Origin of the sequence: Microtetraspora sp. AC03309 (genome assembly GCF_020826795.1) — a bacterium.
GTDB lineage: Bacteria > Actinomycetota > Actinomycetes > Streptosporangiales > Streptosporangiaceae > Microtetraspora > Microtetraspora glauca.
On record NZ_JADDIL010000068.1, the window covers coordinates 1 to 52,932 of the forward strand.

A 52,932-nucleotide genomic window follows, 5' to 3' on the forward strand; every position below is an offset into this window, starting at 1 on the left:
CACGGTCTTACGCCGGCCTCCACAAACCCCCGCCTCCGCGCCCCGCTCTCCCGCCGTACGACACACCCCTTGTCCGAAGGTCCCGGCGACCGCGGGCTCACCGCACATCACCCCGCCTAGCCCCGCCCAGCCCAGCCCAGCCGGGTTGACGCTCCGCCGACCCCTCTCCATGAGGCGGTCGGGCGCCGCACGCCGAAGGCTTTACCGGCCCGCACACAACCTGAGCCTCCACGGACCGGTCCTCGGCGGCGCACTGAAACGTCTTTACATTCGTTTTCATCGCAAATCTGATGAAAACAGACGAATCACTCAAGCGTGATGATCTTGCATCGGGATTTTTTCGGTCAAACTGTGATTCATCTCACATCGAGCTGCTGGACCGATCCAGCATGTGGACATACCGGCCGGTCGGCCACTCGGGTCTTGATCAGCAGAAACAGGCCGAAAACTCAGGCGGGATAACTAGGACGTCGCGACCATCGCTATCGGTTCCACCGATCTGCGGCTTTTCGATCGACTTCCCTCACAGCAACCCCTTAGGTAGCTTATTTACCAACCCTTTACTGACGCATGGGACGCAGATGACGCCCCACGACAGACCAAGGAGAAACCCTTGAAGCGCTCTCTCGCCTTCGGTGGCCTCGTCGCCACCGCTGGTCTGCTGGCCGCAGGTCTGGCCGCTCCCGCCCAGGCCGCCGGCGACACTGTCCCGTCGGTCGTCCTGGCCAACACCAACCTGGCCGCCCAGGAAATCGCCGCGTTCTGGTACGGCGAGAACAAGGCCAACCTGATCGGCGCCACGCCGTACGACGTCGAGACCAAGGTCGTCGCCAAGCACGTGTCGACCGGCGGACCCGCCGCCGACACGAAGCCCGGTGTCGTGCCCGCCATCGGCGACGAGAAGAAGGCGGCGTCCAAGTCCAAGAACGTCAACCTGCCCAAGACCACCGGCAAGGTGTTCTTCATCGGCGGGGACGGCAGGCCGCACTGGTGCACCGCCACCTCCGTGCAGGCGAACTACCGCAACCTGGTCGCCACGGCCGGGCACTGCGTCTACGACACCGAGTCGAACAGCGCGACGCTCGACAAGTGGGTCTTCATCCCGGGCTACTACCAGGCCAAGACCCCGTGGGGCATCTACGTCGGCAAGCAGGCCTTCACCCACTACGACTACGACGTCTACGAGGACGGCGACCGCAACTACGCGTTCGTCACCGTCTACAACGGCGTCCTGCCCGAGAGTGTGAGCGCCGACCGTCACTACGTCTCGAAGGTGTTCCGGACCCGCGCTGAGGCGGAGAAGGAGCTTCGCCGGCTCGAGAACGACAAGACCACCGGCTGGTCGGACCTCCGGGTCGTCCCCGTGACGAAGCCCGGCAAGCCCGGCCACGGTGGCGGTCACGATGGCGGCCACGGTGGCGGTCACGGTCGCGACCACGATGACAAGAACGACAAGCGCGGTGGCGACCACGGCCACAACGACGGCTACCAGATCGCCGTCACCGTGTCGGAGTTCCAGAGCCTGAACCGGAACAAGGACCTCACCGGCAACGGCCCCTGGGCCGACGGCACGGGCGCCAGCGACCCCGTCGAGATCAGCCGGGAAGAGTACCGCTCCGACAGGGACGCGTACGTCAGCCGTGACGGGAAGACCCTGTACTTCCGCAAGGCGGTCGACGGCAAGCCCGGCGAGGGCCCCGGCAAGCCCGGCGGTGGCAAGCCCGGTGACGGCAAGCCCGGTGACGGCAAGCCTCGCGGTGGCCAGGACGAGGCTCCGAGCACCGCGCCGAGCACCGACCCGAGCACCGCTCCCAGCACCGCTCCCAGCACCGCGCCGAGCACCGCGCCGGACCAGGCTGACGAGCGCAAGGGCGACCACGGCCGCGAGTACAAGTACTTCAAGCGGACCTTCTGGGCGAAGTACTACGGCTGGCAGGTCGTGGGCAAGAAGCTGTCCATCGGCCTCAAGGACGTCGGCCGCCTCGGCGACAACGTCGGCGGTCAGGGCCTGGCCTACAACCAGAAGATCGGCAAGCCGGTCTTCGTGTTCGGTTACCCGAGCGGGTCGCACCCCGACGGCAACTACGCCTACACCGGCAAGACCCTCAAGTGGAGCTACGGCAAGACCTTCGCCGCCTCCGCTGCCGCGATCAAGGGCGAGGAGCTCGTCGGCGTCAAGTCCTCCTTCACCGGCGAGGGCTCGATCGGTTCGTCCTGGCTGCTCAACTACAAGAGCGACCGTCGTCTCGGCTACCTGAACGGTGTCACCATCGGTCTGGCCGACACCGACAAGAACAACCGCATCGACACCAGCGTCTCCCCGTACTTCGACGGCGAGCTGTACGGCGTCTACAAGGCCGCGGCCAACCTCTGGTCCGGCAAGATCGTCTGATCACCGATCAGCGATCTGAGCTGAGGTAAAACTCAGCCCTTCCGCGACGACGAAGGGGCCCGGCATCCAGCCGGGTCCCTTTTTCGTGTCCGGAGGCTTCGCGTCCTGAGGCGGTGTGGCCGGCCGTCACCGCCGGGGGTGAGTTGTAGCCGACGTCGAACAGCCGGCGCGGGTGGGCCCGTGCGTCAGCGCGAGAAGCGGCTGATCAGGAGGGTCAGCCGCCGGTCGTGGTCCTCGCGCGGGAGTCTGCCACCACGCATGAGCGTCATCAGTCCGTGCAGGCCGCTCCAGAAGGTCTCGGTGAGCAGGCCCAGGTCGTCGTCACCGGCCTGTGGTCGTATGGCCTCGCTCAGCTCGCCGAAGGCCGCGTGCAGTGCGGCCGGTGCTTCGGGGGTGGCGAACGGCAGGTCGACGGCCCGGCTGAACATGGCGTCGTACAGCGCGGGTCGCCGGTCGGCGAACGCGGCGTAGGCGGCGCTGACGTCGGCGAGGGCCTTTCGGGGATCCGCCGCCGCCGCACGGGCCGCGCGCAGCTCGGCGGCCAGGTCGGCGAAGCCCTCCACCGCGACCGCGGCCATGATGGCGTCCATGCTCTTGAAATGGCTGTAGAGCACGGGCTGGCTGTACTCGACCCGTTCGGCCAGGCGCCGGGTCGTCACCGCCTCCCAGCCCTCGGCCTCGGCCAGCTCCCGGGCCGTTGTGATGATCAACCGTTCCCGCTCGGCCCGCTCGCGCTGCCGGCGCGCCTGAATCGACATGACCCTAGTCTAGCATCGCTAGTATTCCTGTCGGAGCTATGCTAGGTTCGTTCCCGCTCAGCGCCGCCTGCTGTTCGCCGTCTGACCGTAAGAACCCATCCCCCAAAGGAGTCATGCGGATGTCCCTGGTCATGCCGGACTTCAACGAGTCCGTTATCGTCCGCTCCGCGGAGGCCGAAGTGATCGGCCGGGCCCCGACCACCATCCGGCTGCTGGCCGACAGCAGCTCGACCGGCGGCGCGCTTTCGACCCAGCGGGTCAGCCTGACCGACGGCGCGGACGGCGCCAGACCGCACCACCACGCCAACTCTGCCGAGTTGTTCTACATGCTGGACGGCACCGCCCAACTGCTGTCCGGCGAGCAGGTCGTGACCGCCGAACGCGGCGACCTGGTCATCGTGCCCCCCGGTCTCGCACACGCCTTCGCCGCCGCACCGGGAGAGGACGCCGACATCCTCATCGTCATCACCCCCGGCGTCGAACGGTTCGAGTACTTCCGGCACCTGGAGCGCATCGCGTACGGGAAGGTGCCACCCGAGAGCCTCCTGGAGGTGCAGGAGCTCTACGACACCTACTTCCTCACCAGCACGGCCTGGACCGACGCCAGGGCCTGAAGCCGCCGCCGAACGAATTCAGCACTGCCGTGCCCAGGCACCGTTCGCCGACGACATGCGCACCGATCCGGTGGCCGACGCCCAGCCGCCTGACCAGCCGGAACGGCTGTCAACCCGGGTGCACCGCAGCCTGCCCGATCACTGACCGATCAACGAATGAGAATCTTCTGTCATGACCGTTCCCAACCTGTCAGAGCTGCGCGACGGGATACGTCTGCGGGCCGGCGCGCGCCCCAAAGGGCCCGCGCTGGCCCATGTGACAGATCTCGAAGGGCCGAACGGGCTGGCGTTGCGCCATTACCGGCCAACGGATGACGAGCGGCCGCTGTTGGTGTTCGTGCACGGTGGCGCATGGGTGATCGGGAATCTGGACACTCACGACAGGACGTGTCGGCGCATCGCCGACGCCTGCGACGTGGAGGTCCTGGCCGTGGACTATCGGCTGGCGCCCGAACATCCGTATCCCGCGGCCATCGAGGACGTGGTGGAGGTGGTGCGCCGGGCCAAGCCGGTGGCGGTGGCCGGCGACAGCGCGGGCGGCTATCTGGCGACCATGGCCTGCATGCGGCTGAGAGACGCCGGAGAGCCGCTGCCTGCCGTACAGATCCTGATCTGTCCTAACACGGACCTGACGTTGTCGCAGGCCAGCGTCGAGGAGAAGGGGTCCGGCCACGGGCTGGACGCCGACTTCCTCGCCTGGGCCGTCACGCGATGGACACCCGACCCCGCCGTGCGTGCCCAGGCGAGCCCGCTGCTGGTGCCGGATCTGTACGGCATGCCGGACGCGCTCATCGTGACCGCCGAGCACGACGCACTGCGCGATGAAGGCGACGCCTATGCCCGGCGGCTCGCCCAGGAAGGCGCGCGGGTCGTGCACCGGCAGGAGGCCGGCCTGGTGCACGGGTTCATCCAGAACATGGACCTGACCTCCCCTGAGGCGGCCGCCGCCCATGACCGGCTGTTCGCCGACATCGCATCACTGATCCACGGGAGCGCCCCTTAGGAGACGGCTGAAGTCCCGCGACCCCGCCTCCGCGACGTACCCCGAGGCCGTCAGACCTCAAGGCCGTCCGGACGTCAGGCGTCAAGGCGGGCGGCGAGATCGAGCCATTCGAGCTCGACCGACTCCTTCTGCGCGGTGATCTCGCGCAGCTCGGCGTCCAGCGTTCCGAGACGCTCGAAGTCGCTCGCGGCGTCGGCCATCTGGGTGTGGAGCTTCGCCTCGCGCTCGCCCAGCCGGTCGAGCTGACGCTCCAGACGGCCGAGCTCCTTCTGCAGCTCGCGCTGTTCCTTGGCCGACAGGCCGCTCGGCGCGCCCTGCCCCGCGTCCGCGGCCGCCCCGGCCCCCGCCTGCGCGGGTTGCGCGGCCTGCCCGCTCAGGCCCGCCTGCCCGGCCGGTACGGCACGGGCCCCGGCGGCCGAGGCCGCACCGGCGGACGCCGCTCGGGCGGACAGGGCCCCACCGGCCGCGCGGCGCGAGAGGTACTCGTCGACGCCACCGGGCAGCATGGAGAGCCTGCCGTCGCCGAGCAGCGCGACGCACCGGTCGGACACCCTCTCCAGGAAGTAGCGGTCGTGGCTGACCACGACCAGCGTGCCCGGCCAGCCGTCGAGGAGGTCTTCCAGCTCGGTGAGCGTCTCGATGTCGAGGTCGTTGGTCGGCTCGTCGAGGAGCAGCACGTTCGGCTCGTCCATGATCAGCCTCAGCAGCTGGAGGCGGCGGCGCTCGCCGCCGGACAGGTCGCCGACGACCTTCCATTGGGCCTCGCCCTTGAAGCCGAGGCGCTCCAGGAGCTGGGAGGCCGACCACTCCTTCTTGCCGACCTGGATGTACTTGCGGATCTCCTCGACGGTCTCCAGCACCCGCCGGGACGGGTCGAGTTCGGCCAGCTCCTGGGACAGGTGCGCGAGCCGTACCGTCTTGCCGCGCACCACGCGGCCGGAGTCGGGCGCGACCGTGCTCGACAGCAGCCGCAGCACCGACGACTTGCCGGAGCCGTTGACGCCGATCAGGCCGATCCGGTCGCCGGGGCCGAACTGGAAGGTGGCGTGGTCGAGCACGACCGGGCCCGCGCCGGGGCCTCCGGCGTGCAGGGTCACGTCCTCCAGGTCGTAGACCGTCCTCCCGAGCCGGGCGGAGGCGAACTTGAGCAGCTCGACGGTCTCCCGCGCGGGCGGCTCGTCGGCGATCAGCGCCTCGGCGGCGTTGATGCGGAACTTGGGCTTGGACGTCCGGGCGGGCGGGCCGCGCCGCAGCCAGGCGATCTCCTTGCGCATGAGGTTCTGGCGGCGGTCCTCCGCGGCCTGGGCGATGCGCGCCCGCTCGGCCTTGGCCAGGACGTACGCGGCGTATCCGCCCTCGTAGCGCTCGACGGAGGCGTCCACGACCTCCCACGTCCTGGTGGAGACGGCGTCGAGGAACCACCGGTCGTGGGTGACCACGAGCAGGGCGCTCTTGCGCTGCGCGAGGTGCCCGGCGAGCCAGGCGATGGCCTCGATGTCCAGGTGGTTGGTCGGCTCGTCGAGGATGATCAGGTCATGGTCGTCGATGAGCAGCTTGGCGAGGGCGGTCCGCCGTCGCTCGCCACCGGACAGGGCGCCCGCCTGGGCCGACAGCTCGATGTCGCCGAGCAGGTTGGCGAGGATCTCTCTGATCATCGCGTCGCCGGCCCACTCGTGCTCGGCCCGGCCCGAGAGCACCAGGTCGTGCACGGGCGTCGCGGGATCGAAGTCGTCACGCTGGGACAGGAGCCCGACCCGCAGGCCGCGATTGTGGGTGACCCGCCCACTGTCGGGTTTCAGCTCTCCGGCGATGATGGAGATCAGCGTGGACTTGCCGCCGCCGTTGCGGCCGACGACGCCGATGCGGTCGCCCTGCTCGATCCCGAGGGTGACGCCGGTGAGCAACGGCTTGGGCCCGAAGGCATGGGACACGGATTCAAGGTTGACCAGATTCATCGCCTGCCCAGCCTACCGATTCCCGCAAAGCCGTCGTACAGCCGAGCCGGACGGCTGACGCTCAGGCCGAACGGAACGGGTGGGCGCAGGCAGCCGCCGACGCTCGCCATCCCCTCGGCATCCCCTCGCGATGCCCCTCCCGGCGCGATCCGCCTACGAGACGATCTCGGCGCCGGGGACGGGGCCCTCGGCTGTCACGGCGGCACGGCAGGCGCCCGTCCCGGCCAGCGCGGCCGACAACTCCCGGGCGTGCTCGGCGGATCCGGCCAGGAAGGCGCACGTGGGGCCCGATCCGGAGACGATCGCGCCGAGCGCCCCGGCGTCCCGCCCCGCGTCGAGGGTTCGCGCCAGCGACGGGCGGAGGGCGAGCGCGGCCGGTTGCAGGTCGTTGACCAGGGCGGCGCCGAGCTCCCGGGCGTCGCCGTCGCGCAGGGCTGCCATGAGCGGCTCGCTCGCGGACGGCCAGGCGACCTCGTCGCCCGCCGTCGCGCGGAGGCGGTCGCACTCGCCGTACACCTGCGGAGTGGACAGGCCGCCGTCGGCGAGGGCGAACACCCAGTGGAAGGAGCCGGTGACCGGGACGGGGGTCAGCCGCTCGCCTCGGCCGGTGCCGACGGCCGTGCCGCCGAGGAGCGCGAACGGCACGTCGCTGCCGATGCCGGCGCCGATCTCCATGAGCTCCCCGAGGGACAGCCCGAGCCCCCAGAGCGCGTCACAGGCGACGAGGGCGGCCGCCGCGTCCGCGCTGCCGCCCGCCATGCCGCCCGCGACCGGGATGGCCTTGCGGATCAGCAGGGCGGCGCCGTACGGGTGCCCGTCGGGCGCGGCCTGCCCGGCGTGCTTGGCGAGGGCCTCGGCGGCGCGTACGGCGAGGTTGGTGCCGTCGGCGGGCACGTGGGCGGCGGACTCACCCTCGACACCCACGGTGAACGTTCCGGCCGCTCCGGGTTCCGTGGCCGTCAGCTCGTCGAACAGCGAGACGGCGTGGAACACGTTCACCAGGTCGTGGTAACCGTCGTCGCGCAGCGGTCCGACGGCCAGTTGCAGGTTGACCTTTGCCGGGACCCGCACGGTCACGCGCGCCGTCGCCCTCTGGGAAGCAGTCACGGCGCCGAGCCTAGTGCCCGTCCCGCCGATCCTCGCCGGGCACTAGTGACGGGGACGGTTCTCCGCGATCCGGGCGAAGTCGGCGACGCCGAGCTGCTCGCCCCGCGCGGACGGCTGGACGCCGGCCTGGACCAGGGCCTGCTCCGCCGCGGCGGGCGTACCGGCCCAGGAGGCCAGGGCGGCGCGCAGGGTCTTGCGGCGCTGGGCGAAGGCGGCGTCCACGACCGCGAAGACCTCCTCGCGGGTGGCCGACGTCTCCGGAGGATCGCGGCGGACGAGGGAGACCAGGCCGGAGTCGACGTTGGGCGCGGGCCAGAAGACGTTGCGGCCGACGGGTCCGGCGCGGCGCACGTCGGCGTACCAGGCGGCCTTGACCGACGGGACGCCGTAGATCCGCGATCCGGGGGGCGCGGCGAGCCGGTCGGCGACCTCGGACTGGACCATGACGAGGCCCCGGCGCAGCGACGGCAGGATCTCCAGCAGGTGCAGCAGCACGGGCACGGAGACGTTGTACGGCAGGTTGGCGACCAACGCCGTGGGCAGGTCGGGCAGGTCGTCCGGGGTCACCTTGAGCGCGTCGGCGTGGACGACGGAGAGCCGGTCGGCGTGCTCGGGGTCCATCTCCGCGACGGTGACGGGAAGCTGGGCCGCGAGCACGGGGTCGATCTCGACCGCCACGACCCTGGCGACCTCCGGGAGGAGGGCGAGCGTGAGCGATCCGAGCCCGGGCCCGATCTCGATGACCACGTCATCCAGGGTCACCTCGGCGACCCTGACGATGCGGCGGACGGTGCCGCCGTCGATGACGAAGTTCTGCCCGAGCTTCTTGGTCGGCCGGATGCCCAGCTTCTCCGCGAGCGCGCGCACTTCGACAGGCCCGAGCAAACTCATGGCATCCAGTGTCCGGCATCGGAGCATGTCCTCTTGCCGTCCGGCTCGCCCGCGCGCGGGCTCATGGGGTGGCGGAGCGGGCTCACCAGGCTCCGAAGACGGTCTCGCCGTTGGCCATGATGGTCGCGGCGAGTTCGGCGACGTCCGTGCCCTTGACCTCGGCCAGGCAGCGCAGGGTCAGCGGGATCAGGTAGGGCGCGTTCGGCTTGCCCCGGTGCGGGGTCGGCGGGAGGTAGGGCGCGTCGGTCTCCACGAGCATGAGCTCGGCGGGGGCCACCCGTGCCGCCTCGCGGAGATATCCCGCGTTCTTGTACGTCACCGGCCCGGAGAATGACATGAAATATCCGGCATCGGCGCATTTCTTGGCCATCTCGGCGTCGCCGGAGTAACTGTGGAAGACCACGACGTCCGGTGCGCCCTGGTCCGCGAGGACGGCGAGCACGTCGTCGTGGGCGTCGCGGTCATGGATGACCAGCGCCTTGCCGGTCCGCTTGGCGATCTCGATGTGCGCCCGGAAACTCGCGTGCTGGTCGTCGCGGGAGGCCCAGTCCCGGAAGTAGTCGAGCCCGGTCTCCCCCACGGCCCGCACGTACGGCTGCCGCGCCAGTTCCTCGATCTCGGCCAGCACCTCGGGCGTGGCCGCGTGGGCCTCGTTGGGGTGAATGGCCACACCCGCGTAGACGTCGTCGTGGTCCCTGGCGACCTCGGCGTTCCACCGGGACGAGCGCAGGTCGTATCCGATGGTCACCAGCCGGGCCACGCCGACCAGGCGGGCGTCGGCCAGGATGGCCTCGACCGACGCGCCCGCCGCCTGCGCGGCGAGCGCGACCGGATCACCCGATGACGCCTTGCGGTCGCCCACCATGATGTCGAGGTGACAGTGGCTGTCGAACACCTCGGCGGGCAGCGGCTCGGGCATCACGGGAAGTTCCCGGGACATTTCCGCCAGACCTCCTGCCTGATCAGTCGCCGAGGCGGGCCAGCTCTTCGTCGACGACCTTGGGGTCGAGCTTGGTGAAGAGCGGGGTCGGGGGAGCGAGCGGGACACCGGCCCGGATGGGGCGGTGCTCCCAACGCGCGGCGCCGTCGTACGAGCCGGTGATCACGGGATAGTCCGCGCCGCCGTTCTCGTTCACCTCGCGGATCTCCGGCATGCCGGTCCAGACGCCCTCACCGCCGAGCATCTCGAAGATCTTGTTGGACGAGGTGGGCAGGAACGGTGTGAGCAGCGTCTTGGCGTCGTCCACGACCTGCAGCGCGACGTGCAGGATGGACTTCTGCCGGTCGGGATCGTCCTTGATCTTCCAGGGCTCCTGGTCGGCGAGGTACCTGTTGGCCTCGCGGACGACGTCGAACGCCTCGGTCACGGCGTTCTTGAACCGGGAGCGGCCCAGCTCGGCGCCGACCTTGGGGAAGGCGTTCCTGGACAGCGCCAGCATGGCGCGGTCGGCGTCGGTGAGGTCGCCCGCCTCGGGGATGGCGCCGAAGTTCTTGGCGGCCATCGAGATCGACCGGTTGACCAGGTTGCCCCAGGCGGCCACCAGCTCGCCGTTGTTGCGGTTGACGAACTCCGACCAGGTGAAGTCGGTGTCCTGGTTCTCCGGTCCGGCGACGGCGATGTAGTAGCGCAGCGCGTCGGCCGAGTAGCGCTCCAGGAAGTCGCGTACGTAGATCACGATCTGGCGGGAGGAGGAGAACTTGCGGCCCTCCATCGTCAGGAACTCGCTCGACACCACCTCGGACGGCAGGGCCAGCTTCCCGAGCGACCCGGGCGTGCCGTTCCGCGCGCCCTCGCCGTTGTAGCCGAGCAGCATGGCCGGCCAGATCTCGGAGTGGAAGACGATGTTGTCCTTGCCCATGAAGTAGTAGGCACGGGCGTCGGGGTTCTGCCACCACTGCCGCCAGGCGTCCGGGTCGCCGCTGCGCCTGGCCCACTCGATGGACGCCGACAGATAGCCGATGACCGCGTCGAACCAGACGTAGAGGCGCTTGTCGTTCCGGTCACGCCAGCCGTCGAGCGGGATCGGCACGCCCCAGTCGAGGTCGCGGCTGATCGCCCGCGGCTGCAGGTCGCCGAGCAGGTTGAGCGAGAACTTCAGCACGTTGGGTCGCCACTCGCCCTGCTTGGACTGCAGCCAGGTGCCGAGCGTGTCGGCGAACGCCGGGAGGTCGAGCATGAAGTGCTCGGTCTCGATGAACGCGGGCGTCTCGCCGTTGATGCGGGACTTCGGGTTGATCAGGTCGATCGGGTCGAGCTGGTTGCCGCAGTTGTCGCACTGGTCGCCGCGCGCCCCGTCGTAGCCGCAGATGGGGCAGGTGCCCTCGATGTAGCGGTCGGGCAGGGTACGACCGGTGGAAGGCGAGATCGCCCCCATCGTCGTGCGGGGGAAGATGTAGCCGTTCTTGTGCAGGCCGAGGAAGATCTCCTGGGCCACGGCGTAGTGGTTGTCCGTGGTGGTCCGGGTGAACAGGTCATAGGAGAGGCCCAGGCCGGTCAGGTCCTCGGCGATCACGCGGTTGTAGCGGTCGGCGAGCTGGCGGGCGGTCAACCCCTCCTTGTCGGCCTGGACCTGGATGGGCGTGCCGTGCTCGTCCGTGCCTGAGACCATCAGCACCTTGTTGCCCGCCATCCGCTGGTAGCGGCTGAAGACGTCGGACGGCACGCCGAAACCTGAGACGTGCCCGATGTGGCGGGGGCCGTTGGCGTAGGGCCACGCGACGGCGGTCAAGATGTGCTGGGACATGGTTCCAAGACTAGAGCCCCGCGCACAGCGTCTCGAACCGATTACAGCTCCGATTACAGCTTCGGTCACAGCTCCGGCGACAGGCTCCGCGCGGTACCGGACTCCACGGCCTCCGGGGCTTCGACGGTCTTCTCCGAGATCTTCTCCGCGATCTTCTCGGCGGTCTTCTCGGCGCTGGACTCGCGGGTGACGGCCTCGGCGGCCTCCTCCGCGGCGGACGCGGCGATGTCGGCCGGGGTCTCCTTCGAGCGGCGGATGCCGAGGATGCTGATGAACAGCGACGCGAAGATGGTCTGGAAGCTCATGACGAACGCGGTCGCCGACGGCACGACGAGGCGCAGTGACTCGGCCGGGATCAGCTCGCCGAAGCCCCTGCCGCCCCAGTGGGCCAGCGAGGCCACCAGGCCGACGAGACCGCCGAGGGCGAGCAGGCCACCCGCGACGAGGCCCTTCTCCAGGGAGACGATGTCCACGAGCTTGCGTACGCGCCTGTCCTCGGGGAGGAAGCCCTCCTCCGCGGCGTACACCTTGGTGAACAGGGCGAACAGCACCGCCTGGAAGCCGATCACCACCATGGCGGACGCCCCGACCAGGGTGTCGACGTCGAAGGCGAGCTTGCCGATGTAGACGGGGCCGAAGGTCAGTGCGGCGCCCATGATCAGGCCGATGGCGGTGAGCACCAGGCCGGGGATGAAGAACAACCACCGCGGGCTGTACAGAAGCAGGAAGCGCAGGTGGCGCCAGCCGTCCCGCCAGGAGCGCAGGTGGGGCGGGCGGGAGCGGCCGTCGGGCGACAGCGTCGTGGGCACCTCGCGGACGTCGAGGCCCTGGAGCGTGGCCTTGACCACCATCTCGGAGGCGAACTCCATGCCGCCGGTCTGCAGGCCGAGCCGGAGGATCGAGTCCCGGCGGAACCCGCGCAGCCCGCAGTGGAAGTCGCCGATGGCGCTCGGGAAGAACAGCCGCCCGACGAAGGACAGGACCGGGTTGCCGAGGTAGCGGTGCAGCGGGGGCATGGCGCCGGGGGCGATCCCGCCCCGGAACCGGTTGCCCATCACCAGCTCACCGCCGGCCCGCAACTCCTCCACGAAGGGCATCAGGTTGGTGAAATCGTACGAGTCGTCGGCATCGCCCATGATCACGTACTTGCCACGGGCGGCCCGGATGCCTCCGATGAGGGCGTTGCCGTACCCCTTGGCGTCAATGTGGACCACACGCGCCCCGGCGTCGCGGGCGAGTTGCTGCGACCCGTCGGTACTCCCGTTGTCGGCGATCACCACTTCGCCGTCGATGCCGTTCTCTCGCATGCAAGCAAGTGCTTTGCGGACACACGTCTCGACGGTCTCGGCCTCATTGAGGCAGGGCATGACTACGGTCAGTTCCACGTCGCAACCCTTCGTCTACATTTGTGATCGCCCTAAGTAGTCAACCATGATGCCCTCTGCCCGGAGGTGCCCGGGGCAAGTCACCGAAACGGCTGGCATTCTGTAACCATGGTCGCGGTTGCGGAGCCTTCGGCATTAGACGCCCCCCCTGATAACAGGTGGAAGCGCCTTCTCGCGGTGCTCGGCCGCCACCGGGTCTTCACCGTGGCCCTCGGCCTGGCGGCGATCGTGCGGGTCGTCACCATGCTGGGGTTCGGCCCCGCCATGTGGTTCAACGACTCCTACGACTACGTCTCCGTGGCGTTGCACCCGCGGCCGCACCCGATCCGCCCGGACGGCTACGGCTTCTGGCTGCTCCTGCTCAAGCCGGTGCACAGTTTCGCGTTCGTCGTCTTCACCCAGCATGTGATGGGTCTGGCGGCGGCCGTACTTATCTACCTACTTCTGACGAAGAAATTCGGCCTCCCCGGCTGGGGGGCCACGCTCGCGGCCGTGCCCGTGTTGTTCGACGCCTACCAGATCCAGCTCGAACAGCTGATCATGTCGGACTCGATGTTCACCCTGCTGGTGGTGGCGGTCGTCACGCTCGTCCTGTGGCACAGGAAGATGTCGTGGCGGATGGGAGCCGCGGTCGGCTCCCTGCTCGCGCTGACCGCGCTGACGCGCAGCATCGGCCTTCCGATCCTCGCCCTGGTCGTGGTCTACCTGCTGGTCAAGCGGGCCGGATGGAAGCCGATCTCCGCGATGGTCGCGGCCTGCGCGCTTCCGGTCATCGCCTACATGGGGTGGTTCAAGGCGGTCAACGGGCAGTTCGCGATGACCAACAGCGACGGGGTCATCCTGTACATGCGGACCGCCCTGTTCGCCGACTGCCACAAGATGGGCCTCGACAAGCGCAACGAGCTGGAGCTCGCCCTCCTGTGCATCAACACACCCCCCGCCGAGCGTGGGCGGACGGCCCAGGCGTACCTGTGGTGGGACGACCAGAACCAGCTCCACGTGTTCGGCTCGGGCATGAAGTTCACCCCGGAGATCAACGCCAACGCGAGCACGTTCGCGAAGAAGGCGGTCCTCGCCCAGCCCGGCGACTATCTGGCCGCCGTGGGCAAGGACTTCTTCCGCGCCTTCGGGTGGGGGCGCCCGCTGTTCCCTGACGCCAAGACGTACCTGCAGTATCAGTTCGGCAACTACTACACCCAGAAGCTGCCCGCCTGGACGTCCTATCTCGGCCAGACAGACAGGGACGCCGAGCGGTACGAGAACGGTCCGGCCGCCACCCGCGAGGTGAAGCCGTGGTCGGACATCATGATCGGCTACCAGAAGGTCGTCCGGCTGCCCGGCACCGTGCTCGGGCTGCTCCTGCTGGCCGGCCTGTACGGCGTGGCGGTCCGCTGGCGCAGGCTGGGCGGCCCGGTGCTGCTTCCCTGGCTCTGCGCGGTGGGGCTCGTCCTGGCCCCGGCCGCGACGGCGGAGTTCGACTACCGCTATCTGCTGCCCGCCGTCCCCGTCGCCTGCGTCGCCGCCGCCATCACCCTCGGGCGCCTACGGCTGCCGCGCGGGAAGGCCCGGCCCGCCCCGTAACAGCCGCCCGGTCGCCGCCGTGCCGTCAGGCGCTGTGGATGTGGTTGTAGAGGTCCCGCTTGGAGATGCCGGCGGATTTCGCGACGTCGACGATCGCCTGCTTGCGGGGGACGCCGGTGGCCTCGCGGCGGGCGACCTCGTCGGCGAGGTCCTCGATGTCCGGCGCGGCGGCCTCGGGGGCGTGTCCGGCCACGACGAGCGTGATCTCTCCCCTGACCTCGCCCTCGGCCCACCCGGTCAGCTCGGCCAGGGTGCCCCGCCGTACCTCCTCGTAGGTCTTGGTGAGCTCGCGGCAGACGGCGGCCTGGCGGTCGGCGCCGAACGCCTCGGCCATGGCGGACAGGCAGGAGTGCAGCCGGTGCGGCGCCTCGAAGAACACCATCGTGCGCTCCTCGCGGGCCAGGCCGGCGAGGCGGCGGGACCGCTCACCCGGCTTGCGCGGCGGGAAGCCCTCGAAGCAGAAGCGGTCACTGGCCAGGCCGGAGATCGCGAGAGCGGTGGTGACGGCGGACGGGCCGGGCAGCGCGGTGACGCGCACGCCCGCGTCCACGGCGAGCCGGGTGAGCCGGTATCCCGGATCGGACACTCCGGGCATCCCCGCGTCGGTGATCACGAGCACGGTCGCGCCCTGGAGCAGTTCCTCCAGCAGTTCCTTGGAGCGCGCGACCTCGTTGGCGTCGTAGTAGGAGACCACCCGCCCGGTCAGGGTCACGCCGAGATCGGAGGCGAGGCGTCTGAGCCTGCGCGTGTCCTCCGCGGCGATGACGTCGGCCGTCTCCAGTGCCTCCCGCAGTCGCGGGGAGGCGTCCCCCACCTGGCCGATCGGAGCTCCCGCCAGAATAAGCACGTATCCCACCATATGAAACGTTCATCATTGAAGAGTTGGATGCCGGTAATCGACCCGAACTTCATGGTCGCCGCAGGCACTCGACAGTAGTCTGTCCAGGTGGCCGTGACCGACTTCTCACACCAGGCGTTCGAGCAGCCCGAATCCGACCGGGGCGCCGAAGCGCGGGTGTCCCTGCGGGACCGGCTGGTGCCGCCCATGCCCGGCAGTGCCCTGTGGGGCTGGCTGGGCCCGCTGATCGTGGCGGCGTTCGGCGCGTTCCTGCGGTTCTACCGGCTCGGGACGCCCCATGCGGTCGTCTTCGATGAGACGTACTACGCCAAGGACGCGTACGCTCTGATCAAGAACGGCGTCGACATGCAGTTCGTCGAGAACGCCGACAAGCTGATGTTGGCCGGTAACACCGACATCTTCAAGAAGTGCGGGCAGGCGAGCGAGTGCGCCTCGTACGTGGTTCACCCGCCGCTGGGCAAGTGGCTGATCGGCGCCGGTGAGGCGATCTTCGGTCTCAACCCCTTCGGCTGGCGATTCGCCGCCGCGCTGATCGGAGCACTGTCGATCTTCATCCTGGCCCGACTGGCCCGCAGGATGACCCGGTCCACCCTGCTCGGCTGTCTGGCCGGGTTCCTGCTCTCCCTGGACGCGCTGCACTTCGTGCTGTCCCGTACGGCGCTGCTGGACATCTTCCTGATGTTCTGGGTCCTCACCGGGTTCGCCTGCCTGGTGGTGGACCGGGACCGGACGCGGCAGAAGCTGGCCGAGTGGCGCGAGTCCGCCTCCTCGCTCGACGTGGGCCCCCGGCTCGGGTGGCGGCCCTGGCGGCTGGCCGCCGGGCTGTGCCTGGGCGCCGGGCTGGCGACCAAGTGGACCACGCTCTTCTTCATCGTCGCCTTCGCGATCATGACGCTGATGTGGGACGCGGGCGCGCGGCGCGCCGTCGGGCTGAACCGGCCGTACAGCGAGACCTTCCGGCTGGAGTTGCCGCTGGCCACCGCCTGGATGGCCCTGGTCCCGATCATCGTGTATGTGTCGTCCTTCGCCGGGTGGTTCGCCACCGACAAGGGGCACGGCAGGAACTGGGCCCAGGCCACGTCGAGCGGCCCGTTCTACTTCGTCTTCGACTCGTTGCGCTCCTGGGTCGGCTACCAGCACGACGTGCTGAGCTTCCACACCGGGCTGGAGACGCCGCACAACTACCAGTCCGAGCCGTGGAGTTGGCCGCTGCTGCTGCGGCCGGTGGCGTTCTTCTACGAGTCGCCGAAGGGCTGCGGCGCCGACAGCTGCTCCTGGGCCGTGCTCGGCACCGGCACCCCGGTGATCTGGTTCGCCGGCCTCGCCGCCATGATCGGCATGATCGCGTGGTATGTCGCGACCCGTGACTGGCGGGCCGGCGCGATCCTGCTCACCTACGCCGCGGGCTGGTTGCCGTGGTTCTACTACGCGATCTCCGACCACCGGACGATGTTCCTGTTCTACGCGCTGCCGATGCTGCCCTTCATGATCATCGCGATCGTGCTGGCCTGCGGCCTGATCATCGGGCCCGCGGACGCGCCACAACGCCGCCGGACGGCCGGAGCCGTGGGGGTCGGCCTCTTCGCGCTGCTGGTCCTGGCGAACTTCGCCTGGCTCTACCCCGTCATCGCCGCCGAGATCATCCCGTACCAGGACTGGTACGACCGGATGCTCTTCCGGAAGGGCTGGATCTGAGCCCCCGTATGGTTGGTCCCGGGGGGTGGTGGCGAGTGACCACGGGTCGTCGCGGACGATGGGGGCAATACGGCAGACTGCGAGTCATGCCCGCACCTGATGTGGCCGCGCTCCTCGCCGAGCTTGAGCGCTCCGAGCCGGCCGCCGCCGAGCCGGCCCGTGTCGCCGTCGAGTGGCTGACGGGCGGCGAGGCGCTGGAGACGATCAGCCAGCTCGATGTGTGCGAGTTCCTCTGGTACACGCTGCCCGTGAAGGTGACGGGCGACCGCCAGGTGATCGCCCGAGCGCTCGGGCGGCTGCTCCTGCTGGGCGGCATGGACCGCTACGCCGCGCTGTGCGACTCCCAGACGACGGCCCAGATCCTGCGCGCGTACGCCCGGGAGGGCGAGGAGGCCGGGACCACGGCCTACCAGCAGGCGCTGGAGGCCACCGGTGTGCTGCCTCCGGACATCACCGAGCTCGCCTGGAGTTCGATCATGGGGCCGGAGGAGCTGGGCGCGCACGTCGCGTGCGCCGCCGCGCTGGAGCTGGCCATCATGTCCGGCGAGCCGGTCGACCGGGAGGCGCTGACCCGGCGCTGGCTGACCTCCCCCCGGTCGGAGCTGGGCGGCGACTGCTGGCTGAACCGGGTCCACGGGGAACGGTTGAACCGCTGGGTCCTCGGCCGGGGCAACGCCCGCAGGGAGCTCGCCCAGCCGTTCGAGGTACGGCTGCACGCTCCCATCCCCGCTCCCGCGGAGCCGCACCTGGAGCCGCTGTGGTGGCTGCTGGGCATGGCCGTCGAGGGGGTGCGGCTGACGGAGAAGTTCAACGTCTCCCGCGCCATGGTGACGGAGTCGGTGGACAGGTTCGGCTGGGATGCCCTCACCACCGGTTCGATCCGGGGCGAGGCGGACGTGCCGACGCTGACCACGCTCAGGGAGATCGCCGTGCACGACCTGCGGGCGCTCCGCCGTACGGGCAGGAAGCTGGTGCTCACCCCGGCGGGACGCGGCCTGGCCCGGCAGTCGGAGAGCCTGTGGACGGCGGCGACGACCGCGCTGCTCGCTCCGGCCAAGGGCGAGCACGACTTCGAGATCTCCGTCCGCGAGGCGGCGCTGATGTTGCTCGCCGACGGCGCCGCCCTGCCGTACGAGGAGTTGCGGGACCGGATCCTGGAGGTCGTCAACGGCGAGGGCTGGCGATCGGCGGCGGGTGCCCGGGTGGCGCCCCTCGATCTGTCCGCGCCGCTGGGTGAGTTGCAGCGCCGCCTGGACGCCCTCGATCTGCGTGCGGACTGCTCGTGGAGGTCGCCGTGGCAGCTCACCTCGGTGGGCCGGGCGGCGGCGCTGGCCGCGTTGCGCGCCCAGGCGTTGCGGCCCCGCCAGTACGCCGGGATGGGCTGACCGCGGGGCGCGAGTCCGGCTGACAGAGATTCTGACGAGGTTCACGGCGGCGGTCACCCTTTGTGCCGTCCGGCGCGTCCTGGTTAGTACTACTTTGTCGTTGCCACGGAAGGACATCGCATTATGAATCGTCCCCACCATCCCTTGCTCGGCTTGAACCAGCGGAGCCCGGAGATGGTCGCGGAGGAGACGCGCAGGGTGAAGGCCAAGCTGATCAGGATGTACGGCTGGGACGGCTACCAGCGGGTGATGAAGCGGATGGAGTCCGATCTGGCTCGCCTCGAACGTGAGTCGGGCCCGGAGAACTGACGTCTACGTCATCCGGTAGAGCCATTCGGGGCGTCCCACCCCTCCGTACTGCGGGACGCGCCGGACGATCCCGGTCTCGGTGAGATGCTCCAGATAGCGGCGGGCGGTCACCCTGGAAACGCCGATCGCCTCGCCGACGGCGTTCGCCGACAGCCCTTCGCGAGCCTTCCTGAGCTCGCCCGCGACGGCCTCAAGGGTCGCGTGGGACATCCCCTTGGGAAGCGCGGATCGTGCGGCGCCCCGCAGTGTGGCCAGCGCCCTGTCGACCTCGCTCTGCGCGCTCACCTCGCCGCCGCCGGCGACGGACGAGCGGAACCGCGCGTACTGCTGGAGCTTCTCGCGCAGCAGGGCGAACGTGAACGGCTTCAGGAGGTACTGCACCACGCCGATCGAGACCGCCGACCTGACCACGGACAGGTCCCTCGCGGAGGTCACGGCGATGACGTCGCAGGAGACCCCGGCCGCGCGGAGCAGCCGGCAGACCTCCAGCCCGTGCATGTCGGGCAGGTGCAGGTCGAGCAGCAGCAGGTCCACGCGTTCGCGGCGGAGGAACCGCAGGGCGTCCCCTCCTGAGCGGGCCACTCCCGCGACCCGGAACCCGGGCACCCGTTCCACGTAGAGGCGGTTCGCCTCGGCGGCGACCTCCTCGTCCTCGACGACCAGCACCGAGATCACGCCTCGTCTCCCTTCCGCAGCGGGAGCCGTACGGTGAAGACGGCTCCGTCCTCGTGGGCGACGTCGATCGTGCCGCCGAGGCGGTGGACGGCCTGGCCGACCATGGCGAGGCCGAGCCCGCGCCCGTCTCCCTTCGTGGTCCACCCGCGCCGGAACGCGGCCGCCGCGTCCTCCTCGGCGAGGCCGGGGCCGTTGTCGGCGACGCGCAGCACGCAGCCGCCGTCGTCCATGGTCAGGCGGACCCGTACGCGGGCGGGCCGGGTGCCGGTCGTGGCGGTCGTGGCGGTCATGGCGGCCTCCACCGCGTTGTCGATCAGGTTGCCGAGGATGGTCACCAGGTCGCGGCCGTCCAGGCCCGCGTCGTCCAGCTCACCGTCCAGCTCGCTGTCCGGGCTGATGGACAGCTCGACGCCGCGCTCGGCCGCCTCGGCGGTCTTGCCGAGCAGGAGGGCCGCGAGCACGGGCTCCCGTACGGAGCCGACGACGCGGTCGGCGAGCTGCTGCGCGGCGCGCAGCTCCGCGGTGGCGAACTCGACGGCCTGCTCGGCCCGGCCCAGCTCGACCAGCGTGACCACGGTGTGCAGCCGGTTGGCCGACTCGTGCGCGGCCGAGCGGAGCGACTCGGCGAAGCCGCGTACCGCGTCGAGCTGGCCGCTGAGCGCCTGGAGCTCCGTGTGGTCCCGCAGAGTGACGACCATGCCGAGCGACCCGCGGCCGGATCGCACCGGTGCCGCGTTCACGACGATCACCCGGTCCCGCGTCAGGTGGATCTCGTCGGTGCGCCGCTCGCCCGCGCCCAGCATCGCGGTGAACGCGGGGTCCAGGCCCAGGTCGCTCACCTTGCGGCCCTCCGCGTCGCCGGGAAGGCCGAGCAGCTCCCGGGCGCCGTCGTTGCACAGGGTCAGCGTGCGGTCGTCGTCGACGAGCAGCAGGCCCTCGCGTACGGCGTGCAGGATCGCGGTGTGGTGCTCGTAGATGCGGCTCAGCTCGTCCGAGGCCAGCCCCCGCGTCTGCCTGCGCAGCCGGGCGGCGACCAGGGCGGTGCCCGCTCCCCCGACGGACATGCCGAGCAGGATCGTCAGCCCGGCCACCGCGACCTGGTCGCGCAGCCGATCGCTGATCTTGTCGAGCGTGATGCCCGCGCTGACCAGGGCCCGGACCTCGCCGTGGGCGTCCCGTACCGGGGTGACCGCGCGGACGGAGGGGCCGAGCGTGCCGGTATAGGTCTCGGTGAACGTACGGCCGGCCAGCGCGGGGCCGATGGTGCCGAGGAACATGCCGCCGATCTGGCTGGGCTTCGGGTGGGTGTACCGGCGGCCCGAGGTGTCCATGATCGTGATGAAGTCGACGCCGACCTCCCGCCTGACCCGCTCGGCGTACGGCTGGAGCGCGCCGGTGGGGGCCGGGTCGTCGAGCGCGGCCAGGACGGACGGCGAGTCGGCCACGCTGATCGCGACCGAGCGGGCGACCCGGGTCGCGTCGTCGGTGAGCAGGTCGCGGGTGTGGGCGAAGGCGAGGGCGGTGCCCGCCGCCACCGTGACGCCGACGACCACGGTCTGGAGCAGCAGGATCTGCCCGGCGAGGCTCCATCGTCTGAGGGGAGACCGTCTGGGGGGCGACGTCCTCGTCATCTGCCTCGTCTCGCTCCCGTGAGGTCGTTTCGGTGATGAACGAAATGTACGCAATAGTGACCGGCGTCACACCCCCGGCGCATAGTCACGCCACCGAAAGTCTTTCTTGGACCTCTTCCCGTACAAGGGGGTCGCGTGGCCGCATCCGCGCCTCAGGTGAGCCGGGACCGCACCCGGTACCTGTATCTCGCCGTCATCGTCGCCGTACTGGCCGGCATCGCCGTGGGGCTTCTCGCCCCGGAGCTGGGCAAGGAGTTGAAACCGCTCGGCACGGCCTTCGTGGGCCTGATCAAAATGATGATCAGCCCGATCATCTTCTGCACGATCGTGCTCGGGGTCGGCTCCGTCACCCAGGCGGCGCGGGTCGGCAAGGTCGGCGGGCTCGCCGTCGGCTACTTCCTGGTCATGTCCACGGTGGCCCTCGCCATCGGCCTGGTCGTCGGCAACCTGCTGCATCCGGGCGAGGGCCTCGCGCTGACCGACGACCTGCGCAAGGCCGCCGAGACCGAGGCCGCCAAGGGCGGTGAGAGCGACACCACGTCGTTCCTCCTGGGGATCATCCCGGCGACGCTCGTGTCGGCGTTCACCGAGGGCCAGGTGCTGCAGACGCTGCTGGTCGCGCTGCTCGCGGGCTTCGCGCTGCAGGCCATGGGCGGGCGTGCCGCGCCGATCCTGGCCGGGATCGGTCACATCCAGCGGCTGGTCTTCCGCATCCTCGCCATGATCATGTGGGCCGCCCCGGTGGGCGCGTTCGGCGCGATGGCGGCGGTGGTGGGGGCGACCGGCGTGGACGCGCTGACGAGCCTCGCCGTCATCATGACCGGGTTCTACGCGACCTGCGTGCTGTTCGTCTTCGTCGTGCTGGGGCCGCTGCTCTGGATGGTCGCGCGGGTCAACATCCTCGCGCTGCTGCGCTATCTCGGCCGGGAGTTCCTGCTCATCCTGTCGACCTCCTCCTCCGAGTCGGCCCTGCCCCGGCTGATCGCGAAGATGGAGCATCTCGGGGTGAGCCGCCCGGTGGTCGGCATCACCGTGCCCACGGGGTACTCGTTCAACCTCGACGGGACCGCCATCTACCTGACCATGGCGACGCTTTTCGTGGCCAGCGCCACAGGGGCTCCGCTGGCGCTGGGCGAGCAGATCTCGCTGCTGATCTTCATGATCATCGCGTCGAAGGGCGCGGCGGGTGTCACCGGCGCCGGCCTGGCCACCCTGGCCGGCGGCCTCCAGTCACACCGGCCCGACCTGGTGGACGGCGTCGGCCTGATCGTCGGCATCGACCGCTTCATGTCCGAGGCGCGTGCTCTGACGAACTTCGCGGGCAACGCGGTGGCCACCGTACTGATCGGGACCTGGACCGGCGAGTTCGACCGCGAGCGGGCCGGAGAGGTGCTGGCCGGCCATGTGCCGTTCGACGAGACGACCCTGCTGGACGAGGACTCCGGGCCGGGAACCGGCCGAAGCGGCGACGACGGCGACGGGGGCTCCCCGGCCGGCGACCGCCCCTCCGGAGCACTCACCCCCGCCTGAACTCCCCGGCTTCGCCGGCCATCGTGACTCGCCGGTGGGCCGGGGGACGTCCGGCCCACCGGGCCTCGAGGTCATGGTGGACGAAGCTGATCCAAGGTCAATGAGTACGGCAAGCCCAATGCCTCTCCGTCGTCAACGCGCTTGCCTGAGCACTATCGGTGAGGCAAACTGAACACGCCACATCCTCTGGGATGGGGAAGTGAGGCCGGGCCTCCCGATGGAATCGGGCGTCCGGCCTTCGCGTTGCAGGCGTCACTCGAGACAGATCATGTGGACCCGTTCGCAGAGCAGGTCGTAGTAACGCGTTTGGCCGTCCAACCACCAGGTCGTGGCACCGACGACGGCATCCGCGGCCCAGAGAAGCGGCTCGCTCGCCGACGGCTGCCATCGCACCGTCAGGCTCTTCGGCAGAACGCGCGCCTTGCGCAGCCCGGTCAGCAACCCCCGATCGAGATGGTCTTGATCGGGGGTGCGGCTCTCAATGAACACCGCCGCGACGCCGGCCTTGTCGACCTCGATGAGCAGCCGCTCCAGGCAGCGGCGACGCGCTCGCTCCGTCCGGACCTCTCTGCCATGGAGATACACCGCGACAATTCCGCGTATCGGCATGCCCGCAAGCCGTTCGGCGATGGCGAGTTGCCGGGTGGGGGATTCATCCCTCCAGTGCAGGCGGGGACTTTTACCGAGACGCAGCGACTCCAGGTCCACGCGAACGTCCTCGCGGTCGGCAGCGTCCATGACCACAGCAGCCATCGCGTAGACGCTGTCGTCATGAGGGCGACGACGAAGGCTCTCGTCGACATAGGCGGTGAGCACCGCGTAAATATATCGTCACCAAAAGTAAGATCTTCGGGTTTGTCGTGGCGAGAGCGTGGACGTGAGCCGCGCCGGATCCGGATGGGGCACTGTCGCGGTGATCGGCTGGTCGCCGATCACCGGCCTCGGTTCGTCGGGGGCGCCGGGGTCAGGGGGAGGTCGGGAAGTGACAGGCCACCTGGCGGCCCGCGACGGAACGCAGCGCCGGACGTTCGGTACGGCACAGCGCCTGGGCCGCCGGGCACCTCGGGTGGAAGGAGCAGCCGTTCGGCCGGTCGATGGGGCTCGGGACGTCCCCGGTCAGGACGACGCGCTCACGGCGCGGAGCGCCCGACCCGTCGTCGATCTCCGGGACGGCCGACAGCAGGGCGTTGGTGTAGGGGTGGGCGGGCGCCGCGTAGAGTTCCTCGGCCTCGGCCACCTCGACGACCTCGCCGAGGTACATCACCGCGATCCGGTCGGACACGTGCCGCACCACGCCCAGGTCGTGGGCGATGAAGACGTAGGTGAGGCCCAGCTCCTCCTGCAGGTCGGCGAAGAGGTTGAGCACCTGGGCCTGCACCGACACGTCCAGCGCGGAAACCGGCTCGTCGGCCACGACCAGCTTCGGGTTGAGCGCGATGGCGCGGGCGATGCCGATGCGCTGGCGCTGCCCGCCGGAGAACTCGTGCGGGTAGCGGTCCAGGTGCGCCCGTGCCAGGCCCACCAGGTCGAACAGCTCGGCGACGCGGTTCCTGATCGCCGCCGCGTCGCCGTACCCGTGGATGCGCAGCGGCTCGGCGACCGCGTCGCCCGCGGTGCGGCGCGGGTTGAGCGAGGCGTAGGGGTCCTGGAAGACCAGCTGCATGGCGGGCCGCAGCGGGCGGAGCCTGCGACGGGACAGGTTCGTGATGTCCTGTCCCTGGAACTCCACCGTGCCCGACGTGAGGTCGGTCAGCCTGACCAGGCAGCGCCCCAGCGTGGACTTGCCGCATCCGGACTCGCCGACCACGCCGAGCGTCTCGCCGCTCACGACCTCCAGAGAGACCCCGTTGACGGCCTGTACGGCACGGCCGCCGCCCGCGCGGAAGTGTTTGACCACGTCCGTGGCCGAAAGCAGGGTGCTCATCGCATCCTCTCCTCTTCTGGCAGCCAGCAGGCGTCGAGATGGCCGGACTCCCCGGTCAGCGGCGGTACCTCGACGCAGGCGGCGAAGCTGTGGACGCAGCGGTCGGCGAACGGGCAGCCCCGCTCCGCCGCGCCCGGGGTTCCCGGGATGGTCGGGAGGCGGCGCGCGCGGGCACCGCGGACGCGGGGCACGGAGTCGAGCAGCCCCCAGGTGTAGGGATGGCGGGGGCCGTGGAAGACCTCACGACGGGTGCCGCGCTCGACGGCCCGCCCGCCGTACATGACCAGGACCTCGTCGGCGATCTCCGACACCACTCCCATGTCATGGGTGATCATGACGACGGCCGAGCCGTACTCCGTGCGCAGACGCCGCATGAGGTCGAGGATCTGCGCCTGCGTGGTGACGTCGAGCGCGGTCGTCGGCTCGTCCGCGATGAGCAGGGCGGGGTTGCACGACAGGGCCATCGCGATGACGGCCCGCTGGCGCATGCCGCCCGAGAACTCGTGCGGGTAGGCGTCGACACGCTGCTTGGGGGACGGGATGCCGACCTCGCCGAGGAGCGTGATCGCCCGATCGCGGGCCGCGCGTTTGGAGACCTTCTCGTGGGCGCGGATCTGCTCGGCGATCTGCCAGCCGATCGTGTACACGGGGGTGAGCGCGGTCATCGGGTCCTGGAAGATCATCGCGATCTCCCGTCCCCGGATCGCGCGCATCTCGGCGTTCTTCAGCGTGAGCAGGTCACGACCACGGAAGACCACGCTTCCCGAGATCTCCGCGCCCGGGGTGCGGATCAGGCCCAGCACGCCGAGCATCGACACGCTCTTGCCCGAGCCCGACTCCCCCACCACGCCCAGCACCTCGCCGGGCCGTACGGAGAAGGACAGCCCGTCGACGGCGGTGAAGCCGCCGAAGCGGATCCTCAGGTCACTGACCTCAAGCAGCGGTTCAGGCACGGCGCACCCTCGGGTCGAGCCGGGCGTACAGGACGTCCACCACGGCGTTGGCCAGCACGACGAAGAAGGCCGCGTACAGGACGGTGCCCATGATCACGGGCAGGTCGAGGTTCTGCAGCGCCTGGTAGGTGAGCTTGCCGACCCCCGGAAGGCCGAAGACCACCTCGGTCAGCAGCGCCGCCCCGCCGACCAGCGCCCCGAAGTCCAGGCCGAACAACGACACGATCGGGATCAGCGAGCAGCGCAGCGCGTGTTTGATGAGGATCCGCCGCTCCGACAGGCCCTTGGCGCGGGCCGTACGGACGTAGTCCTCGTTCAGCGCGTTGATCAGCTCACCGCGCAGCAACCTGGCGTAGATCCCGGCGTACAGCAGGGCCAGCGTGAGCCAGGGGAAGAGCAGATGCAGCGCCCACTGGCCGACGCCCTGGGACATCGGCACGTAGCCCAGCGGCGGCACCCAGGAGAAGACCGAGTCGTGCAGCTCCTTCTGGGTGATCAGGTTGACGACCTCGCCCAGCCAGTAGACCGGGAGCGAGACGCCGAAGACGCCGAGGAGCATGACCAGCGGGTCGACCACGGTGCCGCGCATGGCGCCGGCGAGGGTGCCCATGGCGACGCCCAGCACCATCCAGATCACCGCCGCGCCCACGACGAGCGAGAGCGTGACGGGGACCGCGTCGATGATCTGCGGGATCACGAGCGTGCCCCGGTTCACGAACGAGGTCAAGTCGTGGGAGACGAACAGGTGCTTCATCATCATCGCGTACTGCACCGGCAGCGGCCGGTCGAAGCCGAACGACGCGCGGACCTGCGCCAGCGTGGCGGGGTCGGCGTTCTTGCCCGCGATGCGGGCGGCCGGGTCCACGCCGGGGGTGGCGAAGAAGATCAGGAAGACCAGCACGCTGATCGCGAACAGGACGAGCACGGCGGCGCCGAAACGCCGCAGGATGTAACCGACCATCAGGCGCCTCCCCGCAGCCGGGCGTTCGGGTCGAGCGCGTCGCGTACGCCGTCGCCGAGGACGTTGAGGGCGACGGCGGTCAGCCCGACGCACAGGCCGGCCGCGATCGTGATCACGGGCCGGGTGTAGAGCAGGGCGAGACCGTCGTTGATGATCGTCCCCCAGCTCGCGTCGGGGGACTGCACGCCCACCGACAGGAACGACAGGGCCGACTCCGTCAGCATGTTGAGCGCGGTCATCAGCGGCAGGAACACCACGACCGTGGGCAGCACGTTCGGCAGCACCTCACGGCGCATGACGCGCAGGTCGGAGGCGCCCAGGCCGACGGCCGCGTGCAGGAACTCCTTGTTCCGCAGCGCCATCACCTGGCCGCGCAGCGGCCTGGCCACGTAGGGGACGTAGATCAGCGCGATGATGACGACGGGAAGCGCGAGGCTGCCCGCGTCGATGTGGATCGGGCCCAGGTGCAGTCCGCTGGTGAGCAGCACCACCGACAGGCAGATCGCCAGCAGATAGACGGGGAAGGCCCAGATCACGTCGAAGAAGCGGGAGAGCACCGCGTCGATCCAGCCGCCGAAGTATCCGGCCAGCACGCCGAGCACCGTGGCCAGCGTGCAGCACAGCACCGCCGAGGACAGGCCGATCAGCAGGCTGTTGCGCCCGCCGTACAGGAGCCTGGCCATCACGTCACGGCCCTGGTTGTCCGCGCCCAGCAGGTAGTGGCCCGGGTCCCAGGTGGGGCCGATCGGGGTGACCCCCAGGCCGAGCCCCTCCGTGCTCTGGGCCAGGACCGGCACCTGCTGCCCGTTCACGATCGTGGTGGCCGAGGCGCCCGAGGTGAAGGGGTCGGTGTGCGCGACCAGGTTCGCGTAGACGGGCGCGAGCACGCAGGCCAGCACGATGAGCAGCAACCCGATCCCGGCGATCATCGCCGGGCGGTTGCGCCTCAGCCGGCCGAGCGCCCGCCGCCACGGCCCGGCGGACGGTCGGACCGCCTGCCGGGCCGCCCGCGGAGCCGTGTCCTTGACCGCGGTGGTCACTTGACCCACATCTGGTCGAGCAGCGCGTGGAACTGCGCGTGGAACTGGTAGTTGCCGACGTTCTTGGAGACGAAGTCGATCTGCTTGGGGTTGAACAGGGGGATGATCGGGCCCTTCTTCATCAGCTCCCTGTCGAGCTCGCCCCAGAGCTTGCCCGCGGCGGCGGTGTCGGTCTGGTCCAGCGTCATGGCCTGGGCGATCTTGGCGTCGTTGTCCTTGTCGCAGAAGCCGGAGATGTTGATGCTGGCGTCGCTTCCCTCACGGAACGAGGCGCAGGAGAGCAGGACGTTGATGAAGTTCGAGGCCGCGGGATAGTCGGCGTACCACTGGGAGACGCTGAGCTGGACCTTGTTCTTGCTGTTCTGGATGTAGGTGAAGTGGATGTTGGTCGAGATGACCTTCAGCTTGGCCTGGTAGCCGATCTGCTCCAGCACGCTCCTGCTGTACTCGCCGATCTGCTTGCTCACGTCGTCGTCGGCGACCACGATGGCGACCTCCTGGCCCGCCGTGCCCGACCGCTGGACCAGGTCCTTGGCCTTGGCGAGGTCCTGCTGCGGGAAGTCGCAGAAGTCGGCGTGGCCGGGGAAGGCCGGAGGCAGGATCGTGCAGGCCGGCTGCGCCACGTTGGCGCCGCCGAACATCTTCACCATGGCGTTCTTGTCGAACGCCCACTGGAGCGCCTCCCTGGCCTCGGGCTTGTCGAAGGGCGCCAGGTTGACGTTGACCGGGATGTACCAGAAGGCGGCGAGCGGGTTCACGTGCGCCTGCTCCGCGTACGTGGTGCCGATCTCGGTGAGCCGGTCCGCGGGCAGCGGGTCGAAGATCCAGTCGGCCTGGCCGTTCTGGACCGCGGTGACCGCGCCCTCGGGGGTGAGACCGTAGTTGTACTCGATCTCGTCCGGGTAGCCCTGCGGCTGCGCGTCGCGGGACCACTCGGTGAAGTGGGGGTTGCGGACCAGCTTCATCTGCTTGTTCGGGTTGTAGGACTCCACCTTGTACGGCCCGGTGCCCGGGATCGGGGTCGTGCCCTGGTCCTTGCCGGGGGTGCCCTTCGGCAGCACGACGGCGTGCGGAAGGGCCAGCTTCTGGAGGAACTCCGAGTCGGGCGCGACCAGGTTGATCGTGACCGTGTTCGCCGCCGCGTCGGCCACGACACCCTTGTCGAGGGTGCAGCCCGCCGGCTTCTTCACGCAGTCGGCCGCACCGACGATCCCGGCGTAGAAGGTGCCCGACGTCGGGCCGGAGACCCGGAAGATCCGCTGGAACGACGCCACGACGTCGTCGACCGTGACCGGGTCGCCCGTGGCGAACGTGACGCCCTGGCGCAGCTTGAAGGTGTAGGACGTGCCGTCCGTGCTGACCTGCGGCATCTGCTCGGCGAGGTCGGGAACGATGTCGTACGACGCCTTCCCGCCGACCTTCCTGAAGGAGACCAGGCCGTCGTAGAGGGCCTGGAAGATCTGCCAGTTGCCGTTGCTGTAGTTGATGTGCGGGTCGAGCGTGCCGTCGCCCGCCTTGGCCAGCAGGCGGAGCGTGCCGCCCTTGTGCTGCTCCTGGAATCCGGCGGCGGCCTGGGCCGGCTGCGACGCCGTACCCGTCGCGGGGGCGGTGGCGCCGCCGCCCGAGCAGGCGGTGGCGGCGACGGCCAGCAGTGCGGCGCCGGCGATGACGGTGATGCGCTTCATTCGGAGATCCCTCATGATCAGTCGGTGGAGTCGAGGAAGCCGCCAACGACCTGGAGGTAGAACTCTTCCTCTTCGATGTGCGGCATGTGACTGGACTGCTCGAACAGCTCCCAGCGGACGTCGGGGATGCGGTCCGCGAAGGGCTGCACGGTGCGAGGGGTGGCCTCGTCGTGCCGACCGGAGACGAGCAGGGTGGGGGCGGCGATCCTGTCGAGCCGGTCGACGACCGACCACTCCCTCAGGGTGCCGATGACGTGGAACTCGCTGGGCCCGTTCATGGTGTGGTACACCGTCGGGTCCGCGACGGTCTTGGCGTCGCTGGCGAGCACCTCCGGCGGGTTGGGCACGATCGTGCAGACGTGGCGTGCGTTGAAGACCTTCTCCGCCGCCCGGTATTCGGGGCTGTCCGTGGTGCCGGCCGCCTCGTGCTCGCGAAGCGCGCGCTCCACGTCCTGCGGCAGCTCGGACCGCAGCCGGTCGCACTCCTCGCGCCACAGCTCCATCGAGGCCGGCGAGTTGGCGATGACCAGGCCACGCAGCCCGGACGGCACGCGTACGGCGTGCTCGGCGGCCAGCATGCCGCCCCAGGACTGGCCGAGCACGTGGTACCGCCCGGCGATGCCGAGGTGGGCCAGCAGGTTGTCCAGCTCGTCGAGGAAGAGCTGGACGGTCCAGAAGTCGGCGCCCTTCTCCGGCAGGTGTGTCGAGAGCCCCACGCCGATCTGGTCGTAGTGGACGACGGCCCGGTCCTGCTCGGCCAGGCGCGCGATCCGCAGGGTGTAGTCGTGGGCCGCGCCCGGCCCCCCGTGCAGCACCACGAGGGGCGCCTTCGGCGACGCGAGGTCGCCGGTCACCCGGTACCAGGTCTGCCACTCGCCGAAGGGGGCGAGCCCCTGCTCGGTCGGTTCGGGAATGGCCAACGCACAACCTCCGGGCGTACGGGGGACGGGATGGGACGAGATGTCGCTAGATGAGACAGATGTCCGTTGTCTGGACAGCATATGGATAAATGGCCTGGACACAATACCTTTTTGGAAATCCGCCGGTTGGGTAAGGTGCGGTTCACGCCATGCCCCCAGAAAGGACCCTTCCCTGAGCGCCCGGATCCCGGCAGAGGAACCCCCGCCGACGCACCAGCGGTCCCAGCAGCACCTCCACCAGCACGACCCGCGGCCAGTGACACAGCAGGTGACACGGCAGGTGACACGGCAGGTGACACAGCAGGTGACACCGCAGGCGGCCGACACCGCTCCACCGGCGGACGACCTGGCCCGCGTGCTCGGCCAGGCGCTCGACGGCAACGCGCCCACGAGCCTGCTCGGCCCCGTGCGCGTGCCGTCCGTGGCGACCGAGGTGGCCGACCGCCTCATGACCGCCATCGCGATCGGCGACTACCTTCCCGGCGAGCGCCTGCCCGGCGAACGGGAGCTGGCGACCCTTCTCGACGTCAGCCGGGCCACGATCCGCGAGGCCGTCGGACGCCTGCAGGCCGTCGGCATCGTCGAGATCAGGCGCGGCCGCACCGGCGGCGCCTACGTGCGCACGAGCTGGACCGAGGCGACCGCCGCCGCTGTCAGGCGCACGCTCGTGCCGCGCTGGCCGGAGCTGGAGCAGCTCTTCGACCTGCGCGGCCTGGTCGAGGGCATGGCGGCCAGGGCCGCGGCGCAGCGCCGTGGGGACCGGGACCTGGAGGCGATGCGGGCCGCGCTCGACGCCTACGCCGGGGCGTCCAGCCTCCGCGAGGAGCAGGCGGCCGACGCGGCGTTCCACGCGGCCGTGGTCACCGCCGCGGGCAACCCCCAGATCAACGCGCTCAGCCGCGACCTGCTGATGCGGGTCAGCCTCGGCTTCCCGACCGAGCCGTACGGCGAGGACGACCCGGAGACCTACCGTCAGGCCCTGAACGAGCACCGCGCGCTGTACGAGGCGATCTCCGCGAGGGACGCCGAACGGGCCGGGTCCATCGCGGAGCGCCACTTCACCATGACGGCGGACGTGATCAGGGCGATGCTCGAACGCGGGCTCAACGACTCGCGAGATAGCTGATCAGCGTCCTGACCATCGCCCCGGTGGCCCCGGCGGGGCCGAGGTCGGTGGCCTTGTCCAGGTAGGCCGTGGTCGCGAAGTCCAGGTGCGCCCAGGGGACGCCGCCGGTGAAGTTCTCCAGGAACAGCGCGGCCAGGATCACGTCGGCGTGCGCACCCCCGTCGTTCTTGAAGTCGGCCACGTCGGACCTGATCCGCTCCAGGTAGGGACGCCACATCGGCATCTCCCACAGGGGCTCACCCTGTTCCTCGCCCGCCGCCGTGATCGCGCCGATCAGCGCCCGGTCGTTGCCGAGGACGCCGGTGATGTCCTCGCCCAGCGCGTGCATGACCGAGTACGTGAGGGTGGCGGCGTCGATGATCGCGTCCGGGCGGCGCTCGGCGAGGTAGGCCAGGGCGTCGGCCAGGACCAGCCGCCCCTCGGCGTCGGTGTCGGCGACCTCGGTGGTGATGCCGTTACGGTGCCGCAGGACGTCGCCGGGGCGCGTCGCCGACCCGCTGACCATGTTCTCGGCCGCGGGGACGACCGCGACGACGCCGGTCGGCAGGCCGAGCCGGGCCGCCGCCCGGACCACCGCGAGCATCGTGGCGCCGCCCGCCATGTCGCTCTTCATCGTCGCCATGGCCTTCTGGCTCTTGATCCCGAGGCCGCCCGCGTCGAAGGTGATGCCCTTGCCGGCCAGGCCGACGACCCCGCTCTTCCCGTCGCCGGGGTAACTCACCTCGATCAGGCAGGGCGGGTTGGCGCTGGCCGCGCCGACGCCGAGGATGCCGCCGAAGCCACCTTCGCGCAGCTCGTCGGCGGCGAGGACGCGGGCGTCCAGCCCCGCCTCCTCGGCCATCTCCACGGCCCGCCGGGCCAGGGTCATCGGGACCAGGTCCCCGGCGGGGGTGTTGACCAGGTCTCGGGTGAACGTCACGGCCTCGGCCACCACCTCGGCCCGCGCGACCGCGTCCCGGTTCTCCGGGCCGAGCAGGACCAGGTGTCCGACGGACCGGTTCTCGGGTGCGCTCTTGTAGCCGTCGAAGCGGTAGCCGCCGAGGCGAACGCCTTCGACGACCGCCCCGGGATGCGGCAGCGCGACCGCGACCGTGTCGAACCCGGCCATCCTGGGCGCCGCGTGCCCCACCGCCCGCCGTACGGCCCGCTCGTCGGCGTCGGGCTCCAGGCCGATCAGCAGGAGCGCCCCCGCCTGGAACGGGTCGCCCGCGCGGCGCGGCAGCAGGAGCTCCTCGCCCGGCCGCCCGGTGAATCCGGCGAGCCGGAGCTCGAACCCCAGGTCCTCGCCGGCGGACGCGGGCAGGACCAGCAGGTCGGCACGCACCTCGGTGGGCGCGTGCGGGGAGAAGGACACCTCCATGAGGCACTCCTAACGGGGTCAAACGTCTTAAAAGGTCCGTCGAGTGAACCATAAAGACGTCCCCGCTGACCAGGCACCCCCTCACAAACGCGTACGGCTCCCGCCCGGTGAGGGGCGGGAGCCGTACGAAGAGGGTGGAGCGGGGATCAGACCTGGCCGGCCTTCTCCAGGGCGCTGCAGCAGGTGTCCACCATCAGGCGGGTCACCACGTAGGGGTCGACGTTCGCGTTCGGGCGGCGGTCCTCGATGTAGCCCTTGCGCTCGATCTCGACCTGCCACGGGATGCGGACCGAGGCGCCGCGGTCGGAGACGCCGTAGCTGAACTTGTTCCACGGAGCGGTCTCGTGGTGGCCGGTGAGGCGGTCCTCGATGCCGTGGCCGTAGTTCTGCACGTGCTCCATGGCCTTCTCGGCCAGGGCCTCGCAGGCGGTGATGATCGGCTCGTACGACTCGCGCATCGCCTTGGTGGAGAAGTTGGTGTGCGCGCCGGCGCCGTTCCAGTCACCCTTCACCGGCTTGGCGTCGAGCGTGGCGGCGATGCCGAAGTCCTCGGCGACGCGGTACAGCAGCCAGCGGGCGATCCACATGTGGTCGCCGGCCTCTACCGGGCCGAGCGGGCCCACCTGGAACTCCCACTGGCCGGGCATGACCTCGGCGTTGATGCCGGAGATCTCCAGGCCGGCGGCCAGGCACAGGTCGAGGTGCTTCTCGACGACGTCGCGTCCGAAGACCTCGTCGGCGCCGACGCCGCAGTAGTAGCCGCCCTGCGGGGCCGGGAAGCCGCCGAGCGGGAAGCCGAGCGGGCGGCCGTCCTGGAAGAAGGTGTACTCCTGCTCGATGCCGAACCAGGACTCCTGGTCGGCGAACCGCTCGGCCACCTCGGTGAGGAGCGCGCGGGTGTTGCTGGCGTGCGGCGACATGTCCGGGTTGAGGACCTCGCACAGCACCAGCACGTTGTCACCGCCGCGAATCGGGTCGGGGCAGGTGAACACCGGCTTGAGCACGCGGTCGGAGGAGTGGCCCCCGGCCTGGTTGGTGCTGGATCCGTCGAAGCCCCAGGTCGGGAGCTCCGCGCCGTCCTTGAGGACACGCGTCTTGGACCTGAGCTTCGCCGTGGGCTCCGTGCCGTCGATCCAGATGTACTCAGCCTTGTAGCTCACGTCGATCCCTTCACGAGCGTGCGTTTCATCGCCACGCCCGAGAATGCCAACGGACCGTTTCGAAGCTTTTGCCCGTATGTGAACGGGATGTTAATCCGGTTCCTGGTTCTCGAATCCGACCACGAGCTCACCAGCCGCCACACCGACCCTGATCGTCGCGCCGTCCTGGACGTCTCCCGCGAGCAGTGCCCGGCCGATCCGCGTCTCCACCTCGCGCGAGATGAACCGCCGCAGCGGGCGCGCGCCGTACACCGGGTCGTAGCCCTCCTGGGCGATCAGGCGGCGGGCCTCCTCGGTGACCTCCAGCGTCATCCGCCGGTCGGCCAGCCTGGACCTGATCTCGCCGAACATCAGGTCGACGATCCGCTCGATCTCCGCCTCGGTCAGCGGCTTGAACAGCACGATGTCGTCCACCCGGTTGAGGAACTCGGGGCGGAAGTGCCGCCGCAGCGCCGCCATCACCTGGTCCCGGCCTTCGGGCTTGATCTCCCCGCTGGGGGTCACTCCTTCGAGCAGGTACTCCGACCCGATGTTCGAGGTCATGATGATGACGGTGTTCCTGAAGTCGACCGTACGGCCCTGCGCGTCGGTCAGCCGTCCGTCGTCGAGCACCTGGAGCAGTGTGTTGAACACGTCCGCGTGCGCCTTCTCGATCTCGTCGAAGAGCACCACCGAGTACGGCTTACGCCGTACGGCCTCGGTGAGCTGGCCGCCCTCCTCATAACCGATGTAACCGGGAGGGGCGCCGACGAGCCGGCTCACGGTGTGCCGCTCCTGGTACTCGCTCATGTCGACCCGGACCATGTTGTCCTCGGTGTCGAAGAGCGCCGCGGCCAGGGCCTTGGCCAGCTCGGTCTTGCCGACGCCGGTCGGCCCGAGGAAGATGAACGACCCGATCGGCCGGCGCGGGTCCTTGATGCCCGACCTGGCACGGATGACGGCGTCGGCGACCAGTTGCACGGCCTCGTCCTGGCCGATGACACGCTCGTGCAGGATGTCGTCCAGGCGGAGCAGCTTCTCCCGCTCGCCCTCCTGGAGGCGGCTGACCGGGATGCCCGTCCAGCGCGCGACGATCGCCGCGATCTCCTCCTCGGTCACGACCTCGCGCAGCAGCCGGCTCCTGCCCTGCTTGGCCTCCAACTGCTCCTCCTCCGCGGCGAGCCGCCGGGCCAGTTCGGGCAGCCGGCCGTGGCGCAGCTCGGCGGCGCGGTTGAGGTCGTAGCTGCGCTCGGCCACCTCGGCCTCGCGGCGTACCGCCTCGATCTCCTCACGCAGGCCCTGCACCTTGCGCAGCGCGTGCCGCTCGGACTCCCACTGCGCCCGCATCGCGTCGGCCTCGGCCCGCAGGTCGGCCAGCTCCTTGCGCAGGTCCTCCAGCCGGGTCCGGCTGGCGGGGTCCGTCTCCTTGGCGAGCGCCGCCTCCTCGATCTCCAGCCGCATCACCCTGCGGGTCAGCTCGTCCAGCTCGGCCGGCATCGAGTCGATCTCGGTACGGAGCATCGCGCACGCCTCGTCGACGAGGTCGATGGCCTTGTCCGGGAGGAAGCGGTCGGAGATGTACCGGTGGCTGAGGACGACCGCGGCGACCAGCGCGCCGTCCTGGATCTTCACGCCGTGGAACACCTCCAGGCGTTCGCGCAGCCCGCGGAGGATGGAGATGGCGTCCTCGACGGACGGCTCGTCGACGAGCACCGGCTGGAACCTGCGTTCCAGGGCCGCGTCCTTCTCGATGTGCTTGCGGTACTCCTGCAGGGTCGTCGCGCCGATCATGTGCAGCTCGCCGCGGGCGAGCATCGGCTTGAGCATGTTCCCCGCGTCCATCGCGCCCTCGGTGGCGCCCGCGCCCACGACGGTGTGCAGCTCGTCGACGAACAGGAGGATCCGCCCTTCGGCCGCCTTCACCTCGCCGAGCACGGCCTTGAGCCGCTCCTCGAACTCGCCGCGGTACTTGGCCCCGGCGATGAGCGCGCCCATGTCCAGGCTGAAGATCGTCTTGTCGCGCAGTCCCTCCGGCACGTCGCCGCGGACGATCCGCTGCGCCAGCCCCTCGACGATCGCCGTCTTGCCGACGCCGGGGTCACCGACGAGGACCGGGTTGTTCTTCGTCTTCCTGGACAGGATCTGGACCACCCTGCGGATCTCGCTGTCCCTGCCGATGACCGGGTCCAGTTTGTCCGCCGCCGCGTCCGCGACCAGGTCGCGGCCGTACTTCTCCAGGGCCTCGTACGCGCTCTCGGGCGTGGCGGAGGTGACCCGCTGGTGGCCGCGGATGTCGGTGAGGGCCTGCAGGAATCGCTCCCGGGTGAGGCCCTGCTCGCGCAGCAGGCGGCCCGCCGGAGTCTCGGGGCCCTCGTCGATCAGCGCGAGCACCAGGTGCTCGACCGACACGTAGTCGTCCTTGAGCCGCCCGGCCTCCCGATCGGCGGCGTCGAGCACCCGGGACAGCCGCTGGGTGACGAAGACCTGCCCCGGGGTCGTGCCCGGCCCGCTCACCGAGGGGCGGCGGCCCAGGTTCTCCTCCAGTTCCGTACGCAGCTTGCCGGGGTCGGCCCCGGCCCGGGACAGGAGGCGCGGCACGAGGCCCTCGGGCTGCGTGAGCAATGCCAGCAGGAGATGCTCGCCGTCGACCTCGGTCTGCCCGAGGCGCACCGCCACGGCCTGAGCGTCGTTCAGGGCCTCTTGCGACTTCTGGGTCAGCCTGTTCGGGTCCATGATCAACCTCCGGTCGTACGCGAGCGGGCTCGCAGGGCGGCCTCCAGTTCGGCCACGCGATCGAGCAGGTCGATCACCAGGCCGACCGAGGCGTAGTTGACGGCGAAACCGGCGCGCAGCCGCTGGATCCGGGCGACCACGGCGAGCTGTGACGGAGCGAGGCAGAGCCGGCCGGTCGCGTCGGGCGCGGCGTCGAGCAGCCCGAGCGCGACGAGCCGCCGCACGAGCTCGGGATGCAGGTTCGCGGCCCGCGCGAACGTGTCCAGGTCCATCCGCGGCAGGTCCATCCGGACGAGTGCGTAGCTCATCGGCGGCTCCTCGGGTCGAAGCCGGAGACCGCGGACAGCTCCTCGAACAGCCGCCGCTCCTCGTCGGTGAGATGCGGCGGCACCATGACCTTGGCCTCCGCGAGCAGGTCGCCCGGCGTACCGCGCGGGTTGGGCAGGCCCCGGCCGCGCAACCGCAGGTGACGGCCGGTGGACGTCCCGGCAGGGACCCGCACCTTGGCCTCGCCGCCCGGCGTGTCGACCGCGACCGTCGCGCCGAGCGCCGCCTCCCAGGGGGCCAGCGGGAGCGCGACGTGGATGTTCCTGCCCCTGACCTCGTAGCGGGGATGCGGCGCGATCCTGACGATGAGGTAGAGATCGCCCGCGGGCGCGCCCTCGCTGCCGTGGCCGCCCTGACCGGCCAGCCTGATGCGCTGCCCCTCGGTGACCCCGGCGGGGATGGAGACGTCGACCCTCCGGCCGGTGGGGAGCGTGAGTGAGCGGCGGGCGCCCCGGTAGGCGTCCTCGACCGTGACCGTGATCTCGGCCTCCTGGTCGGCGCCGGGTACCGGCCCCCACCGACGGCCGCCCCGGCGACCGCCGAAGATCCCGCCCAGGATGTCCTCGAAGTCCCCACCCGCGAAGTCGCCGCCGGCGAACTCCCACTCAGGCGCGCCGCGTGCCCCGGCACCCGCCCTGGCCCCGGCTCCGGCGCGGGCGCGGGCCCACGTCTCGGGGTCCACGTCCGGGGGCACCTGGCGGAAGTCCGGGCCGAACGCGTCGTACCGTTTGCGCGTCTCCGGGTCGGACAACACCTGGTAGGCCTCCGAGATCTCCTTGAAGCGGTCCTCGGCACCCGGATCCTTGTTCACGTCAGGGTGGTAGGACCGGGCGAGCTTGCGGTAGGCGCGCTGGATCTCCTGCTGGCTCGCGGTCCGCGGAACGCCCAGTACCTCGTAGAAGTCACCCGCCATCGGTCCGCCCTCAGTCCGCCTTCGTGGAGACGACCACGGACGCGGGCCGGAGCAGGTGCTCCGCGTCGCCGTAGCCCGGCCGTACGACCTCGACGATCGTCCCGGGCGCCGCGTCCCGGTCGGGTACGGCGCCGACCGCCTCGTGCAGGGCCGGGTCGAACTTCTGCCCGGCGACGTCCTGGCGTGGGAAGCCCAGCCTGCTCAGGACCGCGACCGCCTGGTCCCGCACCGCACGTACGCCCTCGATCACCGCGTCGGCGGGACCGAGAGCGCCGTCTCCGGCATGGCGCAGGGCGAGTTCGAGGTTGTCGAGCACGGGCAGCCACTCGGCGGCCACCCTGGTCCGCTCCTCCATACGCTGGCGCTCCACGTCCCCGGCCATCCGGCGGCGTACGGTGTCCAGCTCGGCGACGGCGCGCAACCACCGGCCCTCCAGCTCGGCCACCCGCTCGTCGACCTCGTTCTCGGCGACCTCGTTCCGGTTCTCGTCGTGGCCCCCGGGCCTGCCCTCCTCGCGCTCGGCCATGGGTCAGTCCGAGGTGGTGAACTCGGCGTCGATGACGTCCTCGCCGCCCTCGCCTCCGGGCGGGCGGCCCGGCCCGGCCTCCCCAGGAGGCCCCTGAGCCGCCGAGGACGCGCCGAGACCGTGGTAGACCTGCTGGAGTTCGGCGGTGAGGGAGCGGAGCCGGTCGATCGGCACCTCCTCCTTGATCGCCTGCCGCGCGTCCGTGACCAGCGTCTCCGCCCGCGCCTTCTCGTGTACGGGCACCGCCTGGCCGAGCTCGTTCACCCGGCGTTCGACGGCGTAGGCGACCGTGTCCAGCTCGTTGCGCGCGTCGATCAACTCGCGGAGCCTGGTGTCCTCCCCGCGGTGCTGCTCGGCGTCGGCGACCATGCGGTCCACCTCGGACGTGTCCAGGTTGGAGCTCTCGCTGATCGTGATGCGCTGCTCCCCTCCGGTGTCCTTGTCCTTGGCGGACACGTTGAGAATGCCGTTCGCGTCGATGTCGAACGTCACCTCGACCTGCGGCGTACCGCGCTGCGCGGGCCGGATGTTCTCCAGGCGGAACCGGCCGAGGACGCGGTTGTCCGCGGCCCGCTCGCGCTCGCCCTGGAGCACGATCACGTCCACGGCGCTCTGGTTGTCCTCCGCCGTGCTGAACGTCTCCGTCCGGCGGGCGGGGATCGTCGTGTTCCGCTCGATGACCTTGGTCATCACTCCGCCGAGGGTCTCGACGCCCAGCGACAGCGGGGTGACGTCGAGCAGCAGGACGTCCTTGACCTCGCCCTTGATGATCGCCGCCTGGGCGGCCGCGCCGATGGCCACGACCTCGTCCGGGTTGACGGTCATGTTGGGGTCCTTGCCCCCGGTCATCCGGCGTACCAGGTTCTGCACGGCGGGCATGCGCGTCGAACCGCCGACCAGGATGACCTCGTCGATGTCGTCGGGGGTGAGCTTCGCGTCGGCCATCGCCTGCTCCACCGGCTTGGTGCAGCGCTCCACCAGGTCGGCGGTGATCTGCTCGAAGGTCGAGCGCATCAGCGTCGTGTTCAGGTGCTTGGGGCCGTTGGCGTCCGCGGTGATGAACGGCAGACTGACCGTGGTCTGGGTGACCGACGACAGCTCGACCTTGGCCTTCTCCGCCGCTTCGAACAGCCGCTGGAGCGCCTGCGGGTCGCGCCTGAGGTCGATGCCCTCCTGCCGCTGGAACTCGTCGGCCAGGTGGTCGACGACCCTGCGGTCGAAGTCGTCGCCGCCGAGGTGGGTGTCCCCGGAGGTGGAGCGCACCTCCACCACGCCCTCGCCGATGTCCAGGATGCTCACGTCGAACGTGCCGCCGCCGAGGTCGAAGACGAGGACGGTCTCGTTCTCCTTCTTGTCCAGCCCGTACGCCAGGGCGGCCGCGGTGGGCTCGTTGATGATCCGCAGGACCTCGATGCCGGCGATCTTGCCGGCGTCCTTGGTGGCCTGCCGCTGGGCGTCGTTGAAGTACGCGGGCACCGTGATGACGGCTTCGGTGATCTTCTCGCCGAGGAACTTCCCGGCGTCCGCGACGAGCTTCCTGATCACCAGGGCGGAGATCTCCTCCGGGGCGTACTGCTTGTTGCGCACCTGGAAGCGCACCGCGCCGCCGGGTCCCTCGACCACGTCGAAGGACACCGCGTTCATCTCGCTGGTGACCTCGTCGTAGCGGCGTCCGATGAAGCGCTTGGACGAGTAGATCGTGCCCTTCGGGTTCAGGATCGCCTGCCGCCGGGCGAGCTGGCCGACGAGGCGTTCGCCCTGGTCGGTGAACGCCACCACCGAGGGGGTGGTCCGCGATCCCTCCACATTGGGGATCACCGACGGCTGCCCGCCTTCCATCGCCGCGATCACGGAGTTCGTGGTGCCCAGATCGATGCCGACTGCCTTCGCCATGCGGTGCTCCCTCACCTGACTGCCTGACCGTCCGGGCACACCCGGCACGTACGTCCTGGTCCGATTGGCGCGCGCGCCATCGCGGGGTCCGACATGCCCTCATGAGGCGCCTTCACGCGGCGGGCCCTCTTCTGAGCGTCGCCTGCCGGTCGCCGGGCCACACCGTCAAATCGTGTAGTCGTCACGGATACGGGTAGCCGTCACATCAACTGACCAGGTATTTCGCGGCATGACATCTTTCGGGGGACATGCGATGCGCGCATGCGAAGAGGCCGCCGTCGCCGGGGTGCTGGAACGGGCCGGAACCGGTGAGGACGGCGTCCTGCTGATCGACGGCGAGCCGGGCACCGGCAAGACGACCCTGCTCACCCGGGCGGCGGCGCAGGCGTCCATGCGGGGGTTCGGCCTGGCGACGGGCGGCGCCGAGGAACTCGACCGGCTCATCCCCCTGAACCCGATCCTGTCCGCCTTCGACGACATGCCCGCCGAGGACGACCCCGCTTCCGAGGGGTTGGAGACCCGGCTGGAACGCCTGCGGATCCACATGGAGAAGCGGATGGCCACCGGCCCGCTGCTGGTCACCCTGGACGATCTCCACTGGGCCGACCCGGCCACACTCATGGCGGTGCGCACCCTCCAGTGCCGGTTGTCGTCCCGTCCGCTCGCCTGGATCCTCGCCCGCTCGACCGGCGGCCAGAGGCACGAGGCGGAGCGGCTCTTCGACGTCCTGGAACGGCACGGCGCCCACAGGATGACGCTCGGCCCGCTGCCGGACGACGCCGTCGCCCGGATCGTGGCCGACCTGCTGGACGCCCGGCCAGAACCGGAACTGCTCGCGTTCGCCTCCGGCGCGGGAGGCAACCCGTACCTGCTGGTCGAGCTCGTCGACGGGCTGCGCGACGAGGGCGCGGTCGAGATCGCGGGCGGATGCGCCCGGCTGCTGTCCCCCGTGCTCCCGCGCCGCGTACGAGTGCTCGTACGGCACCGCCTGGACGGGTTGGGCCGCGAGGCCCGCCACCTGGTGGAGGCGGCCGCCGTCCTCGGGCGGTCGTTCTCGCCCGACGACGTGTCCGAGTTGCTCGGCGCGTCACCCGCGATGCTGCTCCCCGCGCTGGAGGAGGCGCTCGAGGCCGGCCTGCTGGTGGCGGTCCGGGACGATCTCGCCTTCCGGCACGAGCTGGTCTGGCGGGCCGTGCTGACCGGCCTGCCCCGGCCGCTGCGGCTCGCCCTCTGCCACCAGGCCGAACGCTGTTCCGGTCGCGCCGGCCGTCTCGGCGGACCCGATGATTTCGGCCACTTTGGCCGCTTCGACCACTTCGGCCACGGGGGCGCCGGAGACCGGGACAGCAGCGACATCAGCGAGATCAGCGACGGCGTGGCCGCCGGACAGGAGCGGTTCGCCCTCGCCCTGCTGCTCGCCGACGCCCGCAGGCCGGACGAGGCGCGTTCCCTCCTCGGCATGGTTCCCGCCACACCCCCGGCGGCGGCCGAAACCGGCTGGACGGACGCGGACCGGGCGCGCGGCCATGCCGTCCTGCGCGCCCGTACGGCTCTCGCGTCGGGACGGCTCGACGAGGCAGCCGCCGACGCGCGGACGTGCCTGCGCGCCGACGGCACCCCGGCGACCGGCTTGATCGGCTCGCTCGCAGCGTCCGTGCTGGTCACGGTCGCACTGCGGCGCGGCGATCTGCGCGCGTCGCTCGCCCACGCGCCGGCCCGGCCTCCCGGCCACCCGTCCGTACGGGCGTGTCCCGGCGGCGACGACCTGATCCGGTCCATGGCCTCGGGACGCGCGACCGAAGCGGGCGAGGGCGCGGAACGCGCGATGGAGCAGCTGCTCCGGGATGACGTCTATTCCGGGCTGACACGGCATCCATGGGTGCTCGCCGGAGAACCGGGCTGCGCCGTCTGGCTGGTCCGCGTCGCGCTCCGCACCGGTGACCTGAGGCGGGCCGAGCTCGTCGCGACCGCCCTGGACCGGCTGCCCGCAGGCCATTCCGGCGTTCCCCGCGCCGGAGTCTCACACGCGCGCGGCCTGATCGACGGCGACCCCCGCGCGCTCGCGCTGGCGGCGGACCGAGCCGCCGATCCCTGGTCGCGGGCCTCGGCGGAGGAGGACCTCGGGGTGCTCCTGTGCCGTACCGGCGACCAGGCGGCCGGGATCGAGAGCCTGAACCGCGCCCTCGCCGGATACGGAGAGTCGGCCGCCACGCGGGACACCGCCCGGGTCCGCCGCCGGTTGCGCCAGGAGGGGGTGCGCCGCCGCCATTGGAGCTACGCCGACAGGCCGGTCACCGGGTGGGACAGCCTCACCGACACCGAGCGCGCCGTGTCACTCCTGGTCGCGCAGGGATGGACGAATCGCCAGGTCGCCGAGCAGATGTTCATCAGCGTGCACACGGTGGCGTTCCACCTGCGGCAGATCTTCAGAAAGCTGGACATCCGGTCCCGGGTCGAGCTCACCCGGCTGGCCGTCGAGCACAGTGCCTGACCGGCCCGCGATGTGACGGAGTCACGGCGGGCGATCCCGCTTCAGTCTCCGGCCGCCTCCTCGGCCGAGCCCTCGACGCCGGTACGGCTCACGCGGCGACCGGCGTGGCGGGCCAGGTCGGCGAACCGCAGCGCGTCGCGTACGGCGGCGCCGCCGTGATCGTTGTTGAAGTACACGTAGGCGTCCGGTACGTCCCCCAGCCGGTCCAGCCACGAACGCAACGCCCGGTCACCGTACGAGGGAAGCGGCCGGGCCAGGCCCTCGTGGAGCCGGAGGTAGGCCCAGCGCGCGGTCCGCCACAGCGGGTTCAGCGGGCGGCCCAGGCTGTCGGCCCAGCAGAGGGCGGCACCGAACTCGCCCAGTGTCTCGCGCACTTCTTCGGTCCACCACGAGGTGTGCCGGAACTCCACCGCCACCCGTACTTTGCCGGGGAACCGGGCCAGACAGTGGTGGAGCCGCTCACAGTCCACCGCCAGCGTGGGCGGGAGCTGCAGGAGGATCGGACCGAGTTTGGAACCGAGGCCCTCCGCCATCCCGAGCAGCCGTTCGACCGGCTCCTCGGGATCCTTGAGCCGCTTGATGTGGGTGAGGAAACGACTCGCCTTGACCGCCATGACGAAATCGCCGGGAGTGCGCTCGCCCCACGACTCGAAGGTCTCCCGTGACGGCAGCCGGTAGAAGGCGTTGTTGTTCTCCACCGTGGAGAACGCCTCGCCGTACCTTTCGAGCCAGAGCCGATGCGGCGCTCCGGAGTACAGCCGGTCTCCCCAGTCGGCGTACTGCCAGCCGGAGGTGCCGACGAACCATGGCATGCCGGTCCTCTACCCACGTTCCCGCATAGATCCCCGATCGCTGGGCAGGTCGGTCAAAAACCGACGAAATCGCAGGTGAACCGGCGCGAGGGAGCAGACATGATCCAGGGCAAGACGATCGCGTTCCTCGTCGCCCCGGAGGGCGTCGAGCAGGTCGAGCTCACCGAGCCGTGGAAGGCCGTACAGCACGCGGGCGGCAACCCTCGACTGATCTCCACCGATCCGGGCACGATCCAGGCGTTCCATCACCTGGACAAGGCGGAGTCGTTCCCGGTCGACTCGACCCTCGACCAGGTCTCCGCCTCGGAGTTCGACGGGCTGATCCTTCCCGGCGGGGTCGCCAACCCCGACATGCTCCGTACGGAGCCCAAGGCCGTCGAGTTCACGAAGGCGTTCTTCGACGCGGGCAAGCCCGTGGCCGCCATCTGCCACGGACCGTGGACGCTGATCGAGGCCGACGCGGTCCGCGGCCGTACGGTGACCTCGTGGCCGAGCCTCCGGACCGACCTGCGCAACGCGGGGGCGAACTGGGTGGACCAGGAGGTCGTGGTCGACACCGACGGGGCGAACACGCTGATCACCAGTCGCAAGCCTGACGATCTCAAAGCGTTCTGCCAGGCCGCCGTCGACGCCTTCGGCGACTAGATCTCCGGCATTCGATCTGGCACCCCAGATCAATGACCCGATAGCCCTCCAAATCAGTCACTGAGAGTAACTTTTCGATTACGGAGATACAAGAATCGGCACTCCAGACAGGCGACCACTCCTACCGTCACGCCGTGCCCACAATCCAACATGAAGCCATCGTGCGCCTGTTCTATGAACGTCCCCAACTGGCGGCCGAACTCCTCGCGGAAAGCCTGCATGTCCGGCTCCCCGATTACGATCACGCGGCGGTTGAATCGGGAGATCTCACCGAGGTGACCCCGGCCGAGCTGCGGGCGGACTCGGTGATCGTACTCAGTCGCGAGCGTGCCGACGCTCGTCCCGAGCCGGTCCTCGCCGTCGTCGTGGAGGTGCAAAGGGACCGGGATCCCGACAAGCACTGGAGCTGGCCGATGTACCTCATCAGCCTTCGCAACCGGATGAAATGCCCGTCGATCCTGCTGGTGATCTGCCCGGACCCGGGAGTGGCCCGCTGGTCCCGGCAACCCATCGGACTGGGCCACCCCGGTCTGGTCCTCAGTCCGCTCGTCGCCGGCCCGACCGATGTCCCCATGATCCTCAGCCCGCTGGAGGCCGCCGAGGATCCGGAACTCGCCGTCCTCTCGGTGATCACTCATGCGACGACGCCAGAGGGTCCCGACATCCTGAACGCCCTGCTCACCGCCGTGCACAAGCTCGATCCCGAACGAGGCGCCCTATACGCTGACATGGTACGTGCGGCGCTGCCCCACAAGATCTGGGAGCACCTGGAGAATCTCATGCAGACCGAAACCCGTGAATTCCTCAGCGACTGGGCCCGCGACAACGTGGCCAGGGGCAAGGCCGAAGGCCTGGTCGAAGGAAAGGCCGAAGGCCTGGTGGAAGGCAAGGCCGAGGGCAAGGCCGAAGCGATCTTCGCAGTGCTCTCCGCACGCGGCCTCGACCTGCCTGACGACGTCCGTTCCGCCATCGCGGACTGCTCGGACCTCGGCCGGCTCGACGCCTGGATCCGGGCGTCCGTCACCGTGGAGTCGGCACGCGACCTGCTCGACATCTGAGACACGCCCCGGCGTCGGCACCCCGGCCGGCCCACCCCACACGGCGAACTCAGCCGCCGGACCGTTCAGACGGTCCGGCGGAGGCCTGTCCGAGGAGATATTTCCCCAGGGCCCTGCGGGGCGGCCGGAGCTTTCCGGCGGATGCTGGGGCGCTCCGCTGAGCCCTCCGCACCCCTTTGACGTCGCTGGATCTCGTTGCCCCGCCGAACTTCCGGGCCACCCGCGAGCGCCCCGCGGTCTCGGGGCGCGGTGAGGGGCATACGACGGCGTTCTTGATCGCTCTGACACTTCCCGACGCGGAGCCGCCTCTGTCATGCTTTTCCGCATCGTTCGCGATCGATCGCGGAGAAAGACATACATGACTGTTTCTACCGGCAATATGCTGCCGGCCGCCGGGTCCGAGGTGTTCACGCTCGGCGAGGTTCTCGGCGTCGTGTCCGCCGACCGGCTCCGGCACGACGGCACCGCCCGGCTCGACATGGAAGGGCCCGAGCTGACCATGGCGGTCGGGCTGGCCCGGCTGGGACATTCCGTCGGCTGGCTGGGTCGGGTCAGCTCCGACGAACTGGGCGCCCGCGCCCTGACGACGCTGCGCGGCGAGGGGGTGGACGTCTCCTCCGTCCGGGTCGACGAGACGGCCTCCACCGGCCTGGTCGTACGGCAACGCCGGATCGGGCGGGCGACGCACGCCGTCTACTACCGGGCGGGATCGGCCGGATCTCGGCTCTCCACCGGCGACGTGCCGGCCGAGGCCGTACAGTCGGCACGGATCCTGCACGTCACCGGCATCACGCTCGCGCTGAGCGGGTTCTCCTGGAGCGCGGTCCACCACGCGGTCAAGCTGGCGAGGGACGCGGGGGTCCTGGTCTCCGTGGACGTCAACCACCGGCCGTACCTCTGGGAGAGCGTGGACGAGGCGCGGCAGGGTCTGACCGAGCTGGCCGCGTCCGCCGACGTGCTCTTCGCCAATCAGGACGAGCTGAGCCTCGTCGATTCCGTGATCGGCACGATCCCCGAACTCGTCGTCACCCGGGGGTCCAAGGGGGCGAGCGCGACAGTGGACGGGCTGCGCTACGACACCCAGGCCGCCCCCGTCACGGCGGTGGACGCGACCGAGGTCGGTGGTGCCTTCGTGGCGGGATATCTGAGCGCGATGCTCGACGGGCTGCATCCGGCCGACCGGCTCAAGCGGGGCATCGCCGTGGCCGCGTTCGCCGTGGCCAGTCCGAGCCCGTGGCAGGGCCTGCCCACCCGGGCCGAACTGCCCCCGTGATCGGGCGAGGTCGAGCGTTCACTCCCGGAGCATTCTTGGAGCGCTCCCGAAAGTGACCGCGTTCACGCGACGAAGCGCTGATCCGGGCGTAGCCGCCGGCGTCCACGACGTTCATGGTCAGGGCGGCCTCGAACTCACACCCGAGAGCCCTGATCAGGTGGGTGTTGGCGTTCACGCACAGATCGTCGGAGCCACTCTCACGACGTCGATCGCTCGCCGCCGCATGCCGGAGATCACGCCTCCTGCCAGGGCGTGCTACGGATGCGGGTGTTTCCGGGGTCGTAGGGCGGCTCGGACACGATCCGCGCCCCCACCCACCCTCCGTTGATCCCGATCTCCACCCGTCCGGTGATTTCGACAGGCAGGTACGCGTACGCGATCGAGCGGCGGACGCGGTAGCCGTACCCGCCGCTGGTCACCCGCGAGATCGACGTAGTCGACGTGATGGACGTGGTCGGCGTGGTCGGCTTTGGTGGGGCTCCGGATGACGACGTCGGTGAGGCGGAGGACGCGAACGGCCGCGTGGATGACGGGGCGTCGTGATGGACGGGCCTGATCGGCTCGCCGCCGAGACAGACCTCGCGGGGGTCGTCCACGATCAGGCAGCGCAGCGTCTGGCGGGGCTCGGGCAACGCGGTCCTCGTCTCCTCGCGTACGGCGAAGCCGAGACCGGCCTCAAGCGGTGTCGTCTCGGGCGTGATGTCCAGGCCCCAGACGCGGTAGCCCTTCTCCAGCCGCAACGCGTCGATGGCCTTGTAACCGGCGGGCAGCATGCCGTGCGGCAGCCCGGCGTCCATCAGCGTGTCCCACAGGGTCAGGCCGTATTCGACCGGGCAGTAGAGCTCCCAGCCGAACTCGCCCACGAAGGTCACCCGCTGGGCCAGCACGGGAACGTGGCCGACGCTGATCTCACGCGCTCGCAGGTAGCCGAATGTCAGGTCGTCGTCCGTGAGGCCACTCAGGATGTCGTACGCCTTCGGACCCCACAGGCAGTAGCAGGCGTACGTCGAGGTGACGTCCCGAATCTCGACGCCGTTCTCGATCGCCCTCCCGGCACCGTTCCCGATCTCGCTCTCGGCTCTGCCCCCGAGCCCGCTCTCGGCGTCGGTTGCGATGTGCCGCCGGCGCAGCCAGGCGGCGTCGTGGACGCCGAAGGCCGTACCTGTGACCAGGCGGAACCGGTCCCGGGCGAGCCGGGTCACGGTCACGTCGGCCTCGATGCCGCCACGTTCGTTGAGGAGTTGCGTGTAGACGACGGTGCCGACCGGCCGGTCGATCCGTCCGGCGCAGGCGCGTTCGAGCATGGCCAATGCGCCATGACCGGAAATTTCGAGTTTCGCGAAGGAAGTCTGGTCAAAGAGCCCCGCGCTGTTCTGGGTGGCCAGGCACTCGCGTCCGATCGCGGGCGACCAGACCCTCCCCGCCCACCCCCTCGGCGCGGCCCAGACCCCGAGCTCGGTAGCCCCCGACCCCACGGCCTCGGCGCACAGCCTGTCGGCCACCACACCATCGGAGTCCGGTTGATCGGCGTTGGACTCGAACCAGTTGACGCGTTCCCAGCCCGCCTTCTCCCCGAAGGACGCCTTCAGCTCGGTATGCCGTACCCACGCGGGTGGCCTGCGGAGCGGACGGGCGGCGGTGCGCTCCTCGCCCGGATAGACGATGTTGTAGTACTTGCTGTACGAGTCAAGCGCCTTGGCGCGCGCCCACCGCGACGAGCGCGCGTGCCCGCCGAATCGATGGATGTCCATTCCGAAGACGTCGTATTCGGGCGTGCCGTCGACGATCCACTCGGCCATGACCTTGCCCACGCCGCCCGCGGCGGCCAGGCCGTGCACGCAGAATCCGGCGGCTACCCAGAATCCTCGCGTCGCGGTCTCCCCCAGCAGGAACTCGCCGTCCGGGGTGAACGCCTCAGGGCCGTGCACGACGCTGCGGAACTCGCCCGCGTCCTGCCCGGTCCCGACGTCGCCCAGGAGGGGAACCCGTCGCACCGCCGATAACCACGATTCCTGAAATTTCGGCATATCGGGGGCGAAAAGCGTGCGGGGTTCGGCGAGCGGGCGGGCGGTGTCCCAGACCTGTGGAGTCCTGATGTATCCCCCGACGAGGATGCCGCCGTCCTCCTCCCGGAAATACACGATGTTGTCCGGGTCCCGCACGGTCGGCGTCTCCGCCGGCACGCCCTTCGGCTCGGTGACGACGTACTGGTGCTTGATCGGCACGATCGGCACGTTCACGCCCGCCAGCCGGCCGACCACACCCGCCGCCGCCCCCGCCGCGTTCACCACCGTCCCGGTCCGCACCACCAACTCTCGACCCGACTCTCGACCCGACTCTCGACCTGCCCCGCCACCCGACCCGCCGCGCAGCCGTACGGCACGCACCTCGGCGCCCCCGGGCCCTTCGGCCACGTCGATGCCGGTGACCTCGACTCCGGTGAAGATCCGTACGCCGAGCCGGCGGGCGCCCTCGGCCAGCGCCAGACCCAGGCGTGCGGGATCGAGCCAGCCGTCGCCGGGAAGCCACAGCGCGGCGCGCACGTCGGCGACCTCCAGCAGGGGAAGCCGGTCCAGCGTCCCCGCCTGGTCGAGCACCTCCATGTCGAGCCCGTACGCCTCGGCCGCCGCCGCCTGACGCAGGAGCTCCTCGTGGCGTTCCGGAGTCGTCGCGAGGCGCAGCCCGCCCACGCCGTGCCATCCGGGGTCGAGGCCGGTCAGCTCGCGCAACTCGGGATAGAGCCCGGCGGAGTACATGATCATGCGAGTCTGCGTGACGGTGGACCTGAGCTGGCCGACGAATCCGGCGGAGTGCCAGGTGGTGCCCTCGGTCAGATCGTGCCGCTCGACGAGGATCACGTCCGTCCAACCGAGCCTGGCCAGATGGTAGGCGACGCTGCACCCCGCCACACCACCACCGATGACGACCGCCCGAGCGTCGGCTGGAATTCGCGACATCGGCACCTTTCCCGCGACCTCAGATGTCACATGAGGCTGCTTGATTCCGTAACACCCCGCCTGCAGAATCGGATCAATGGTCTGAAGGTAGACCAAAAGGAGTCGCCCATGCCAGACTTCGTTCAGGACGCACTGGCGCTCGTCGCGAACTGGGCCGGTCGGCCGGTCACCCACACGACGATCAAGGGCGGATTCAGTCACCACATCGCGCGTGTGGAGACGGAGGACGGTGACCGCTGGCTACTGCGCGTACTGGACCCCCGGATCGCCGAGACCGGCCTCGGCGTCCCCCTTCACCAGGAGATCGCCAACACGCTGTGCGCCGCGGCCACCGGTGTGGGCGCCCAGGTCCTCCACGTCCTGCCCGGCGCGATGGTCCTGGAGTACATCGACGGCGTCACCCTCGACGGCGCCGTGATGAGCACCCCCGAGACGATCACGAAGGTCGCCGCCGCCTGTCGGCGCCTGCACGCCGGACCGCGGTTCGCCAACTCGTTCTCGATCTTCCGGAAGCTCGACGAGCTGCTCGCCATCTGTCGTACGCACGAATTGACGCTCCCGGAGGGATACACGGACCGGCTGCCGGTGGTCGCCGAGATCGAGGCCGCTCTCGCCGCCGCGCCGCTGCCCACCGTCCCCTGCCACAACGACCTGCTCCCCCAGAACCTGATCGACGCCGGTGCCGAGATCCGCATCGTCGACTACCAGCTCTCCGGCGACAACGATCCCTGCTTCGAGCTCGGCGACATCGCGGCCGAGGCCGACTACGACCCCGATCAGGTCGTACGGCTCACGCGGGCGTACTTCGGCGACGACCGGCACGCCCCGCGGGTACGGCTGAACGCGATCATGTCCAACCTCGCCTGGGCGCTGTGGTTCGTCGTGCACTGCGGGCTCATCCGCAACCGCGCGCTTTTCGACTTCCATCTCGACGCCGAGGCCGCCGCCAAGTTCGCGCGGGCCGTACGCGACCTCGACGCCCCCAGCTTCGGCCATCTCATCGACGGCCGGATACCCCCCACCAGTTAGAGGAGGCCTCATGGCGCAAGCCCTCGACGACGACGCCAGACGACTCGCCGAACTCGGCTACAAACAGGAGCTCTCGCGGACCTGGAGCGGGTTCTCCAACTTCGCCATCTCTTTCTCCATCATCTCGATCCTGGCCGGCTGCTTCACGACGTTCAGCCAGGCGTGGAACAACGGCGGACCGCTCGCGATCTCCGTAGGCTGGCCCCTGATCTCGGCGTTCATCCTGATCATCGGGTTCTGCATGGCGGAGCTGGTCTCGGCCTACCCGACGGCGGGTGGCATCTACTGGTGGGCCGCCAAGCTGGGCAAGCCGATCCACGGCTGGTTCACCGGCTGGCTCAACCTGATCGGCCTGATCGCGGTGACCGCCAGTGTCGACTACGGCTGCGCCACCTTCCTCAACATCACCATCGGCCGTTTCAGCGACAGCTGGGCCCAGGGCGACGCCCTGCGGCAGACGTTCCTGCTGTTCGCCGTCGTCCTGGTGCTGCACGCGCTGATCAACATCTTCAGCCACCGCCTGATCTCGATCCTGCAGAACGTGTCGGTGTGGTGGCATGTGTTCGGCGCGGCGGCGGTCGTGCTCATCCTGATCTTCGGGCCGTCGGAGCACCAGAGCGTGGGCTTCCTGTTCGAGCGGTTCAACAACTCGGGATTCGGCTCCGGTGACTCCGGTCCCGCGTTCTGGCTGTACGTCCTGCCGCTCGGGTTCCTGCTCACGCAGTACACGATCACCGGGTTCGACGCCTGCGCCCACGTCTCCGAGGAGACCCACGGCGCGGCCAGGACCGCGGCGAAGGGCCTCTGGCAGTCGATCTTCTATTCGGCGATCGGCGGTTGGATCCTGCTGCTGTCGTTCCTCTTCGCGGCGACCGACGTGGACGCCGTCAACAAGGAAGCCGGTTTCGTCGGCGCCATCTTCACGTCGTCGTTGTCGTCCACGCTCGCGACGGTGATCTTCGGCATCTCCACGATCGGGCAGTTCTTCTGCGGCATGAGCTGCGTGACCTCCATGTCGCGGATGACGTACGCGTTCTCCCGCGACGGCGCGGTCCCCGGCTGGCGGCTCTGGTCGCGGGTGGACCGCAACCGCACTCCGGTCAACGCCATCCTGGGCGGCTGCGCGGTCGCGTTGCTGATCACGCTGCCCGCGCTGTACGCCCCCGAGGGCACGACCACGCCCGTGGCGTTCCTGGCCGTGGTGTCCATCGCGGTGATCGGGCTCTACCTGGCCTTCCTCATCCCGATCTGGCTGCGGCTGCGCGCCGGGGCCGACTTCCAGCCCGGACCGTGGACGCTCGGGCCGAAGTACAAGGTGCTCGGCTGGATCTCGGTGGTCGAGATCGCGGTGATCTCGGTCTACTTCATCCTGCCGATCGCGCCCGCCGGTGTGCCGGGTAGCGACGACTTCGCCTGGACGTCCGTGAACTACGCACCGATCGCCGTGGGCGCCGTACTGCTGGGCATCGCCCTGTGGTGGACCCTCTCGGCGCGGAAGTGGTTCACCGGCCCACGCCGGACCGTCGACGAGATCGAGGAGCCCGAGACCGTCGCCTGATCACCCCCGGCGTCGCCTTTTGATGCCAGAACCTCTCATGCCCGATCTATGACTCCTGTCCTGAACGGCCCGCGCCCACCCGGCGCGGGCCGTACGCGTTTAGCCCGCACACGTTTCACACGTTTGGGCCGCACCGCAGCGGCCGTACGTGCATGGGGGCCGTACGTACATGGGGCCGCACGCGCATGGGGTGCGCATACATGGGGCCGTAGGCGCACATGCATGGGGCTGCACATGCATGGGGCTGCACGCGCATGGGGGCCGCACATGCATGGGGCTACGCCGCATTTCTCGTAGCCGCCGAACCCGCAACCCAGTGCCCAAGGCAACGGGATTCTGAGCCCGAGCCCCGCAGCCGTCGCACTCCACAGCCCTTGACGCCCGCTGCTCGCGCATCTTTGGCCATCAGGACTCGCTGCCATAGCCATCGAATGCCACACCCTGCACCCTCGATCCGTAACGTAGAAGGGGCGCCGTACTGGGCCCTGGCCCCGGTCCTGCAGGCATGGGCGGGCCACGTCGCCAGCCTTCGCGAGATCACCCCGGCCGACATCCAGGCTGCCGTCGACGACCGTCCGCCCGCCGCCGCCCACAACCTCCTGCCCGCCCTGCGGCACCGGACGGCTGCACGTCACCCGCCCGACCGGCCGCCACACCATCTACCTCGACGAGCTCACCCACACCCTGGCCATCGACTGGCTACGTGAACGGCGCCGCCTCTGGCCCCGCACCTCCAACCCCTACCTGCCGGTCAGCCGGATCACCGCGGCCGACCCCTCCCATCCACCCATCTCCCACAACTTCACCGACACGCTCTTCCAACGCGTCGGCATCAGCCCCGGCCGGCTCCGCCGCGACCGAATCCTCGATGAAGCCGCCCACACCGCCGACCCGATCCACCTCATGCGCGTCTTCGGCATCAGCAGCAAGATCGCCATGAAGTACGTCCACGCCGCCCACCCCGAACGCCGCGCCACCGGTCCCCGATAGATCACGGCAACCGTTCCGGCAAGACCATCGCGCCCACCCCCACACCACCGCGAGCACCCTCAGGATCAGCCCATGAACAGCAGCCGGTTCCCACGAACCCACCCC

The 52,932-nt window shown here is 70.1% G+C and carries 42 protein-coding genes; 15 read left to right on the plus strand and 27 right to left on the minus strand.

Annotation, left to right across the window (positions count from 1 at the left end):
* The first annotated feature begins 613 nt into the window (after nt 1-613).
* Complete coding sequence (locus IMZ11_RS31855; protein ID WP_228646124.1) at nt 614-2,392, plus strand: serine protease; 1,779 nt, start codon at nt 614-616, stop codon at nt 2,390-2,392.
* 185 nt (nt 2,393-2,577) lie between these two features.
* Here the strand turns inward: IMZ11_RS31855 and IMZ11_RS31860 are convergent, their stop codons facing one another.
* Complete coding sequence (locus tag IMZ11_RS31860; protein ID WP_228646125.1) at nt 2,578-3,150, minus strand: TetR/AcrR family transcriptional regulator; 573 nt, start codon at nt 3,148-3,150, stop codon at nt 2,578-2,580.
* A 113-nt stretch (nt 3,151-3,263) separates the two neighbouring features.
* Here IMZ11_RS31860 and IMZ11_RS31865 point away from each other — a divergent pair, with 113 nt between their 5' ends.
* Nucleotides 3,264-3,764 (plus strand): cupin domain-containing protein, encoded by a 501-nt coding sequence (locus IMZ11_RS31865; protein ID WP_228646126.1) that lies wholly within the window; start codon nt 3,264-3,266, stop codon nt 3,762-3,764.
* A gap of 172 nt (nt 3,765-3,936) precedes the next feature.
* Entirely contained in the window at nt 3,937-4,767 is an 831-nt protein-coding gene (locus IMZ11_RS31870; RefSeq protein ID WP_228646127.1) for an alpha/beta hydrolase, read from the plus strand.
* Nucleotides 4,768-4,841: 74 nt separating this feature from the next.
* Here the strand turns inward: IMZ11_RS31870 and IMZ11_RS31875 are convergent, their stop codons facing one another.
* The 6 genes from IMZ11_RS31875 to IMZ11_RS31900 all read right to left on the minus strand — a co-directional run bounded on the left by IMZ11_RS31875 (nt 4,842) and on the right by IMZ11_RS31900 (nt 12,849).
* Complete coding sequence (locus tag IMZ11_RS31875; RefSeq protein WP_228646128.1) at nt 4,842-6,722, minus strand: ABC-F family ATP-binding cassette domain-containing protein; 1,881 nt, start codon at nt 6,720-6,722, stop codon at nt 4,842-4,844.
* 153 nt (nt 6,723-6,875) lie between these two features.
* The gene (locus IMZ11_RS31880) at nt 6,876-7,829 is read right to left on the minus strand and encodes a 4-(cytidine 5'-diphospho)-2-C-methyl-D-erythritol kinase (protein WP_228646129.1); all 954 of its coding nucleotides are present in this window, start codon (nt 7,827-7,829) and stop codon (nt 6,876-6,878) included.
* A 42-nt stretch (nt 7,830-7,871) separates the two neighbouring features.
* The gene (rsmA, locus tag IMZ11_RS31885; RefSeq protein ID WP_228646130.1) at nt 7,872-8,720 is read right to left on the minus strand and encodes a 16S rRNA (adenine(1518)-N(6)/adenine(1519)-N(6))-dimethyltransferase RsmA; all 849 of its coding nucleotides are present in this window, start codon (nt 8,718-8,720) and stop codon (nt 7,872-7,874) included.
* Nucleotides 8,721-8,802: 82 nt separating this feature from the next.
* Nucleotides 8,803-9,660, minus strand: coding sequence for a TatD family hydrolase (locus IMZ11_RS31890; RefSeq protein ID WP_228646131.1), 858 nt, complete (start codon nt 9,658-9,660; stop codon nt 8,803-8,805).
* A 22-nt stretch (nt 9,661-9,682) separates the two neighbouring features.
* Nucleotides 9,683-11,464, minus strand: a complete 1,782-nt coding sequence (gene metG / locus IMZ11_RS31895) for a methionine--tRNA ligase (RefSeq protein ID WP_228646132.1) — start codon at nt 11,462-11,464, stop codon at nt 9,683-9,685.
* A gap of 65 nt (nt 11,465-11,529) precedes the next feature.
* The gene (locus IMZ11_RS31900; RefSeq protein WP_228646133.1) at nt 11,530-12,849 is read right to left on the minus strand and encodes a glycosyltransferase; all 1,320 of its coding nucleotides are present in this window, start codon (nt 12,847-12,849) and stop codon (nt 11,530-11,532) included.
* A gap of 177 nt (nt 12,850-13,026) precedes the next feature.
* Between IMZ11_RS31900 and IMZ11_RS31905 the strand changes: the two genes are divergently transcribed.
* Nucleotides 13,027-14,430: a hypothetical protein gene (locus IMZ11_RS31905; RefSeq protein ID WP_228646134.1), complete on the plus strand. Its 1,404-nt coding sequence runs from the start codon at nt 13,027-13,029 to the stop codon at nt 14,428-14,430.
* 25 nt (nt 14,431-14,455) lie between these two features.
* Here IMZ11_RS31905 and rsmI read toward each other — a convergent pair whose 3' ends face one another.
* Entirely contained in the window at nt 14,456-15,277 is an 822-nt protein-coding gene (gene rsmI / locus IMZ11_RS31910; RefSeq protein ID WP_228646135.1) for a 16S rRNA (cytidine(1402)-2'-O)-methyltransferase, read from the minus strand.
* Nucleotides 15,278-15,376: 99 nt separating this feature from the next.
* Here rsmI and IMZ11_RS31915 point away from each other — a divergent pair, with 99 nt between their 5' ends.
* The 3 genes from IMZ11_RS31915 (at nt 15,377) to IMZ11_RS31925 (ending at nt 18,678) form a co-directional block, all read left to right on the plus strand.
* Entirely contained in the window at nt 15,377-16,984 is a 1,608-nt protein-coding gene (locus IMZ11_RS31915; protein WP_308066878.1) for a phospholipid carrier-dependent glycosyltransferase, read from the plus strand.
* An 86-nt stretch (nt 16,985-17,070) separates the two neighbouring features.
* Nucleotides 17,071-18,369, plus strand: a complete 1,299-nt coding sequence (locus IMZ11_RS31920; protein ID WP_061258195.1) for a hypothetical protein — start codon at nt 17,071-17,073, stop codon at nt 18,367-18,369.
* Between the two features lie 153 nt (nt 18,370-18,522).
* Nucleotides 18,523-18,678 (plus strand): hypothetical protein, encoded by a 156-nt coding sequence (locus IMZ11_RS31925; RefSeq protein ID WP_228646136.1) that lies wholly within the window; start codon nt 18,523-18,525, stop codon nt 18,676-18,678.
* A 3-nt stretch (nt 18,679-18,681) separates the two neighbouring features.
* Here IMZ11_RS31925 and IMZ11_RS31930 read toward each other — a convergent pair whose 3' ends face one another.
* Together IMZ11_RS31930 and IMZ11_RS31935 are read right to left on the minus strand one after the other, a co-directional pair.
* Nucleotides 18,682-19,353 (minus strand): response regulator, encoded by a 672-nt coding sequence (locus tag IMZ11_RS31930; RefSeq protein ID WP_228646137.1) that lies wholly within the window; start codon nt 19,351-19,353, stop codon nt 18,682-18,684.
* Entirely contained in the window at nt 19,350-20,984 is a 1,635-nt protein-coding gene (locus IMZ11_RS31935; protein ID WP_228646138.1) for a sensor histidine kinase, read from the minus strand. The genes IMZ11_RS31930 and IMZ11_RS31935 overlap by 4 nt, the downstream gene beginning before the upstream one ends.
* Before the next feature lie 135 nt (nt 20,985-21,119).
* On the opposite strand from IMZ11_RS31935, the gene IMZ11_RS31940 reads away from it, so the two are divergent.
* Nucleotides 21,120-22,514: a cation:dicarboxylate symporter family transporter gene (locus tag IMZ11_RS31940; RefSeq protein ID WP_228646139.1), complete on the plus strand. Its 1,395-nt coding sequence runs from the start codon at nt 21,120-21,122 to the stop codon at nt 22,512-22,514.
* Between the two features lie 252 nt (nt 22,515-22,766).
* On the opposite strand, the gene IMZ11_RS31945 is transcribed toward IMZ11_RS31940, so the two are convergent.
* From IMZ11_RS31945 to IMZ11_RS31975, 7 genes are all read right to left on the minus strand, one after another.
* Entirely contained in the window at nt 22,767-23,330 is a 564-nt protein-coding gene (locus IMZ11_RS31945; protein ID WP_228646140.1) for a DUF3800 domain-containing protein, read from the minus strand.
* A 148-nt stretch (nt 23,331-23,478) separates the two neighbouring features.
* Entirely contained in the window at nt 23,479-24,438 is a 960-nt protein-coding gene (locus IMZ11_RS31950) for an ABC transporter ATP-binding protein (protein ID WP_228646141.1), read from the minus strand.
* The gene (locus IMZ11_RS31955; RefSeq protein WP_228646142.1) at nt 24,435-25,391 is read right to left on the minus strand and encodes an ABC transporter ATP-binding protein; all 957 of its coding nucleotides are present in this window, start codon (nt 25,389-25,391) and stop codon (nt 24,435-24,437) included. The genes IMZ11_RS31950 and IMZ11_RS31955 overlap by 4 nt, the downstream gene beginning before the upstream one ends.
* Nucleotides 25,384-26,352 carry an ABC transporter permease gene (locus IMZ11_RS31960; protein WP_228646143.1) on the minus strand — a complete coding sequence of 323 codons (969 nt, stop codon included), beginning with the start codon at nt 26,350-26,352 and terminating at the stop codon, nt 25,384-25,386. Before IMZ11_RS31960 ends, IMZ11_RS31955 begins: the two co-directional genes overlap by 8 nt.
* Nucleotides 26,352-27,392 (minus strand): ABC transporter permease, encoded by a 1,041-nt coding sequence (locus IMZ11_RS31965; protein ID WP_228646144.1) that lies wholly within the window; start codon nt 27,390-27,392, stop codon nt 26,352-26,354. Before IMZ11_RS31965 ends, IMZ11_RS31960 begins: the two co-directional genes overlap by 1 nt.
* Nucleotides 27,389-29,077, minus strand: coding sequence for an ABC transporter substrate-binding protein (locus IMZ11_RS31970; RefSeq protein ID WP_228646145.1), 1,689 nt, complete (start codon nt 29,075-29,077; stop codon nt 27,389-27,391). The genes IMZ11_RS31965 and IMZ11_RS31970 overlap by 4 nt, the downstream gene beginning before the upstream one ends.
* A gap of 17 nt (nt 29,078-29,094) precedes the next feature.
* Nucleotides 29,095-29,997, minus strand: coding sequence for a proline iminopeptidase-family hydrolase (locus tag IMZ11_RS31975; RefSeq protein ID WP_228646146.1), 903 nt, complete (start codon nt 29,995-29,997; stop codon nt 29,095-29,097).
* A 292-nt stretch (nt 29,998-30,289) separates the two neighbouring features.
* Here IMZ11_RS31975 and IMZ11_RS31980 point away from each other — a divergent pair, with 292 nt between their 5' ends.
* Complete coding sequence (locus IMZ11_RS31980; protein WP_228646147.1) at nt 30,290-31,123, plus strand: FadR/GntR family transcriptional regulator; 834 nt, start codon at nt 30,290-30,292, stop codon at nt 31,121-31,123.
* Here the strand turns inward: IMZ11_RS31980 and IMZ11_RS31985 are convergent.
* From IMZ11_RS31985 to dnaK, 7 genes are all read right to left on the minus strand, one after another.
* Nucleotides 31,101-32,483: a leucyl aminopeptidase gene (locus IMZ11_RS31985; RefSeq protein ID WP_228646148.1), complete on the minus strand. Its 1,383-nt coding sequence runs from the start codon at nt 32,481-32,483 to the stop codon at nt 31,101-31,103. The genes IMZ11_RS31980 and IMZ11_RS31985 overlap by 23 nt on opposite strands.
* A gap of 146 nt (nt 32,484-32,629) precedes the next feature.
* Nucleotides 32,630-33,643 carry a glutamine synthetase gene (glnII, locus tag IMZ11_RS31990; protein WP_228646149.1) on the minus strand — a complete coding sequence of 338 codons (1,014 nt, stop codon included), beginning with the start codon at nt 33,641-33,643 and terminating at the stop codon, nt 32,630-32,632.
* A gap of 90 nt (nt 33,644-33,733) precedes the next feature.
* On the minus strand, nt 33,734-36,355 hold the full coding sequence (gene clpB, locus IMZ11_RS31995) for an ATP-dependent chaperone ClpB (RefSeq protein WP_228646150.1): 2,622 nt from the start codon (nt 36,353-36,355) through the stop codon (nt 33,734-33,736).
* A 2-nt stretch (nt 36,356-36,357) separates the two neighbouring features.
* The gene (locus IMZ11_RS32000; protein ID WP_061258182.1) at nt 36,358-36,663 is read right to left on the minus strand and encodes a chaperone modulator CbpM; all 306 of its coding nucleotides are present in this window, start codon (nt 36,661-36,663) and stop codon (nt 36,358-36,360) included.
* Entirely contained in the window at nt 36,660-37,595 is a 936-nt protein-coding gene (locus tag IMZ11_RS32005; RefSeq protein ID WP_228646151.1) for a DnaJ C-terminal domain-containing protein, read from the minus strand. Before IMZ11_RS32005 ends, IMZ11_RS32000 begins: the two co-directional genes overlap by 4 nt.
* A gap of 10 nt (nt 37,596-37,605) precedes the next feature.
* Nucleotides 37,606-38,121: a nucleotide exchange factor GrpE gene (locus tag IMZ11_RS32010; protein WP_061258180.1), complete on the minus strand. Its 516-nt coding sequence runs from the start codon at nt 38,119-38,121 to the stop codon at nt 37,606-37,608.
* A 3-nt stretch (nt 38,122-38,124) separates the two neighbouring features.
* Nucleotides 38,125-40,014: a molecular chaperone DnaK gene (gene dnaK / locus IMZ11_RS32015; RefSeq protein ID WP_228646152.1), complete on the minus strand. Its 1,890-nt coding sequence runs from the start codon at nt 40,012-40,014 to the stop codon at nt 38,125-38,127.
* Between the two features lie 253 nt (nt 40,015-40,267).
* On the opposite strand from dnaK, the gene IMZ11_RS32020 reads away from it, so the two are divergent.
* The gene (locus IMZ11_RS32020) at nt 40,268-42,505 is read left to right on the plus strand and encodes a LuxR family transcriptional regulator (protein ID WP_228646153.1); all 2,238 of its coding nucleotides are present in this window, start codon (nt 40,268-40,270) and stop codon (nt 42,503-42,505) included.
* Between the two features lie 41 nt (nt 42,506-42,546).
* On the opposite strand, the gene IMZ11_RS32025 is transcribed toward IMZ11_RS32020, so the two are convergent.
* Nucleotides 42,547-43,317, minus strand: a complete 771-nt coding sequence (locus IMZ11_RS32025; protein ID WP_228646154.1) for a DUF72 domain-containing protein — start codon at nt 43,315-43,317, stop codon at nt 42,547-42,549.
* A 99-nt stretch (nt 43,318-43,416) separates the two neighbouring features.
* Here IMZ11_RS32025 and IMZ11_RS32030 point away from each other — a divergent pair, with 99 nt between their 5' ends.
* The 3 genes from IMZ11_RS32030 (at nt 43,417) to IMZ11_RS32040 (ending at nt 46,293) form a co-directional block, all read left to right on the plus strand.
* Entirely contained in the window at nt 43,417-43,962 is a 546-nt protein-coding gene (locus IMZ11_RS32030; RefSeq protein ID WP_228646155.1) for a type 1 glutamine amidotransferase domain-containing protein, read from the plus strand.
* Between the two features lie 134 nt (nt 43,963-44,096).
* A complete protein-coding gene (locus IMZ11_RS32035) occupies nt 44,097-45,020 on the plus strand; it encodes a hypothetical protein (protein ID WP_228646156.1) in 924 nt (307 codons plus the stop codon).
* Between the two features lie 358 nt (nt 45,021-45,378).
* On the plus strand, nt 45,379-46,293 hold the full coding sequence (locus tag IMZ11_RS32040) for a sugar kinase (RefSeq protein WP_228646157.1): 915 nt from the start codon (nt 45,379-45,381) through the stop codon (nt 46,291-46,293).
* Nucleotides 46,294-46,526: 233 nt separating this feature from the next.
* Here the strand turns inward: IMZ11_RS32040 and IMZ11_RS32045 are convergent, their stop codons facing one another.
* Entirely contained in the window at nt 46,527-49,250 is a 2,724-nt protein-coding gene (locus IMZ11_RS32045) for an FAD-dependent oxidoreductase (protein ID WP_228646158.1), read from the minus strand.
* Between the two features lie 108 nt (nt 49,251-49,358).
* Between IMZ11_RS32045 and IMZ11_RS32050 the strand changes: the two genes are divergently transcribed.
* Nucleotides 49,359-50,279, plus strand: a complete 921-nt coding sequence (locus IMZ11_RS32050) for a phosphotransferase (RefSeq protein WP_228646159.1) — start codon at nt 49,359-49,361, stop codon at nt 50,277-50,279.
* A 10-nt stretch (nt 50,280-50,289) separates the two neighbouring features.
* Complete coding sequence (locus IMZ11_RS32055; RefSeq protein WP_061258172.1) at nt 50,290-51,837, plus strand: amino acid permease; 1,548 nt, start codon at nt 50,290-50,292, stop codon at nt 51,835-51,837.
* A 699-nt stretch (nt 51,838-52,536) separates the two neighbouring features.
* On the opposite strand, the gene IMZ11_RS32060 is transcribed toward IMZ11_RS32055, so the two are convergent.
* A partial coding sequence (locus tag IMZ11_RS32060) for a hypothetical protein (RefSeq protein WP_228646160.1) occupies nt 52,537-52,932 on the minus strand: 396 nt, incomplete at its 5' end.

Coding starts and splice junctions, on each gene's coding strand:
- IMZ11_RS31860 (WP_228646125.1), bottom strand. CDS start 3,150: ATGTCGATTCAGGCGCGCCGGCAGCGCGAGCGGGCCGAGCGGGAACGG.
- IMZ11_RS31865 (WP_228646126.1), top strand. CDS start 3,264: ATGCGGATGTCCCTGGTCATGCCGGACTTCAACGAGTCCGTTATCGTC.
- IMZ11_RS31870 (WP_228646127.1), top strand. CDS start 3,937: ATGACCGTTCCCAACCTGTCAGAGCTGCGCGACGGGATACGTCTGCGG.
- IMZ11_RS31875 (WP_228646128.1), bottom strand. CDS start 6,722: ATGAATCTGGTCAACCTTGAATCCGTGTCCCATGCCTTCGGGCCCAAG.
- rsmA (WP_228646130.1), bottom strand. CDS start 8,720: ATGAGTTTGCTCGGGCCTGTCGAAGTGCGCGCGCTCGCGGAGAAGCTG.
- IMZ11_RS31890 (WP_228646131.1), bottom strand. CDS start 9,660: ATGTCCCGGGAACTTCCCGTGATGCCCGAGCCGCTGCCCGCCGAGGTG.
- metG (WP_228646132.1), bottom strand. CDS start 11,464: ATGTCCCAGCACATCTTGACCGCCGTCGCGTGGCCCTACGCCAACGGC.
- IMZ11_RS31920 (WP_061258195.1), top strand. CDS start 17,071: ATGCCCGCACCTGATGTGGCCGCGCTCCTCGCCGAGCTTGAGCGCTCC.
- IMZ11_RS31935 (WP_228646138.1), bottom strand. CDS start 20,984: ATGACGAGGACGTCGCCCCCCAGACGGTCTCCCCTCAGACGATGGAGC.
- IMZ11_RS31950 (WP_228646141.1), bottom strand. CDS start 24,438: ATGAGCACCCTGCTTTCGGCCACGGACGTGGTCAAACACTTCCGCGCG.
- IMZ11_RS31960 (WP_228646143.1), bottom strand. CDS start 26,352: ATGGTCGGTTACATCCTGCGGCGTTTCGGCGCCGCCGTGCTCGTCCTG.
- IMZ11_RS31970 (WP_228646145.1), bottom strand. CDS start 29,077: ATGAAGCGCATCACCGTCATCGCCGGCGCCGCACTGCTGGCCGTCGCC.
- IMZ11_RS31985 (WP_228646148.1), bottom strand. CDS start 32,483: ATGGAGGTGTCCTTCTCCCCGCACGCGCCCACCGAGGTGCGTGCCGAC.
- clpB (WP_228646150.1), bottom strand. CDS start 36,355: ATGGACCCGAACAGGCTGACCCAGAAGTCGCAAGAGGCCCTGAACGAC.
- IMZ11_RS32000 (WP_061258182.1), bottom strand. CDS start 36,663: ATGAGCTACGCACTCGTCCGGATGGACCTGCCGCGGATGGACCTGGAC.
- IMZ11_RS32005 (WP_228646151.1), bottom strand. CDS start 37,595: ATGGCGGGTGACTTCTACGAGGTACTGGGCGTTCCGCGGACCGCGAGC.
- IMZ11_RS32010 (WP_061258180.1), bottom strand. CDS start 38,121: ATGGCCGAGCGCGAGGAGGGCAGGCCCGGGGGCCACGACGAGAACCGG.
- dnaK (WP_228646152.1), bottom strand. CDS start 40,014: ATGGCGAAGGCAGTCGGCATCGATCTGGGCACCACGAACTCCGTGATC.
- IMZ11_RS32020 (WP_228646153.1), top strand. CDS start 40,268: ATGCGCGCATGCGAAGAGGCCGCCGTCGCCGGGGTGCTGGAACGGGCC.
- IMZ11_RS32025 (WP_228646154.1), bottom strand. CDS start 43,317: ATGCCATGGTTCGTCGGCACCTCCGGCTGGCAGTACGCCGACTGGGGA.
- IMZ11_RS32030 (WP_228646155.1), top strand. CDS start 43,417: ATGATCCAGGGCAAGACGATCGCGTTCCTCGTCGCCCCGGAGGGCGTC.
- IMZ11_RS32040 (WP_228646157.1), top strand. CDS start 45,379: ATGACTGTTTCTACCGGCAATATGCTGCCGGCCGCCGGGTCCGAGGTG.
- IMZ11_RS32045 (WP_228646158.1), bottom strand. CDS start 49,250: ATGTCGCGAATTCCAGCCGACGCTCGGGCGGTCGTCATCGGTGGTGGT.
- IMZ11_RS32050 (WP_228646159.1), top strand. CDS start 49,359: ATGCCAGACTTCGTTCAGGACGCACTGGCGCTCGTCGCGAACTGGGCC.
- IMZ11_RS32055 (WP_061258172.1), top strand. CDS start 50,290: ATGGCGCAAGCCCTCGACGACGACGCCAGACGACTCGCCGAACTCGGC.